Origin of the sequence: Providencia sp. 2023EL-00965 (genome assembly GCF_033550225.1) — a bacterium.
GTDB lineage: Bacteria > Pseudomonadota > Gammaproteobacteria > Enterobacterales > Enterobacteriaceae > Providencia > Providencia manganoxydans.
In genome coordinates this window covers 1-57,671 of the sequence record NZ_JAWUEH010000009.1, presented here as the reverse complement: position 1 = coordinate 57,671, position 57,671 = coordinate 1, and the positions used below count along the sequence as shown (strand labels likewise).

The window sequence follows — 57,671 nt, the reverse complement described above, 5'->3', positions numbered from 1 at the left end:
CCTCGATGTCGAGGCTATGTTTTATGGGTTCCCTCACCCCATGGCTACTTAAAAAGGTACAATATGTTTACGTTCACTGCGCAGCAACGAGCCACTGCGTTAATTTGGCTCTCGTTATTCCACGTCCTAATTATTACCTCTAGTAACTATTTAGTGCAGCTACCGATTAATATTTTCGGTTTCCACACCACATGGGGGGCATTTACCTTTCCCTTTATTTTCTTAGCCACCGATTTGACAGTGCGTATTTATGGCGCGCCACTAGCTCGCCGTATCATTACCGCGGTTATGCTACCTGCACTGCTGATCTCTTACGTCATATCCGCACTGTTTTTCCAAGGGGCATGGCAAGGTTTTAGTGCTCTCAATGAATTTAATCTCTTTGTTGCACGTATCGCAGCCGCCAGTTTTATGGCTTATGTATTAGGACAAATACTGGATGTCAGCGTATTTAATAAATTACGCCAGAACAAACGTTGGTATGTCGCCCCTGCGTGCGCCATGTTTTTTGGTAACTTGATTGACACGATTGCCTTCTTCTTCATTGCATTTTACCGCAGTAGTGATCCTTTTATGGCCGCTAATTGGGTGGAGATTGCTTTAGTGGATTACACTTTTAAGCTGTTCATCTGTATGTTATTTTTCTTACCAGCCTATGGTGTACTACTCAACTTTATCCTAAAAACCTTCTTTGCCCACACCTCGGAGCAAAAACTGGCTGAGCAACATTAATTTGCTGAGTTTGAGAGGGAAAATGTTCCCTCTCATCGACGAATAAAAATTACCGATCCAACTCTCATTTTATAGGTTTGCCCCATCAATAATTCCACAGCCGTGATAGTCTGAATGCACAATCGAAACGAACCGCGCTGTTTACGTTTCAATTCACTCAAAAAAGAACACAAACGAACAGATATATACTCTAAATAATTCGAGTTGCAGCTAGGCGACAAGTGAATGAGTCGCTAGGAGCATAGAAAACTATGTGACTGGCGCGAGTGAGCGTAGTCACTTATACCTTAACGAAAGGCGCTGCAACTTGAAGTATGACGAGTATAACCATCGACCTCTATTTTCTGGAGTTTGTAAGATGAAAAAACTGATTAACCGTGTTGAAGATATCATCAGTGAAGTCAATCAAGGGCTAGTAGCGGCTCACCCCGAACTGCGTTTAAATATCGATCCTACCTACCTAGTTCATAAGGATGCTCCAATAAAGAATAAAGTGGGGTTATTGTCTGGAGGTGGCAGCGGTCATGAACCCATGCACAGCGGATACATCGGACTTGGCATGCTGGATGGAGCATGTCCCGGAGAAATGTTTACCTCGCCGACACCTGACCAAATGATGGAATGTGCGATGGCCATTGACAGTGGCGAAGGTGTCTTGATGATCATCAAAAACTATACAGGGGATGTTCTCAATTTCGAAACTGCCGCCGAGCTACTGCATGATGCAGGTACTCAAGTCGCAACAGTTTTAGTCGATGATGACGTGGCAGTAAAAGACAGTCTATATACCGCGGGGCGTCGTGGTGTTGCCAACACCGTATTAATGGAAAAAATACTTGGTGCAGCTGCGGTTAAAGGATATACACTTGACCAGCTCGTCGAACTGGGCCACAAAACCAATAATAATGGCTACAGTTTAGGAGTGGCGTTACACGCTTGTACTGTGCCAGCGGCAGGAAAACCTTCATTTGAGCTACCTGATAATGAAATGGAATTTGGTGTTGGCATTCACGGAGAACCGGGTATTGAACGGCGCAGTTTTAGCAATTTAAATAATACGGTTGATCAGATGTTCCAAACTTTGATCGACAATGGCCATTATGAACGCGTGATCCGCCAATGGGATCGTCAAAATAGCTGCTGGCAAGAACACAAACAGATCAAACAGCCATTAAAAAAAGGCGATCGTGTCATTGCCCTCGTCAATAACCTAGGCGCAACCCCGCTATCTGAGCTCTATGCGGTATACCATCGTTTACAAACTTGTTGTCACCAATTTGGCCTCACTATTGAGCGTAACCTAGTCGGTTCATACTGCACTGCACTTGATATGCAAGGCGTTTCAATCACCTTATTAAAAGTTGATGACGAAGCATTGATGCTCTGGGATGAACCCGTTAACACCCCTGCTTTACGTTGGAAATGCTAGGCCAAAAGGAGTAATACAAATGAATTTAACACAACAACAGATCTATCATTGGTTAATCCAATGTTCGCAGACCTTTGCTCAAGAACAAAACAATCTAACCGAGCTAGATACAGCAATTGGCGATGGTGACCATGGCCTTAATATGAACCGAGGCTTTCAAAAAGTCGCCGAAAAACTGCCTTCAGTTGAAGATAAAGACATTGCCACTCTACTCAAAACAACAGGTATGACATTACTTTCGAGTGTTGGCGGAGCGAGCGGCCCATTATTTGGGACTTTTTTTATTAAGGCAGCTCAAAGTGCGGCTGGCAAAGAAGCGCTGAGCGTCGCAGATTTGGCAGAGCTTATTAAAGCAGGTACTGAAGGCGTGGTTTCTCGAGGCAAAGCAGAACCAAATGATAAAACCATGTGTGATGTGTGGTGGCCAGTGAGTACTGCTCTCGAAAATGCCGCCTCCCAACCTTTAAATGAAGCCATTTCAGCAGCAGTAGAAGCCGCAAAGCAAGGTGTTGAATCGACCATTCCAATGCAAGCACGCAAAGGAAGAGCCAGTTACCTCGGGGAACGTAGTATTGGGCATGCTGATCCGGGGGGGACCTCAGTACTGCTCCTGATGAAAACGCTTCAACAGTCACTGTAGTTTTCCATTCTGCTGGCGATATCTCTCGCCAGCGCCATCCCGACTCATAACATAAAAAAAGAGAAAGGTTGTTATGCCTTTCTCTAATGGGTTAACCAAACAACGATTATAATGCTTTGGCTAATAAGCTAATCGGATGCTCACATTTTTTACTGGTCGACATCTCAATTTGCCATTTACAGGTTTCACAGTCAGTGATCACCATATCAGCGCCGCTTTCTTCAATTTGCCGGAACAACCCTGCGCCAATCCCTTGAGATACTTCATAGTTCTCTTTTTTAAACCCGTAAGTCCCCGCGATACCACAACACTGAGAATCAAGCACAATTAGCTCCACCCCCGGTACGCGTTTGATCAGCTCTAATGTATAAGATGTCCAACCCATTTTTTCCATATGGCATGGTGTATGGTAGGCGACCTTTAATGGTGTATGTTTAAGTTTTAACTCACGACCTTGCTCTAATAAACGATAAATGTAACGTGTTGCTAGCTCAATATTTTCACGCATTTGCGATGTATCCACATCGAGCACATGAGGGTATTCATCACGGATGGTGAAAGTACAGGTTGATGAGGTCGCAACAACAGGTACATGATTTTCAAGGATCGTTTCCTGTAGCGACTCTAGGTTTACATTCGCTTGCCGTTTCGCCTGTTTCATAAAACCATTCGCGATCAATGCCACACCGCAACATTTTTCACGTTTCAGTAATTGAACACCGATCCCCATGCCATTGAAGACTTTAATAAGATCTTTACCAAGCTGTGGGTGATTGTAATTCACATAACAGCCATGGAAAAAAGCCACTTGCTCTGCAAACTTTTGCTGCTCCGCAGCTTGTTTTGCATACCAACGGCGGAAAGTCCCAAATGAGTACTTAGGCAACTCACGGCGATGATCGATTTTCAATGCCTTATCAAGGATCTGACGAACCGGTTTCAAACCTGTGATCGTATTAACCACGGGAGCAAAAGGCGTTGATAATGATCCCATCAGATCGGTATGACTTAAGATAGCATCTCGTAATTTCGGTTTCTGCTGGCTATAGGTATTACGAGCCCGCGCGATAATATCGCCAATTTTTACGTCTGACGGGCAAGCAACCTCGCACCGTTTACAGTTAGTACAATATTTTAGCGCTTCGTCATACATCATCGGGTCTTTTAAGCGTAAACGCTCCCCATCAGGCCCCGCTTGTTTTGGCCCCGGATACAGAGGATTCACCTTAGCAACAGGGCAATAGGTCGTACACACTGTACATTTAATACAGCTTTCAAAGCTTGCATCCTGAATACTCATTGTGCCACCTCCGCCTGCATGGCTTTTTGTCTTGCAAAGTAACCAATAATTTCTTCAGCGGCGTGCAAACCACTGATCAATGAAACCCCTGCACCACAGCCCTCGGTTAAAGGATCAAAGCCCCCTAAAATAGCGCCAGCAACATATAAATTTTCAAATGTCTGACCCTCTTTTTGCGCACGTAGCTGGTCATCAGTTTGTACTCCGAACGCCATATAAGGCTGTGAAGCAAAAAACGCTTTGTTAGTCCATTGACCACGCTGAGGAATATCACACAAATCAAGGTGCATTAACGGTTCATATACGCGATCAAATTCAGCAACTAATCCATTATTGAAAAAACTCCCAGTCGCCAATACAAATTGAGAGGCTTTCAATGAGATATCACCATGATTGCGTGTCATCACAGACTCAATGCGTGATCCTACACAATTCACGGAAGTTACTTTATCGCCTGGCATGATAATGCCACCTTGACGGCGAAATTGACGTAATAATGCTTCGTGTAATCGAATTCCTAATAATGATGGGGGGAGTGTTGGCAATAAATAAATAGGCTTACCGAGTTGCTTTTGTAGCTCAAGCAACGGTTCTTCACTATCTAGGCCAATACAAGCTGGCATGAAAATAGACTCTGATTCAGCAACTAATGGGGCCATTTCAGCGACAATTTGCGCCATATTTTCAGGGCGATCTAGCCAACGAGCGACATTGATTGCCCTAAATTCGCTGGCATTTTCTCTTAATCTGTCCAACAGCGGTAAGTGAACATAATAGGCACTCGCGGCAAGGCCTTCGCGTTGTAGCTCATCCGATACCATTTGTGGTTGGAAGTCTAAAAAACCCTCGATACCTACAACAGCAATTTTCCCCATCTTCATTTTTTTATGCAGATCAACGGTTGGCACTGATTTAGGGCTTAGCCATGTTAGTCGTTTATGACCTAAAGGCGTGATACGGTAATGGTTCTCATCACTAGAGCCTTTGAGCTTTATCCCACTTTGTTGCAATAAAGCTTCGGCTTGGTGAGTTAGCTTAATTACGGCTAACTTCCCAAGACGACTATAAGGATGATGTGGTGACTGTTCACTCAGCGCTTCTAAAGCTTCAAGAGGTCTTTCAACTAATTGACCATTAGGCAAATGGGTTAATAAATCCAAGGAGCCTGAAGAAAAATGCAACGCATTTTGTCCCGCACTCACAATGGCACAAGATAAACCAGACTGTGTTAAACGAATACCACAGATAAGGCCAGCTAGCCCTCCTCCCATGACGACTGCATCATATTTCATTGCCAGCCTCCTTGTCAGATCCTTTACTTAATGTGGTTTCATTCATGCCACATAGCCCATGATAAACCCAGCTGGTAAATTCGCTTTCACGTAACGCATCTCCCCATGCAATTGGGCGCACACCTTTCCAACGCTCATTGAGAAAATGGCCTAATTGCTGCTCAGTTTCATGAGGTGTTGTAACATTAAAACGATTTAATAGCCCTGCTGCGCGACATGCACATAGCTCTCCCTGACAAGTTCCCATTCCGACTCGAGTACGACGACGTAAATCTAGTAAGTTATTCACTGTCAAAGAGTTAACCGCATAGCGGACTTCCCCTGCGGTGACCGCTTCACATTCACACACCAAGCTTTTATCTAATCGGTCAGTGCTCAGTATCGCCGAAGCACGATCACCATGACGATAAACTGCTGAGCCACGAATTGGCGCAGGAATGGCCACAACATTACGTAATGCTTCTTCAGCGCTATGCTGCGAGCCCGGCAACGCGGCTTCCGCGGTGGTACATTTCGCTGAGTGACCTAGTTTTTCACACACTTTATCAGTTGCCCACTCAGCCATGAGGCGATAGGTCATCAACTTACCACCGGTGATAGTAATAAAGTTTTCCAAGCCATCGCGTTTCGCATGGTCGAGTAGCACAATACCACGGCTGACATTACGACCTGATGGATCATCGTCACTCGCCACTAAAGGACGAACGCCGGCGTAAGCACGCAAAATACGCGTTTTCGCTAATGCAGGTGACAACATCGAACCTTCACGGATCAAAATATCGACTTCTTCAGGTGTCACATACATATTATCGATTTGGTCATATTCGATATGCGTTGATGTGGTTCCAATCAATGAAATAGTGTCACCCGGAACTAAAATATCGGCGTCCGCAGGTTTACGACAACGGTTAATGACCATATTGTTTAAACGATGGCCCAAAATCAATAAAGCCCCTTTGGCTGGGAACATTTTGATTTTTAAATCTGCATATTCGGCGATTTTCTGTCCCCAAATCCCCCCTGCGTTAACCACAATTTCCGCGTAAATATCATACTGTTGTTTAGCTTGGTGATCATAAACAGTCACACCACGGACTTTGTCGCCATCACGAATTAAGCCTATTACTTCATGGTAAGTCAGTACTTTGGCACCATGCTCACGAGCATCCAACATATTGGCTGCGGTTAAACGGAAAGGATCTACCGTACCATCAGGCACTCTAACCGCACCTATCAGTTGTGGATTGACTGACGGTTCAAGGCGAATAGCTTCTGCGGGATCGATGGCATTCGCATCAATACCCGCCGCTTGGCAGGCACGAATAAATTGTTGTTGATACTCAAGCGAGTCTTCTGGAAGTGTAATAAACAAACCATCTGTCCGCTCAATACAATGATGTGCAATACGTTTTAGTATTTTATTTTCTTCAATACACTCTCTTGCTGACTCGCCGTCAGTGACGGCATAGCGCGCACCACTATGTAACAAGCCATGGTTACGCCCTGTTGCACCAGTAGCAATATCATGGCGTTCAAGCAAAACCGTTTTTAAACCTCGGCGGGCGCAGTCACGAGCAACACCTGCACCTGTTGCGCCACCACCGATAATGATGACATCCGTTTCAGCTACAGATGAACCATTCATGTCGTCTTCCTCACATTCATCAACACTACTTTTAGTATGGTCTATTTTTATAATCTATAACTAAATATAGACAAGAAACGTGCTCATTGTTTGATAAGGAACAAAAACGAAAGCAATTACGTCTAAATAAGTAATAAAAAGACAAAAATCGTGATAAATATCACAAAAAATTCACTTCAAATGGTTTCTTTTCATTCATAAATAACATTAACTATGCGACCAATAAATAAAACAAATATTTGTGCAGTAGATTACAGATAAAATGTTTTTTTATGACTATCATAAATGCACTTATGAAAGATATTGCTCGATATAACACTCAAACACTTTCGTTTTAGTTGTTTTACCCATAAAAACACTCATCATTTTCTATTTCAATAGATAAAAGAAAAGAGTGAAATAACTATTAGCATGCCATCGGAGGCTATATGTTAAGTATTTTTAAACCAGCACCTCATGCCCAGAGGCTGCCCGCTGAGAAGATAGATCCCGTCTATCGTCGACTGCGTTGGCAGATCTTTATGGGTATTTTCTTTGGTTACGCAGCCTATTATTTAGTAAGAAAAAACTTCGCTTTAGCGATGCCATATCTTGTTGAACAAGGCTTCTCCAAAGGGGATCTGGGTTTTGCATTGTCAGGGATCTCTATCGCATATGGTTTCTCTAAATTCATTATGGGGTCAGTATCAGACCGATCTAACCCACGTGTCTTCTTACCCGCCGGTCTGATCCTCGCCGCAGCAGTGATGCTCATTATGGGCTTCGTGCCATGGGCAACTTCAAGCATCATGGTGATGTTTGTACTGCTATTTCTATGTGGTTGGTTCCAAGGCATGGGCTGGCCTCCTTGTGGCCGTACTATGGTTCACTGGTGGTCGCAAAAAGAACGTGGGGGAATTGTTTCTATTTGGAACTGTGCTCACAACGTTGGTGGTGGTATTCCTCCTCTACTATTCATGCTAGGTATGGCGTGGTTTAACGATTGGAAAGCAGCGCTATATATGCCTGCATTTGCTGCCATCCTTGTTGCGATGATCGCCTTTGCTTTAATGCGTGATACACCACAGTCTTGTGGTCTACCTCCAATTGAAGAATATAAAAACGATTATCCACCAGACTACAAAGAATCCGATGAGCAAGAGCTAACAGCAAAAGAAATCTTTATGAAGTATGTTTTCCCTAACAAACTTCTATGGATGATCGCAATTGCAAACGTCTTCGTTTATTTACTCCGTTATGGTGTTCTTGACTGGTCACCAACTTATCTACGTGAAGTAAAACACTTTGCGATGGATAAATCCTCTTGGGCTTATTTCCTGTATGAGTATGCAGGTATCCCAGGAACATTACTGTGTGGTTGGATGTCAGATAAAGTCTTCCGTGGTAACCGTGGTGCAACAGGTGTGTTCTTTATGGTTTTGGTGACTATTGCCACCATCGTCTTCTGGATGAACCCAGCAGGTAACCCGAATATCGATATGGCTTGTATGCTAATCATTGGTTTCTTGATCTATGGTCCAGTCATGCTGATCGGTTTGCACGCACTGGAGCTAGCACCGAAGAAAGCAGCGGGTACTGCGGCAGGTTTCACCGGTCTATTTGGTTACCTAGGTGGTTCTGTGGCAGCGAGTGCAATCGTGGGTTATACCGTTGACTACTTCGGTTGGGACGGTGGTTTTGCCGTCATGATCGGTGGCTCTGCATTAGCCGTTGTTCTCTTATTCATCGTTATGATTAGCGAAACCAAACATAAACGTGAATTAGCGAAAATGAACTAAAAGGTTCACATTAATGCTTTAACCTGAATAGGTCATATTCTTACTAAGAAGTATGACCTATTTTTTTACCTATACTCTAAATAATTCAAGATGCAGGTAGGCGACAAGCGAAGATAGACGGGGAGCATAGAAAACTATATGACTCGGCTAGCTGAACGTAGTCAACCCCCCTGCAACTTGAAGTATGACGAGTATAAAAAATGACAAGGAGATATCATCATGCACTTCCGATTCAAAACATTGGTTGCCAGTATGGTTTTAGTGATGTCAGCGACCGCTGTTGCGCAAGCGGCAGAAAAAGTTGTTATCGCTCACCGTGGCGCTAGTGGCTACTTACCAGAGCATACACTGCCAGCGAAAGCGATGGCTTACGCACAAGGTGCAGATTTTCTTGAACAAGATTTAGTGATGACTAAAGACAATGAACTGGTTGTGCTTCATGATCATTTCCTTGATCGCGTCACTGATGTCGCCGAACGCTTTCCAGATCGAGCCCGCAAAGATGGACGTTATTACGCGATTGACTTCACCCTTGATGAAATCAAATCACTAAAATTTACGGAAGGATTTGACCTTGTCGATGGTAAAAAAATACAAAGCTACCCAAATCGTTTTCCTATGGGGAAATCTGATTTCCGAGTACATACTTTCCAAGAAGAGATCGAATTTATTCAAGGCTTGAATAAATCGACGGGGAAAAACATCGGTATTTACCCTGAAATCAAAGCGCCTTGGTTCCACCAACAAGAAGGCAAAGACATCACTAAAAAAACCCTCGAAGTCCTTAAGCAATATGGTTATACCAATAAAGATTCAAATGTTTACCTACAATGCTTTGATGCTAATGAACTTAAACGCATTAAAAATACATTGATGCCAGAAATGGGCATGAATTTAAAATTGGTTCAATTGATAGCCTATACAGATTGGAATGAAACTCAGGAACAAAAACCTGATGGAACGTGGGTAAACTACAGTTATGACTGGATGTTCAAGCCAGGCTCGATGAAAGAAGTGGCTAAATATGCCGATGGTATTGGTCCTGATTACCATATGTTAGTCAGCGAAGAGTCAACACCTGATAATATTAAGCTAACAGGCATGGTTAAAGACGCCCATGCCAACAATATGGCAGTGCATCCTTATACCATTCGTGTTGATAAATTGCCGAAATACGCGAAAGATGGTCAGCAGCTCTTTGATATTATCTACAACCAAGCCGATGTTGATGGTGCCTTTACTGATTTCCCTGATTTAGGGGTACAATTTCTGCAAAAACAGCAACAACATCCATAATCACTCGATTGATTGCAGCCAATAGGCTGCAATCAAGTAGTGAGTTATGCAATCGTCACAGGAAATGCAATCACATCACTGATTTTTTCTGCATTCAGCGCCAACATGATCAGGCGGTCGACGCCTAATGCGACACCTGAGCATTCAGGTAAACCATGAGTTAATGCGGATAATAAATGTTCATCAATCGGATGAATAGGTAGCCCCATCGCAGCACGACGACGATTATCTTGTTCAAAACGCTGACGTTGCTCACTAGCGTCGGTTAATTCACGGAAACCATTTGCCAGTTCCATGCCTTTAAAATAAACCTCAAAACGCTCAGCAACACGATGATCTTCAGTACTAATTTCAGCCAAAGAGGCTTGCGTTGCTGGGAAATGATAAACCACGGCCGGTTTTTCTTTACCGATATGAGGTTCTACCCCCATCGTAAACAACAATTGCAACAAGGTATCTTTATCTTCTTCTTGGTCTGCGACATTACTTAGATCGAGGCGCGCAGCAACCTCCCTTAGCTCACTTTTTTCTGCGGAAAGCGGATCAATATCTAAATGACGTAAAAATGCTTGCTGATAAGAGAGAAGTTCCGCACTTTCGCAATCCAAGACTTGCTGAAGTAGATCATCGACTTCATTGATTAAACGATACATATCGTAATGAGGCCGATACCATTCAAGCATGGTAAATTCAGGATTGTGATGCCTTCCAGCTTCCTCATTACGGAAACTACGACAGAGTTGGTAGATTGGCCCACTGCCAGCAGCAAGCAAACGCTTCATATGGTATTCAGGGCTGGTCATCAGATAGAGATCAATCCCTTGTGCCGCTCCCGGTCCGACAAAACGGGTCTTAAAAGGAACAAGATGAATATCTGTGATGGTGGCCTGACTCATTGCAGGAGTTTCCACCTCTAGCACACAGCGCTCAGTAAAAAAACGTCTTATTTCAGCGACGATTTTTGCTCGCTGTAACAGGTTAGCGATGGGGGCACTGGGCTGCCAGTCTGCTACTTCACTCATTAACATAACTCCAAAATAAACATAGTCGAGCAGTTTACTCACCTCTTGCCTTACAAACAATGCATTCACTTCAACCAAATGCAATGATGCTGTAATAAACGCTGTAGGCACACAAAAATGTAACAAGGCAAGCGAATTGATGCGCGATTATCCTCTGCTTCAACCGATTAAGCAAAAAACCTTTTCGCATAATCGTAAGTCATAGATGCCTTCAAGGTAAAAACATGATTATTTCTTATATAATGTTAATATGATGTTATAAATAAGAGATCTTAAAAAATATTCTAAAAAGTCATCACAGAAAGAACACAAATATCAAAATTAGATATTTTAATATTGGCTTTTCATCTCATAATTACACATTTAGAATAAACAAAACAATTTGGGTAAATTTTTATAATAATTTATGCTCTCTCTCGCGATGAGAACGATTTCGATTAGATTTTAACGCTGCCAACTCACCGAAAAATAATGGTAATCATTTGAATTTCCATTTTTTTACTCTTTATTAAACTTAAAATGCTAATCATGAAAAAACAATTAGCAAAAACTTGGTTCAGATCACACTTTATGGGGTAAATCACCTAAAACCCCCCTCTATATCAAATTTATCTCCGGTACTATTCGCTATAATTCCCAGCATGATAAGTCATTATTAGCTATTATATTATTTACTAATTAAAAAAGAGAGTTTTGCAGACCGGTATTAACTGGTGCTGACAAATAAATAGCTAAGTATCAAAAGTATTTAAAAGAATTTATCAATTTACACTTGAACAATGGAGAAGCGCAGTGCAAACCTTCAATGCCGATCTAGCGATTATCGGGGCCGGGGGCGCAGGCTTACGTGCAGCGATTGCTGCCGCAGAAGCAAATCCCAACATCAAGATTGCTCTGATCTCAAAAGTTTACCCTATGCGTAGCCATACCGTGGCCGCAGAGGGGGGATCAGCCGCAGTGACTCAGGCTCATGACTCCTATGACTATCATTTTAATGATACTGTTGCAGGTGGTGACTGGCTGTGTGAGCAAGACGTCGTCGAATATTTCGTCGAACACTGCCCAACAGAAATGACCCAACTGGAACTATGGGGCTGCCCTTGGAGCCGTAAACCAGATGGTTCAGTTAACGTTCGCCGCTTTGGTGGAATGAAAATTGAACGTACTTGGTTTGCTGCTGACAAAACCGGCTTCCATATGCTTCATACTCTTTTTCAAACATCATTAAAATACCCACAAATTCAGCGCTTTGATGAACATTTCGTTCTGGACATCATTGTGGACGAAGGCCAAGTACGCGGTCTGGTTGCCCTCAATATGATGGAAGGCACCAAAGTTCAGATCCGCGCAAATTCTATCGTTATGGCTACGGGTGGTGCTGGCCGTGTTTATCGCTACAATACCAATGGCGGTATTGTGACGGGTGATGGTATGGGGATGGCTTTCCGCCATGGTGTGCCACTGCGTGACATGGAATTTGTTCAATATCACCCAACAGGTCTTCCTGGCTCAGGGATTTTGATGACTGAAGGTTGTCGTGGTGAAGGTGGGATCCTCGTTAACAAAGATGGTTATCGTTATCTTCAAGATTACGGAATGGGACCAGAAACCCCTCTCGGTAAACCTGAAAATAAATATATGGAACTAGGTCCACGAGACAAAGTTTCACAAGCTTTCTGGCACGAATGGCGTGCTGGACGCACTATCAGCACTCACCGTGGTGACGTCGTCTATCTGGATCTCCGCCACCTAGGTGCAGAAAAACTCCATGAACGTCTACCATTTATTTGCGAGCTGGCAAAAGCTTACGTTGGTGTTGACCCTGTCACCGACCCAATTCCTGTGCGTCCAACAGCTCACTATACAATGGGTGGTATCGAAACAGATCAAAACTGTGAGACTCGCATCAAAGGCTTATTCGCTGTTGGTGAATGTTCATCAGTCGGTCTGCACGGTGCAAACCGCTTAGGCTCCAACTCATTAGCTGAGCTGGTGGTATTTGGTCGCTTAGCCGGTGAGCAAGCTGCAAAACATGCAGCAGAAGCCACACCTGCGAATGCAAGCGCTATCGAAGCACGTACTCGCGATATCGAAGAAAATCTCAATCAACTTCTCAACCAAAAAGGTAAAGAAAGTTGGTCGAAAATTCGTGATGAAATGGGAATATCAATGGAAGAAGGCTGCGGTATCTACCGTACACCTGAGCTAATGCAAAAAACTGTTGATAAGATCGCTGAATTGAAAGAGCGCTTTAAACACGTTGAGATTAGCGACCATAGTAGCGTCTTCAATACTGATCTTCTTTACACCATCGAACTCGGATTTGGTTTGGATGTTGCCGAGTGTATGGCTCATTCTGCGATTAACCGTAAAGAGTCACGTGGTGCACACCAACGTCTCGACGAAGGCTGCACAGAGCGTGATGATGTGAACTTCTTAAAACACACATTGGCATTCTATAATCCTGAAGGCGCACCTCGCCTTGAATACAGTGATGTGAAGATTACTAAATCTCAGCCAGCAAAACGTGTATATGGTGCAGAAGCTGAAGCTCAAGACAAGGCAAAGAAGGAGCAAGCTAATGGATGATATGAAACACTTAAAAATGGAGATCATGCGCTACAATCCAGAAACGGATAATGAGCCCCATTTAGTGGCATATGATGTCCCTTATGATGAGCAAACCTCGTTGCTGGATGCTTTAGGTTACATTAAAGATAACCTTGCGCCTGATCTGTCTTACCGCTGGTCGTGCCGTATGGCGATTTGCGGTTCTTGCGGCATGATGGTTGACAGCGTACCAAAACTGGCCTGTAAAACATTCTTACGTGATTATCCAGAAGGGTTAAAAGTCGAGCCATTAGGTAACTTCCCAATCGAGCGCGATTTGGTTGTTGATATGACTCACTTCATCGAACGCTTAGAGGCGATCAAACCTTATATTATTGGTAACGATAGAAAGCCGTCAGAAGGGCCAAATAAGCAAACCCCAGCACAGATGGCGAAATACCATCAGTTCTCTGGCTGTATTAACTGCGGCCTATGCTACGCAGCTTGCCCACAATTCGGACTAAACCCTGAATTTATTGGGCCAGCGGCGATCACATTAGCAGAGCGCTACAATCTTGATAACCGTGACCATGGTGCGAAAGAACGTATGCCATTGTTAAATGGTGATAACGGTGTCTGGAGCTGTACGTTTGTAGGCTACTGCTCTGAAGTCTGTCCTAAGCATGTCGACCCTGCTGCGGCAATTCAACAAGGTAAAGTAGCTAGTGCACAAGACCTTGTTATCGCCATGCTGAAGCCACGATAAGGAGAATTGAAGTCATGACAACAAAACGTAAACCCTACGTCAGGGAAATGAAAGGTGACTGGTGGCAAAAGCTGGGTTTTTATCGCTTTTATATCATGCGTGAAAGTACTTCCGTACTGCAAGTTTGGTTCAGTCTACTGGTGCTATACGGCGTATTTGCATTGAAAGGTGGCCCTGAATCATGGGCTGGCTTTGTGGGTTTCTTGCATAACCCAATCGTTTTGATCATTAACATTATTACGTTAGCAGCAACGCTACTACACACCACTACATGGTTTAAATTAGCTCCGAAAGCTGTCGCGATTATTGTTAAAGATAAGAAAATGTCAGAAGAGCCGATTGTAAAAGGCTTTTGGGCATTAACCATTATCGTTACCGCTGCGATTTTAGCCATCGCGCTACTATTTTAATCCAAGGAGGATCAGATGAATCTAACGCCTAAACGTTCCGATGAACCGATTTTCTGGGGATTATTTGGTGCCGGTGGTATGTGGAGCGCGGTGATTGGCCCTGCAATTATTATCTTACTTGGGATTTTAATTCCGCTAGGTGTCGCACCAGAAATGCTCAGCTATGAACGCATTATGGCATTCTGCTCCAGCTTTATTGGACGAGTGTTCTTATTACTGATGATCATTTTGCCGGTATGGTGTGGTATGCACCGTATTCACCACACACTGCATGACTTTAAAGTGCATGTCCCTGCGTCAAAATGGGTTTTCTATGGTGCTTCAGCGATCATTTCTGTAATTGCAGTGATTGGTGTATTTACACTGTAAGTAACACATAAGTACCTATTGATAAAAGCAGCGGCTAGATACATATCTAACTGCTGCTTTTTTATTATCTAGGCAGTCTGCGGTTTCGGTAGCCGATTTGATACTAATAATGTCAAACAACATAAAGCAACAAAACCACCAACATACGTTAAATGCATGCCAATTAAAGAATTATCACAAGAACCTTCTAAGAGTTCATTCTTTATATCCATGGCAATAACCTTAATATTTAAGTTAAACCTAGTGGAAATCATAAAATATAGACCGTACTGAAAATGTTAAGCGAATAAAACAAACATCAACACAGTCTAGATATTATTTTTAATTAATAATATTTATAAAAACTGGCCAGCCGTTCTAACCCAACTAATATTATTCCATGTTCGGTCATTGTCTTGCGCAGTTCTTCAAGTGATGCATCAGAACAACCTAGTTTTTCTTTAATACGTTGAATTCGTTTTAGCTCGATAGCATCTGTACACCCTTGCATCACACTAATTTCACTAATCCGGCAGTTTGATAACAGTAATCTCAGTGTTACTGCCTCTCTGTAGTTAAAGGATATATTACCAAAACGAATAAATTTCTGAGTATCGATTAACCCAGCTCGCTGCTGGTCGTCATCTAATAACGAAAACTGTCTCGCTTCTATATTGGCTCTTAATGGTAAAGCCAGACTTTGATTTTTCTGCCATGTTTGGTGTGCATAATCTGAGATATCGGCGCGATGAAAGTAGATATCCATAAGTTCATCAACCGAAAGAACTCTTTTTGAACTAATAGATAAGATCTTATAAACATTTCCATAGTTGTTGCAGTAATCAATTTTAAAACCATTTTTTTCTGTTTTTGCAAATGTATTTCTATAACTCTCGGTATAGCCATCCCAATATTGAAAACCAACCTCTAGTCTTTCACTTATCAATAGATCTAAGTCATCCTCCCAATAGGTTAATAACCATTCATAATTATTTGAAATAATTTTAACTTCCTTATATTCAATATCAATACTCGTAAAATTCAAATCAATATCATTCCAATCAAAATAATCTTCAAAATGTTTTTTAAAATTTGAACAAGCTGTTTCTAATGCATGATATCTGATATTCATAAAAATCCTTTTCTATCATTTTATTAATTAAACATTATCTAAAAAACTTACTCACTTATGTTCCGTTATAAATTTATCACTTAATTTATTTTTTCATATGCTAGAAAATCACCCCTTGAGTTTTTCTGTTATGAAAAGTTAATCAGTGTATCAAGGCATGCCAATGTCACTCCATGATCTTTTAATGCTTTAAACAAACCACTCGGTGATGCATGAGGGCAACCTAACTTATCTTTAATATTTTGAATACGTTTATGTTCTGACATTTCAGAGCAACCTTGGATATAACTGATCTCTTTCACTCGGCAATGAGACAATAACATTTTGATCGTTAACATTTCTTTAGCCGTAAAACGAATATCACCAAAACGCATATATTGATGATTAATTAGTTGCTCGTCTGGTTTACTATCAAAATTATTGGTAGGAAGTGGGATATCCGCTCTCATCGGTAAAGCAATATCTGGTTTTTTTTTCCATACTTGATATGCATAATCGGAAATTACTGGCCGGCATCTAAAAATATCTTCGATATCTGATATTAATAAGTTTCTTTTTGTATTTATTGATGTTATTTCAAAACCACTACTATTTTTAGATACAAAATCTATTTTTAATTTGTTTTTATCAACTTTTTTAAGCATTTCAGAAAATGCCCCAGAATAATCATTCCAATATTGAATACCACAATTTAGCCTTTCTTTAACATTTAAATCTAAATCATCATCCCAATACATTAATAATGCATCATAGTTGCTAGATACAAAATTCACTTCCTTTCTTTTTATATCTATGTAAGAAAATGAAAGATCAATTTCATTCCAATCAAAATAACGAGAAAAATCATTAATAAAATTATCACATAATTTTTCTAATTGACTATTTTTTATATCCATACACATTCCTTTTGCTAGAAATTTATAATTAAATCATATTCAATAAAAATAACATTATTTTAAGTGATTATTAAACACCTTCCCTCTAAAAATTAAACCCATTCCACATAAACTAAGAAAAACACCGACATATAAAATATGAAAACTGATTAAATGATTTATAAGTAATGGCGTCCCCCCAGCAAGTAATGCACACGAGATATTAAAACCCATACTTAATGTTGTTATATTTTCACGTGCTTCGTCAAAAAAAACATATGCAGAGTTACATAAAATCATTGCTGAATATACAGTAATGATTATTTGTGAAGTAATAATTAATCCAATATTGTTATAACTCATAATAAAATAAAGTGGTACAGAGAGTACAACCATTCCCATAACACCTAAATTAAATATTTTTATTGGCGTACTATACTTATCAGTCAAGTAGCCAAAAATAATCATCATTAGCAATAAAATACCTGATGATATCATTGCATAAATACTCTTAAATTCCGTCACTTCAAGATAACCTAAAATTAATGCTGATGAAATGTTTTGTGAATAGAAAATAACGACACCAGGAATGGTAAGCAAAAAAATATTAACAGCCTGAGACAAATTAATCGAGATTTTTTGTTTACCAATATTAGGTTGATTTGGAAGTTTCGCTCTAAACCAAAAACTTATCACTATATTAACCACACCAAACAATAATGGAATACGCCATCCAATTGACTGCATGGTTTTAGGGTCGAGTATTCTTTCAAGAGTAAATACTAGCCCTAAAGAAATAATCACACCAAATATTGAGCTGGCTGATATAAGTGCAGAAACTAAAGAACGTTCATCATCTTTTGCGTTGCTCAGTAAGTAAGTTAGTAGTGAAGGAAACTCACCAGCAAAACTAAACGACAGCGCCATTTGTAAAACCAAAATCGCCATTGGCGTATAAGCCCCCAATAACTCAATCGGTAATAAAGCCATACACAGCGTTGCAGTGCCTGTAATTAAACTCGTTAATATCAAAGCAGGCTTCTTGCCAACTCTATCTGCGTAACGTCCTATCACGTAACCACCGACAGGACGGACAATAAAGCGTAGTGCAAATATTCCCCATACCATCTCGGTTGCTTGAGAATACCCTAAACGTTCTAACTCAGCACTTAAATACATAGATATCGCGGCAAATACGGCAACATCGTAATACTCCAATGTATTGCCTAATGCAGCCCCAAGCCTAAATCTCCATTTCATTTTTTATTTCCCTAATATTCAATTGATATGTGTTACTAAGTTAAATTCACCAATGTATCAAGGCATGCCAATATCACTCCATGATCTTTAAATGCTTTAAATAAACGACTAGGCAAGACATGAGGGCAACCTAATTTTTTATCTTTTTGCTATACCTCATATAGTTAGCTTTGATTTTTCAGTATCATCACTTTATTTTGCAAAACATTTGATAGCCTTGCCGTCAAGCAACATAATGCGATAAATACACCGACATAGGTTAAATTAAATTCAACTAAGTAACTGATAATTAATGGCGTTATCCCTCCAACTAATACGCCATTTAAATTTAGACCAATACCTAACGTTGTCGCCTGCCCACCAGAAGCTCTGACCATTTGATCAGCAACATTGCACCAGACCATAGAAAATAAAACTGTTATTATTAATTGAGAAATAATAATTAGTTCAATAACACCACTCTGCATAATAAAATACAAAGGTATAGAAAAAATAATCACACTAAAAATACCAATATTAAATATTCTTACTGAAGAACTGTATTTATCTGTTAGATATGAGCAGACAATCATAGTGACTAATAATAAACTAGCCGAAATCATGCCATAAATATTTTTATAATCACCCAATTGTAAGTGTTCAACAATTAATGATGATGAAACATTTTGTACATAAAAAGTGACCATTGCTGGTGTGCTCACTAAAAATACATGCAATGCCCGAGACCAATCTATAGATCGTTCATGCATTGGGACTACAGGCTGGTTGGGCAATTTGGCTCGGAACCAAAAACTAATCGCTATATTGATAGTTCCTAAAAACAAAGGGATCCGCCAACCTATAGTTTGCATCATTTCATGGGTTAAAATATTTTCTAATGTGAATACTAGACCTAATGAAACAACGACCCCTAATAATGAGCTTCCACCCGATAGAGAAGATAACCGAGAACGCTCATTATCTGGAGTATCATTGATTAAATAGGTAATTAATGATGGATATTCGCCTGCATAGCTAAATGAAAGTGCCATTTGGATGAACAAGATAGCTATTGGAGTATAAGAACCAAGCCATTGAATAGGTAATAATGCCATGCAAAGTGTTGCTGTTCCTGTTATTAGGCTTGTCAGGATCAATGCTGGTTTTTTTCCTACTTTATCCGCATAGCGCCCTATCAAATATCCACCTATAGGACGAATTAAAAAACGTAAAGCAAAAATTCCCCATACCATTTCTGTGGCTTGTGAATACCCTAAACGCTCTAACTCTGCCGTTAAATACACGGATATCGCCGCAAATACGGCAATATCATAATATTCAAGCGCATTGCCTAAAGCCACACCAAATCGAAATTTCCATTTCATTTTTAATATCCTATATCCATAGATAAATATTGACTAAAAAATACTATTACAGTTTGTAGTTAATATCTTTATTTATTAAATATCGTATATTATAAAATCTATTATTCTATACACATCATTCTTCAAGTTTCAGAAATTTTCGTTAAAATATAAGGAACTAGGCTATACTCACAGAGTTTATCTATATTCTCCCGACTGCCCTCGCTTGTTGCCTATCTGAAACTTGTATTATTTAATAATATATCAGCCTTTAATATTTAAATTATATTTTATGTATTTAAACTTAATTTTTTTATCATGGCCGTTTTCTTTTTTATAAAGTTAGCTAATAAAGCAGTTGAACTGCAAAGTGCAATAAATGCCCCTACATACGCCAAATGTAGCTCCACTAGATAGTTAATGATTAATGGTGTTGTTCCGCCAATTATCACTCCTGTAAAATTGAAGCCAATTCCAAGTGTTGTTGCTTTTCCAGCAGAAGCACTAGCCATTTGATCGGCAGCATTACATAAAATCATTGCACAACATGCCGTTATCACTAATTGAGCTATAATAATAAGCTCAATAATGTCACTTTGCATAATGTAATACATAGGTATAGAGAGAATAACAATTCCCCAAACCCCAATGTTGAATGTTTTAATTGATGAGCTATATTTATCAGTTAGATACGCACATACAATCATCATCAACAATAAGGAACTAGATGAAATTATTGCATAAGTATTTTTATATACCTCTAATTGCAAGTGTTCGATAATTAATGACGAGGAAATATTTTGCACATAAAAAGTTGCTGCTGCCGGCACGCCTAATAAAAAAACATATAGTGAACGTGACCAATCTATTGACTGATAACCTTCTGAAGAGACAGGTTGATTAGGTAATTTAGCTCGAAACCAAAAACTAACCGCAATATTAACAGCCCCAACCAGTAAAGGAATACGCCACCCCACGGCTTGCATCATTTCGTAACTTAATAATTTTTCTAATATAAATACTAACCCTAATGAAAGAATAACGCCTAATAATGAGCTACCTGAGGCTAGAGAAGAAACTCGTGATCGCTCCGTTGAAGATACATCATTGAGTAAATAAGTCACCAAAGAAGGGTATTCGCCTGCGAAACTAAACGAAAGAGCCATTTGAATAATTAAAATAACTATAGGTGTATAATGACCAAGCCATTGGATTGGTAAAAATGCCATACTAAGTGTTGCTATACCAGTAATCAAGCTAGTTAGGATCAACGCTGGTTTTTTTCCAACCCTATCTGCATAGCGCCCTATCAAATATCCACCTATAGGACGAATTAAAAAACGTAAAGCAAAAATTCCCCATACCATTTCTGTTGCTTGTGAATATCCCAAACGCTCTAACTCTGCACTCAAATACATTGATATTGCTGCAAACACAGCAATATCATAATATTCAAGTGCATTGCCCAAGGCAGCGCCGCATCGAAATTTCCATTTCATACCTTTTTCCCTTTTCATCACTTTGAATAATATAATGTTTCATGCTCAATCTATGACTCCACATGCATTGATTAAATCTAACTAATAAACGTATCTAGACAAGCTAGTGTTATACCGTACTCTTTTAATGCTTTAAATAAGCCGCTTGTAGAGATATATGGGCACAATAATTTTTCCAATGATTTGTTTTCTATATTCATTCCCCCCCATAAATTAGAATTAATTATTCACATTAAAGGAGATATATCTTTAGCACATCAAAAATCAGATTCACAGTCCTTATTTATAAATATTTAAAAATAATTAATCTTTGTTTATTTTTATTATTAACAAAAAAGCACTAGTACATTTAATTAAACAAAGAATAATTATATTTGATATTTAATTATTCAATAATAAATGGAGGTATCATGAAAGAAGATTGGCATCCTGCGGATATCATTGCAGCAATAAAGAAAAAAGGTTCATCACTCTCCGCCGTATCACGCCTTGCTGGATTAAATTCATCGACATTGAGTAATGCACTTGCTCGCCGTTGGCCTAAAGGAGAAAAAATTATTGCTGACTTCTTAGATTTACAACCCGCAGATATATGGCCTTCTCGTTATATTGAAAAAAATAACGAGGTAAAAAATTGAATATTGCGACATGCTGAAAATACAATATAAAATCATACCCAAATCAATCAATAATAAATCGTTGATTTGGGTATTTTATTTACAGCAAGCGTCTAATTATATTTAATTATTAGCATTAAGTTAAAAGAAGCTGATCATACGTTTGATTCTTCTTCTCGCTCCCGTTTAAAAACAATATATAATCCCCCTCACCATTCGCCTTCCCACTATGTTTGATAAACATTTTCCAAAACTTATCAGCGAGGAACTATTGGTACAGTTCTCAACATTTGTTGTCATCGCTAGCTGAATCATTCGTAGCCGCTAACGCTCGTTTTCTATAATAACAATGTAAAAATAGGGGTTATTTATATGCCAACATGGATTAATGAGAAAAGATTCACCGCCCGTAGTACAGCCATATAATATACTCTAAATAATTCGAGTTGCAGGTAGGCGACAAGTGAAGATAGATGGGGAGCGTAGATGAACTATGTGACTCTGTGAGCGTAGCGTAGTCACTTATACCTTAACAAAAACCCTGCGACTTGAAGTATGACGAGTATAAATGCAATCAGATTAAAAATAACATGCAAGGAAAGTACTATAATAAGTGAAGTACAAAATTTGTATTTCACTTATTATTAGAGGTTACTAACTAGAGAGTTTCAAACCAATTAAGCCAACCACGATACAGCCGAGGCTTAACAAACGGAATATATTCGCCGATTCACCAAGGAATATAATCCCTACAATCGCCGTGCCCACGGCACCAATACCAGTCCAAATTGCGTATGCGGTACCCGCGGGTAAATCACGCATGGCTGTGGCAAGTAACCCCATGCTCGCAATAATTGCGATCGCAGTGATAACACTTGGTGTCAAGCGAGTAAAACCATGAGAGTACTTTAAACCTACTGCCCAAACAATTTCTAATAAACCTGCACACAAAAGGATGATCCAAGCCACTCTTTTCTTCCATAATAGCCGGGGTCGTCCCCATTAATTAAAAGCGTCAATATTCAGGTCGTCCTGAAAACGCATGTGAAACAATATTATAAATATTCGAATTTGTGAGCTCAAGAGATAAAAAAATAACAAATTAACCACTATTTACCATAATAATTAACTTATTTTTACTTTATTTTAACTTGAAAGCACCTTTTCTATCGCCGATTGCCTCGTCCAAGAGTAGAGTAGAAAACTTATAGATGGCAACTATTGAGAAATGGCATGAGTTTCAAAGATATATTACTGGCACTTTGTGTGGTTATTATATGGGGCGTTAACTTTGTTATCATTAAACTCGGTGTAACAGCACTCCCTCCTCTATTACTTGGCGCGTTACGCTTTTTGTTTGTTGCGTTCCCCGCTATTTTTTTCTTTAAGCGCCCTAAGGTTCCACTAAAGCTACTACTAATCTATGGGCTAACGATTAGCTTTGGCCAATTTGCTTTCTTATTCTGTGCGATACGCGTTGGTATGCCAGCTGGGATCACATCTGTTATTCTCCAGTCGCAAGCTTTTTTTACTTTGCTGTTAGGTGCCGTACTCTTAAAAGAATCCCTGCAAATTACCCATTTTATTGGGATGCTAATTGCTGTTGCTGGACTCACGATTTTAGCCAAAGGTGCAACAACGGGTGGTTTAGATGATATTCCACTATTAGGCTTGATATTTACATTAATTGCTGGATTTTCATGGGCTTGTGGAAATATTACCAATAGAATGATCATGCAAAATCAAGGTAAAGAGAAATGCAGTGCCCTTTCATTAGTTAGCTGGAGCGCATTGATCCCAATCATTCCTTTTTTTGTCAGTTCATGGATTTTCGAAGGTGAGCAAGCCATTAGCCAAGGGCTAGCGGGTTTTAATTGGCCTGTTTTTGGTACCATCATTTACCTTGCATACCTGTCTACTTTTGTAGGATATGGGTTATGGGGGGTTTTATTGGGCCGTTATGAAGCTTGGAAAGTAGCACCATTTTCATTGCTCGTTCCATTATTTGGGTTAAGCAGTAGTGCATTATTCCTTGATGAGCATATTAATAGCATACAAATTGCTGGGCTAACATTAATTATGATGGGACTAATTATTACCTTATTTGGGAAAAAGTTAATTCAATACTTAAGAAAAGCCTAATTCATATATAAAAATAGGGGAAATTCCTCCCCTATTTAGCACGTTAAATGCTCTAGCCTTGATTTCACTATTAGAAAACCAAATTAGTTTATTACTCTAACTTTACTTATTCACTCAGCATTATCAATAAGCATCACCTACTCCTTTAGCTTAAAACAAAATAAAATCCAGAAAATTTCTATAAATTAGTGATATTAATTGCAGTTATTAAATTTATTTACTTTTACGGGATGGTTTCACGTTTTAGCTATTTTGCCTTTCTGCTAACTCAAGCTATATGTGTCATTAGCATCACAATAATTGATAACGGTTTGATTATGAAACGGATGGGGTGGCTATGGGTAAACAATTAATTTGGATTGTGCTCGCGGTACTTGGCGCTTTTGCGCTCGGTTACATCGCATTAAATCGAGGCGAGCAAATAAATGCGTTATGGATAGTGGTTGCTGCTGTCTGTGTCTATTTAATCGCTTATCGCTACTATGGGTTGTTTATTGCCAAAAAAGTGCTGCAAGTCGATGAAACACGTATGACGCCATCAATTCGCCACAATGATGGCTTAGACTATGTGCCTACCGATAAAAAAGTCTTATTTGGCCACCATTTTGCCGCGATCGCCGGAGCTGGGCCACTTGTAGGGCCAGTCTTGGCAGCACAAATGGGCTACTTACCCGGTATGTTATGGTTACTGGCTGGGGTCGTACTCGCCGGTGCTGTTCAAGATTTTATGGTGCTTTTTGTCTCAACTCGGCGCGATGGTCGCTCTCTTGGCGAACTCGTTAAAGAAGAGATGGGAAATACGGCGGGAATTTTAGCACTTATCGCCTGTTTTATGATTATGGTGATCATCCTTGCGGTACTTGCGATGATCGTAGTAAAAGCCTTAACTCATAGCCCTTGGGGTACTTATACCGTTGCCTTCACCATCCCTCTCGCCATTTTTATGGGAATTTACACCCGCTATATCCGCCCAGGCCGAATTGGTGAAGTTTCAATTATTGGACTAATATTTCTGGTTTTTGCGATCATCTCTGGAGGCTGGGTCGCTGAAAGTGAAACGTGGGCACCTTATTTTGATTATACAGGCGTACAATTAACGTGGATGTTGGTTGGCTATGGTTTTATCGCAGCGGTCTTGCCAGTTTGGTTGTTATTGGCACCGCGTGACTACCTCTCAACATTCTTAAAAATTGGTACCATTATCGGTCTCGCAATCGGTATTCTCATTTTAAATCCAAATCTGCAAATGCCATCACTAACTAAGTTTATTGATGGTACTGGTCCTGTTTGGGCTGGTGATTTGTTCCCATTCTTATTTATTACTATTGCTTGTGGCGCTGTATCCGGCTTCCATGCACTGATTGCATCGGGCACCACCCCTAAAATGTTGGCTAACGAAAACCAAGCATGTTTTATCGGCTATGGTGGAATGTTAATGGAGTCTTTCGTTGCTATCATGGCACTGGTTGCAGCTTGTGTGATTGACCCAGGTGTTTATTTTGCCATGAACAGCCCATTAGCCATGCTAGCGCCAGCCGGAACAGAAGACGTAGTCTCGTCAGCTGCGCAAGTTGTCAGTAGCTGGGGCTTCCACATCACACCTGATCAGCTCACTAATATTGCCAACGAAGTCGGAGAGAAAAGTATCATCTCTCGTGCAGGGGGTGCGCCAACACTCGCTGTAGGTATGGCCTATATTCTTCATGGTGCCCTTGGTGGGTTAATGAATGTTTCTTTCTGGTACCACTTTGCTATCTTGTTCGAGGCATTATTTATTTTGACTGCGGTAGATGCAGGAACACGAGCCGCACGCTTTATGTTACAAGATTTATTAGGCGTGATCTCTCCTTCCTTGAAACGTACAGATTCATTACCTGCAAACCTTATCGCAACGGCATTGTGCGTCCTAGCTTGGGGCTACTTCTTGCATCAAGGGGTTGTCGATCCACTCGGTGGTATCAACACGCTATGGCCTCTGTTCGGTATTGCCAACCAAATGCTTGCGGGTATGGCTCTGATGCTTTGCGCAGTGGTTCTGTTCAAGATGAAGCGTCAGAGATACGCTTGGGTTGCTTTAGTCCCCACCGCATGGCTACTGATATGTACTATGACTGCTGGATGGGAGAAAACCTTCAGTGAAGATGCTCGTGTTGGTTTCTTAGCTGTTGCCAATAAATTCCAAGCAATGATTGATAGTGGTAATATTCCATCTCAATATACCGAGTCACAGCTAGTACAATTGATTTTTAATAACCGTTTAGATGCTGGGCTAACTATTTTCTTTATGATTGTTGTAGTGCTACTCGCACTATTCTCAATCCGTACGGCTTTGAAGGCATTAAACACCTCTGAGCCTAGCGCCAATGAAGTCCCCTATGAGCCTATGCCTGCTAACTATAAAGAAATTGTAGCAAATACACGACACCACTAGTTGATTTGACTGGTTAGGAGGTAAATATGTTTGGTTCACTTGGTAATGCAGCTCGCTACTTAGGGCAAGCTGCAAAAATGATGATTGGTGTGCCTGACTATGATAATTATGTTGCACATATGCAGCTTAATCATCCAGATCAGACACCGATGACCTATGAAGAGTTCTTTAAAGATCGCCAAGATGCTCGTTATGGCGGCAAAGGTGGTTTTAAGTGCTGCTGAGTTAATACCAATTTAAGTACAAAAAACTGTTATGTTTGAAATGGCCCTCAGTGGTTGGATAACCAATACTGAGGGTCTTTTTATAGCAAAATATAATCACAATTTAAAAATGACGATCACAAACCAATCCTTCCATCACTGCCTGTGATTACCATCAACACTCTTAGGTAATTCTTGTTTTCACGATCACCTATTTTCTTCAGTTAATGGCGCTATTTGGGATCGTGATGATCAAAACTCCTCGGAAGCACCACCGTTATCTAGGGCGTTTTTAGCTTATTTATCCCTTCGCCATCAGCCAATTCCATTCATCAGCTGTACTACAAAACCGTAGAAAATACACATGCTAATTTTTAGCTAATAAAGCATTTTTAGTATTTTTGCGCGAGTTTTGTTTCTTTTGTGATCATGATCGTAGTGCAATAATTACAAATTGTACTACAATCATGAAAAATGATGAAGAATAATAAGTATATTGGTACTACAAAACTGAAGAAGAATTCAGCGTAAATGGTAAAGTAGAGCAGTACATATAACGCATAAGGACGACATATGACTCTCAACAAAACTGATCGCATCGTGATTACGCTAGGGAAACAAATTATCAGCGGTAAGTACGTGCCAGGTTCAGCATTACCCGCAGAAGCTGATTTATGTGAGGAATTTGAAACCTCACGCAACATTATTCGCGAAGTATTTCGCTCGCTGCTTGCGAAGCGACTAATCACCATCAAACGGTACTCTGGGGCATACGTTGCCTTAAGAAACCAATGGAATTACTTAGATACAGATGTTTTGCAATGGGTACTCGAACACGACTATGACCCACGACTTATTACTGCCATGAGCGAAGTGAGGAATTTAGTTGAGCCAGCCATAGCGCGTTGGGCCGCTCAAAGGGCAACCTCAAGCGATTTAGCTGAAATTGAATCAGCGCTCAATGACATGATTGCCAACAATCAAAACAGAGAAGCTTTTAACGAAGCGGATATTCGCTATCACGAAGCGGTTTTGAAGTCGGTCGATAACCCAGTTTTACAACAGCTCAATGTTGCGATCAGTTCACTTCAACGAGCGGTATTTGAACGGACTTGGCGGGGTGATGAAGGCAACATGCCGAAAACTCTCCAAGAACATAAAGCGCTGTTTGATGCAATTCGGCATCAAGACAGTGATGCGGCAGAGCAAGCGGCATTGACGATGATCGCAAGCTCAACACAAAGGCTAAAGGAAATCACATGACAGCTCGCTACATCGTAATTGACTGGGGATCGACTAATCTACGTGCTTGGCTTTATCAAGATGACAAATGTCTAGCAAGTAAACAATCAGAAGCAGGTATTACGCGTCTGAATGGGAAATCTCCTCAAACGGTGTTAGCAGAAATGATAGGGAGTTGGCGAAATAGTGCCACCCCTGTAATTATGGCGGGAATGGTTGGGAGTAATGTAGGTTGGAAAGTTGCTCCTTATTTATCTGTTCCCACTCATTTCACTGCAATTGGAGAGCAATTAACCTCTGTTAGCGACAATATTTGGATCATTCCTGGCTTATGTGTTTCTCGTGAAGATAATCACAACGTAATGCGAGGAGAAGAAACTCAATTACTTGGCGCGCATGCACTCTCTCCATCTTCTGTCTATGTGATGCCTGGTACTCACTGTAAATGGGTTCAGGCTGACCGTGAGCAAATCCTTGATTTTCGAACCGTCATGACGGGTGAATTACATTATTTGCTACTGCACCATTCGTTAGTAGGGGCTGGTCTGCCAGAGCAACAACGCTGTGCTGATGCTTTTACTGCGGGATTGGAGCAAGGTCTTTCTACACATTTAATTTTGCCGCAGCTCTTTGAAGTACGTGCTTCTCATCTATTAGGAACTTTACCGCGAGAGCACGTGAGCGAATTTTTATCTGGTCTGCTAATTGGTGCTGAAGTGATGTCAATGAGCCAACACTTTGATGATAAGCAGATCACTATCGTGGCTGGAGATGCGCTATCAAACCGCTACCAACAGGCATTCGGTGCAATAGGACGCAAATCTTCAGTCGTTGCTGGAGAAACGGCATTTTTAACAGGTATAAGGAGCATTGCTCATGCAGTGGCAAACTAATCTTCCCCTTATAGCCATCTTGCGAGGTATTCCCCCAAAAGATGCTATAGCACATGTCGGTGCCATTATTGAGGCAGGTTTTGATGCAATTGAAATTCCGCTGAATTCCCCCGAATGGGAAAAAAGTATTCCTGCCATTTTAGACGCTTATGGTGATAAGGCTCTTATTGGGGCAGGAACAGTACTTAAACCTGAGCAAGTCAATCAGCTTGCTGATATGGGTTGTAAGCTAATCGTTACGCCAAATATACAGCCGGAAGTGATCCGTAGGGCTGTCAGTTTCGGTATGACAGTGTGTCCTGGATGCGCTACAGCAACGGAGGCTTTCACTGCACTTGATGCAGGTGCCCAGTCTTTAAAAATATTTCCATCTTCAACCTTCGGGCCAACATACATCAAAGCACTAAAAGCAGTACTTCCACCAGATATTCCTATTTTTGCTGTTGGCGGTGTCACACCTGAAAACTTAAAGCAATGGATAGAGGCAGGCTGTACGGGTGCTGGATTAGGTAGTGATCTTTATCGTGCTAATCAATCCATTGAGCGCACGGCAACACAGGCAGCAGCATTTGTTAAGGCGTATCGAGAGGCAGTGGAATGAAGATCACAAAACTTACTACATATCGTTTGCCCCCGCGTTGGATGTTTCTAAAAATTGAAACTGATGAAGGTATTGTTGGTTGGGGAGAACCTATTATTGAAGGCCGAGCACGTACAGTCGAAGCCGCAGTCCATGAGCTAAGTGACTACTTAATTGGTCAAGATCCTGCTCGTATTAATGATTTATGGCAAGTCATGTACCGCGCAGGCTTCTATCGCGGAGGCCCTATTATGATGAGTGCCATTGCAGGTATTGACCAAGCTCTGTGGGATATTAAAGGTAAAGTATTGAATGCACCTGTTTGGCAGCTTATGGGGGGCTTAGTACGCGATAAAATCAAAGCTTACAGCTGGGTGGGTGGAGATAGACCCGCGGAAGTCATTGATGGAATAAAAAAATTACGAAACATTGGTTTTGATACGTTCAAACTCAATGGCTGCGAAGAAATGGGATTAATTGATAGTCACCATAAAATCGATGCGGCTGTCGCCACTGTGGCACAAATACGTGAAGAATTTGGTGATGATATTGAATTTGGGCTTGATTTCCATGGGCGAGTCAGTGCGCCAATGGCAAAAGTCTTAATTAGTGAGTTAGAACAATACCGTCCTTTATTTATTGAAGAGCCCGTATTAGCCGAGCAAGCGGAATATTACCCACGATTAGCCGCACAAACTTCGATTCCATTGGCAGCAGGCGAACGCATGTACTCACGCTTTGATTTTAAACGCGTGCTAGATGCAGGTGGCTTAGCGATTTTGCAACCAGATTTATCACATGCTGGCGGCATAACTGAATGCTATAAAATTGCAGGTATGGCAGAAGCTTATGATGTCGCATTAGCGCCACATTGCCCTTTAGGCCCAATCGCTTTAGCGGCTTGTTTGCACATTGATTTTGTATCGCGCAATGCGATATTTCAAGAGCAAAGTATGGGGATCCATTATAACCAAGGTGCAGAGCTACTTGATTTTGTTAAAAATAAAGACGACTTCAACATGCAAGGTGGTTTCTTTATGCCATTAATGAAACCAGGCCTTGGCGTGGAAATTGATGAAGAAAAAGTGATTGAACTCAGTAAACAAGCCCCTGACTGGCGTAATCCTGTCTGGCGCCTCGAAGATGGTGTTATTGCCGAGTGGTAACAATTGAATTAATTCATTGAGTTATCAATATTAATCTTGTCTTCGTCAGGTGTTTTTCTCCTTTCGAAGGTAGACTCATGAGGTACTAATTTATGAGCATCGCCCTCTATACTTCTACACTAAAAAAATTAAATAGTAAGATTATTCCTTTTGCCATTATTGGCTATTTTATTGCGAATCTTGATAAAACCAATATTTCTATCGCAGCATTACAGATGAATGCCGACCTAGGGTTAACTGCAAGTATGTATGGCCTTGGTGTAGGAATGTTTTATATCTCCTATATTATTTTTGAAATTCCGAGCAATATTATTATGACCCGTGTTGGCGCACGAGTCTGGATTGCTAGGATAATGATCACATGGGGATTAGTCAGTGCGGGAATGTCATTAGTTCAAACACCCACACAGCTTTATGTTATGAGGTTCCTGTTAGGTATGGCTGAAGCAGGGTTCACCCCAGGGATTATTTATTACATCTCATGTTGGTTCCCAAGAAGTAACCGTGCACGCGCAATGTCATTTTTCTATATGGGATCTGTCTTAGCATCGATTATTGGCTTACCAATGTCAGGATCAATTCTAAATATGCATGGTATTGCTGATATTGCTGGCTGGCGTTGGATGTTTGCTATTGAGGGACTACCTGCCGTTATTCTAGGGATTATTATTTTATGGCGTTTACCATCTAGCCCAGAAAAAGCAACGTGGTTATCTGAACCAGAAAAGAAATGGCTTATCACTCAGCTAGAAGAAGATAATAAAGATGTTGTGGTAAATAAAAACCATTCATGGTTGAGTTCACTAAAAAATAAAGTGGTGCTATTGCTGAGTTTAGTTTGGTTCTTGCAAGCATTTGGTTCTATTGGCATTACACTATTCTTACCATTAATTCTGAAGAGTATTGTCAGTGAACAAAGTAATTTTGTAATCAGTCTCTTATCGGCTGTTCCATTTGTCTTTGCTTGCTTATTCATGTATCTCAATGGTCGCCATTCTGATATGACAAAAGAACGTTCGCTACACATGGGATTACCCTTGATTTTGGCTGGTATATCCTTAGCAATTGCGATTTACAGTAGTAACTTATTGCTTTCATATATTTTGCTAGTCCTGACTGTTGGATTCAACTTTGCATTAACGCCTATTTTCTGGGCTGTTACAACAGAAAAACTGGCAGGTGTCGCCGCAGCAGCTTCCATTGCTTTTATTAACACAATTGCGAATTTTGTGGGGTTAGGTTTACCACCATTATTGGGCAAGATAAAAGACCTTACAGATAGCTACCATTATGGTTTATTAATTGTGGCAATTGCGCTGGTATTAGGTGGAATTGTTGGCATTGTGGTCGCTCGCCCAAACAAAAATACCGCTACTGAAGATCCAGCTCTCACCTCTTAATAGAAGAAAATGATATGACAAAATTAAAAGTACTTAAACAAGCCTATTTACCTAGCCAGCTCACTGAAAAACTTAAAGAGATCTATGATATTTATGAATATAACGAGCTCACTTCTGAGGCGTTTTCTACACTAGCAAAAGAATTCAGTATTATGATTGCTAATGGTGAATCAACCGTGACTCGTGAGCTGATCAAAAGCCTACCGTCATTAGAACTTATCGCAGTTTTTGGTGTTGGCTATGATGGTGTTGATATTCACGCAGCAGCTGAACATCATGTTGCAGTCAGCCATACACCAGGCGTATTAACCGATGATGTTGCCGATCTTGCTATGGGGCTTATGCTATCAACTTCACGGAAAATTGTTGCCGCACAGAAATTTATCGAAGCAGGCCATTGGCAAGCAGGTAACTTCCCATGGACACGAAAAGTTTCGGGGTCTCGAATCGGAATTGTTGGTATGGGCAGAATAGGTAGAGCCATTGCTCAACGCTGTGAAGGTTTTTCTATGCAAATTACTTATAGTGACCACAAAGTGATTCCCGATGTGAATTATCCTTGGGTCAAAGATATTGCTGATTTAGCCTCTCAAAGCGATTTTTTAATGGTCTGCACACCAGGAAACTTGGAAAACAAAGCGCTTATTGACGAAAAAATTCTAAAAGCGCTCGGCTCTGATGGTATTTTAATCAACATATCACGGGGCAGCGTAATTGATGAATCTGCATTGGTCAATGCGTTACAGCAAGGGATTATCGCTGGTGCTGGATTAGATGTGTTTAGTGACGAGCCTAATGTGCCAGAAAGTCTATTACACTGTGATAATGTTGTTGTTACACCTCATATGGCAAGCGCAACTTGGTCTACCAGAATGGCTATGTCACAGCTGGTTTTAGATAATATAGCTAAATGGGTTGAAAGTAAGGCTCTCGTGACGCCTATAGCAGAAATGATGGTATCGTGATTTTATGCCTATCGAGAGGCTATTTTGCTTCAGCCGATAGTTTGTTGCTTTTAATTGTACAACCTGTGAAGGGTGAATAATCCGAGGCAACATCACAAACAATCTCTTGGATATCAGGATCATCACCCTCTCTTTTGACAAAAGGCCTGACTTCGACTAAATGTCGAAATCAGGCCTTCTCACAAGCCGCTTAACTAAAAATGTCCCACTTTATGGGGCCATTTAACGCATTACGGTTTTTTAATCTCAATCAAACAGGTATTATTTCACACGTGAAACGTATTCGCCTGAACGAGTATCAACTTTGATGACTTCACCAATCTGAACGAACAGAGGTACTTTAACCACTGCACCGGTGCTCAGAGTTGCTGGTTTACCACCAGTACCCGCAGTATCACCTTTCAGACCAGGATCGGTATCAGTGATTTCCAACTCAACAAAGTTAGGCGGAGTCACTGCGATTGGGCGGCCATTCCACAGAGTCAAAATACACTCAGCTTGGTCGATCAGCCACTTAGCGTTATCACCAACCGCTTTTTCGTCAGCTGCTAGCTGTTCGAAAGTTTCGTTGTTCATGAAATGCCAAAACTCACCGTCGTTATAAAGGTAAGTTAGGTTCATATCCATGACATCTGCACCTTCGACAGAATCAGTAGACTTAAATGTTTTTTCCAACAGTTTGTTAGAAATCAGTTTACGAATACGAACACGTGCAAACGCCTGACCTTTACCCGGTTTAACGAATTCACTATCAAGAATTGCACAAGGTTCGCCATCTAACATGATTTTAAGACCTGAGCGGAATTCATTGGTACTATAAGTAGCCATGGAGATCCTCTAAATTTATACACTAAAAATGGCATAGCCAAAAAATGGTCGATATTGTAACTCAAAACACCCTGTCCAGAGAAGTCTGGATACAACAACTTGCTGAAGCAATCACTAATCCTAATGAATTGCTACAAATACTGGGGCTAGAAAACCATCAGGCATCGAAAGATGGTAATGATGCACGTAAATTATTTCCATTACGTGTACCAAAGCCATTTATTTCACGCATGAAAAAAGGCGATCCACAAGACCCTCTGCTATTGCAAGTCTTAACTGCAAGAGCAGAATTCGATACCCACCCGGGTTTTTCTACTGATCCATTAGAAGAACAAGATAATGAGATCCCCAGTTTACTACACAAATATCACAACCGCGCATTGATGTTAGTGAAAGGGGGCTGTGCGGTTAACTGTCGTTACTGCTTTCGCCGTCATTTCCCCTATGAAGACAACAAGGGAAACAAAAATAATTGGTTGATAGCGGTGGATTATATAAAAAACCACACTGAACTCAATGAAATCATCTTTTCAGGTGGTGATCCTCTGATGGCGAAAGATCATGAACTCGATTGGCTAATTGGTCAATTAGAAGCGATCCCGCATATTAAACGTCTGAGGATCCATTCTCGCCTACCCGTTGTTATCCCTGAACGGATTACCGATGGCTTATGTCAAAGGCTAGCCGACTCACGATTACAATCTATTATGGTGACACATATTAACCACGCCAATGAAATAGATGATGAACTGCGTAGTGCAATGCAAAAATTGAAAAAGGCAGGCGTCACATTACTTAATCAAAGTGTACTGTTGCGTGGTATTAATGACAATGCCGACACATTGGCTAATTTAAGCAACTCACTGTTTGATACGGGGATCTTACCCTACTACTTACATGTGCTAGACAAAGTACAAGGGGCGGCCCATTTCTTAGTGAGTGACCAAGAAGCCCGATTAGTGATCCAACAATTATTAGGGAAAGTTTCAGGTTATCTCGTCCCTAAATTAGCCCGAGAAATTGGAGGAGAGCCGAGTAAAACGTTACTCGACCTAAATTTGAGGCAGTACTGAAATGCAAACGCCCAGACTGAATAAAGCAGCTGGGCGTTAAATATTCATTTTAGGGGCACTTATAAACTTGGCCTACAATCTTGCTATCCACAGGGATGAAGCTAGAGATAATGCTTTCACTTGGGCTAGATGCACCAAAAATAACGTTTCCGCCCATTTCACCCGCTTTGTTACGCAGGTCATTCGCTGCGCCACGCATAGAGCTAGAATCGCTATTAACACCGCTCAACCAATTGCTTTGAGTTCCTGTGACTGATCCCAGAAGTTGACAGTCACTACCAGGTTGGTTTTCAACAAAACGAACTTGTGAGCCTGCGGCAGTTAAATTAGTTGTTGTCGAACAACCTGCTAAAAGTAGTAATGCAGCAGCACCAAGCAATACTTTAATTCGCATGTTTTCCCTCATTTATCATTGTGTTTTTGCAGTTGGTTTGAGAACCATTCAATCCTTTCTTCTGTTATTAACGGTGTCATTGAATTGAACCATACCCGTCAGCAAACAGAGTCTACCATAGAATGCGTAAAATACCTTTGCTCGTTACTCATCAAACCAATTATATACTCTAAATAATTCGAGGTGCAGCTAGGTAACCAGTGAGTGAGCCGCCAGAAACCTAGAAAACGATATCATTGGGGCAAACAAAAGTAATCACTTATACCTTAACAAAAAGCGCTACAACTTGAAGTATCACGAGTATAGCCTTACCCCAAATATAACCTGATGCGTACCTTTAGCGCAAAAATAAATGCACAAATATCTAATTAAAATCAGAGTCATTATCACAATACGACATTTTGAACATCGTAATAATTAACTTAGCATGTCTAGATATAAAAAAGCCGGTACCGCTAGTAAAACTAGCAATACCGGCTGACAGTACTTAGTGATTAAATGAACGTGATGTCGCCAAATGGCTTACATCATGCCGCCCATTCCACCCATACCGCCCATACCTGCGCCACCTAAATCAGGAGCGTCATCTTTCGGTAGATCGGTGATCATCGCTTCAGTGGTGATCATCAGACCTGCGATAGATGCTGCGAATTGCAGTGCAGAACGGGTTACTTTAGTTGGATCCAAAATACCCATGTCGATCATGTCGCCATAAGTATCAGTCGCCGCATTGTAACCTTCGTTACCTTTCGATGCTTTAACTGTGTTAACAACCACAGAAGCTTCTTCACCTGCGTTGGTGACGATTTGACGCATTGGTGCTTCCATCGCACGTAGTGCAACACGGATACCGACGTTTTGCTCTTCGTTATCACCTTTCAGTGATTCCAGTTTAGCAGCAACACGTACCAGTGCAGTACCACCACCAGCAACAACACCTTCTTCAACCGCAGCACGAGTTGCATGCAGAGCATCATCAACACGAGCACGTTTTTCTTTCATTTCAACTTCAGTTGCCGCACCAACTTTAATTACCGCAACACCACCAGCTAATTTAGCTACGCGCTCTTGCAGTTTTTCACGGTCGTAATCAGAAGTTGATTCTTCGATTTGTTGACGAATTTGAGCAACACGACCAGAAATCGCAGACTCATCACCCACACCATCAATGATAGTCGTGGTATCTTTGTTGATAACGATGCGTTTTGCTTGACCTAAATCTTCTAATGTTGCTTTTTCAAGCTCCATACCGATCTCTTCAGAGATAACGGTCGCATTAGTCAGGATAGCGATATCTTGTAGCATTGCTTTACGGCGATCACCGAAACCAGGTGCTTTAACCGCAGCCACTTTCACGATACCACGCATGGTGTTAACCACGAGAGTTGCCAGTGCTTCACCTTCAACATCTTCAGCGATGATCAGTAGTGGTTTGCTTGCTTTAGCAACGCCTTCTAATACTGGCAGTAATTCACGGATGTTAGAGACTTTTTTGTCAACCAACAGGATGAATGGGTTTTCCAGTTCAACAGCGCCTGTTTCTGGCTTGTTGATGAAATAAGGAGATAGGTAACCACGGTCGAACTGCATACCTTCAACAACATCCAGTTCATCTTCTAGACCAGTACCTTCTTCAACAGTGATAACGCCTTCTTTACCGACTTTATCCATTGCTTCTGCAATTAACTTACCAACGGTTTCGTCAGAGTTTGCAGAAATAGTACCAACTTGAGCAATTGCTTTTGAATCTGAACATGGAACAGACAGTGCTTTCAGCTCTTCAACCGCTGCAACAACAGCTTTATCGATACCGCGTTTCAGATCCATTGGGTTCATACCCGCTGCAACCGCTTTTAGACCTTCGGTCACAATGGCTTGTGCCAGAACTGTTGCAGTTGTAGTACCGTCACCCGCTGCATCATTTGCTTTAGAGGCAACTTCTTTTACCATCTGTGCGCCCATGTTTTCGAATTTATCTTCTAATTCGATTTCACGTGCAACAGAAACACCATCTTTGGTGATAACTGGAGAGCCGAATGATTTATCCAGAACTACGTTGCGTCCTTTAGGACCTAAAGTTACTTTAACTGCATCCGCAAGAATATTCACACCACGAAGCATTTTTACGCGTGCATCACTACCAAATTTAACGTCTTTAGCTGCCATTATTTCTTTCCTTTAAATTCTTTTCGTTAGTTGAGAAGATCTAAGTGAAAATTACGCTTCAACAATCGCTAGAATGTCACTTTCTGACATGATCAACACTTCTTCGTTGTCGATTTTCTCAGCTTTCACGCCATAACCGTCGTTAAAAATAACGATGTCGCCAACTTTCACATCCAGCGCTTTAATTTCGCCATTTTCGAGGATGCGACCGTTACCAACGGCAAGGACTTCACCACGCGTAGATTTACCTGCTGCTGTGCCAGTCAGAACAATGCCGCCAGCAGATTTTGATTCAACTTCTTTACGCTTGACGATAACACGGTCATGCAATGGACGAATTTTCATTAATAGTTCTCCTATAAATAAAGTCCACACTAGGTAAAAGGACGATACCAGTATGCCTAATTAAACCAGTACCATGATTCAGGAGATTGGGGCTAGATAAAGCGACTTCAAGGGGGGGAAGATAAAAATTTTTTAGTTTTTCACTTCCCCCGTAGAGGGATTATGGCTTAGGACGGTTATCTTTTTCTGATTCGGTAGGATCATCTGACTTATCGAGGGTATAAGTTGGGTCATCCTGCTTACGTTGGAATTCCCCTTCAAATGTATCACCTTGTTGATATGGGTTGTGACGCCCTGCACTGAAGCCATTTCCCATTGAAGAGAAACGAATATGCGGGATCAAGCGCATCACAAACAATTTTTGAACTGGGGGCAACAATAAAAGCAAGCCAATAAAGTCAGTGAAGAAGCCTGGAACAATCAGTAAGAAACCGGCTAATACTAAAGCTACACTTTTAATCATTTCAGCAGCTGGGCTTTCTCCCGCGGCTATTTTTTGTTGGATCTGCATGACATTTTTCATCCCCTGATTTTTAACTAGAGAGACGCCTAAACAGGATGTCAGCACGACCAGTATCAATGTTGCTAATACACCAATGGCAGAAGCAACACGAACGAATATAACGGACTCAATATAAATGAGAAGGCAAAGCAATATGAGAGGTAACCAGCGCACAATGTTCTCCTTTGTTTCTATCTTCTTTTTCGCCCCTTAGAAAACCTTTGTGAACTGTATCAAGAGACAACTAACAAAATTAGCATTTCTAATTAGTATAGCCATAATGATTGGGGTCACTATAACGTTTTTCAACTCTTGGAGATTGCTAATTTTTTTAGTTTCATCTGTGAGATTGTTCACACATTTTGAAATCTGTTTCATAAATCAAACTATATAGTGATCTAGGTTCAAGGTAATGATTTAAGAACAGCATATCATCTACCCATAAATCAGTAGATCATTATGCTGATAATGAAGTAACAGGTGTTTTACACCTATAATATTTTGTTTCACGGTATATATATTTTAAAAGCGCATAATAGACAGTAACTGTAATCTAATTAAGAAGGTTCTCATGTCAAACAATACTCGTATCGAAGAAGACCTGTTAGGTCAGAAAGAAGTCCCATCTGATGCCTATTACGGTGTTCATACTCTGCGTGCGATTGAAAACTTTTATATTAGCGACCGCACCATTAATGACGTGCCAGAATTTATTCGCGGCATGGTAATGGTAAAAAAAGCGGCTGCAATGGCGAACAAAGAACTTCACACTATTCCACGCAATATTGCAGACACTATTATTAAAGCCTGTGATGTTGTACTGGATTCAGGTAAATGCATGGATCAATTCCCTGTTGACGTATTCCAAGGTGGTGCAGGTACATCACTCAATATGAATACCAACGAGGTCCTTGCAAATATTGGTCTTGAACTGATGGGTCATAAAAAAGGGGAATATGAATTCCTAAATCCAAATGACCACTTAAACAAAAGCCAATCAACCAACGATGCATACCCTACTGGTTTCCGTATTGCGGTATACAACTCCGTTGTTAAACTGATTGAATCAGTTGAATACCTCAAAAAAGGCTTTGAGAAAAAAGCAGAAGAATATAAAGACATCCTGAAAATGGGTCGTACCCAATTACAGGATGCAGTGCCAATGACGGTTGGTCAAGAGTTCCATGCATTTGCAACCCTCTTAAAAGAAGAAGAGAAAAACCTAAAACGCAGCATTGAGTTACTGCTGGAAGTTAACTTAGGTGCAACGGCTATCGGTACTGGTTTGAACACTGCGCCGGGTTACCAAAAACTCGCTGTTGAGAAACTGGCTGAAGTAACAGGTTTGGCTTGTGTTCCAGCAGAAGACTTAATCGAAGCAACCTCAGACTGTGGTGCTTACATCACTGTTCACGCAGGTTTAAAACGCCTTGCAGTTAAACTGTCTAAAATCTGTAATGACTTACGTTTACTGTCTTCCGGTCCTCGCGCGGGTCTGAAAGAAATCAATCTGCCTGAATTACAAGCAGGTTCTTCTATCATGCCAGCAAAAGTTAACCCAGTAATCCCAGAAGTGGTTAACCAAGCTTGTTTCAAAGTTATCGGTAACGATATCTGTGTTACAATGGCAGCTGAAGCGGGTCAGCTACAGTTAAACGTCATGGAACCCGCTATCGGTCAAGCCATGTTCGAATCTATTTCGCTGATGAGCAACGCGTGCCGCAACCTAGTTGAAAAATGCGTTAACGGTATTACAGTTAATAAAGAAATCTGTGAAGCGTTCGTGTTTAATTCTATCGGTATCGTCACTTATCTGAACCCATTTATTGGCCACCATAATGGTGATATCGTGGGCAAAATCTGTGCAGAAACAGGTAAGAGTGTACGCGAAGTCGTACTGGAGCGCGGCTTACTGACCGAAGAGCAACTGGATGATATCTTCTCTGTAGAGAACCTAAAACACCCAGCTTATAAAGCGAAACGATTTGATGACTAATCATCTATGTTAAACATAAATAATTCTTAAAAATCAAGGCACGCCTCTCCTTTGGAAAGCGTGCCTTTTTTAATTCATGCACACACAAAAAATTAACATAACAGTTTCATATTTTTAATTTTAAATTTGTCGAGGAGTAAACACTATGTTAGCCGTGGAATTTATAATTGTTCTACTGGCCATATTTTTGGGGGCCCGTCTAGGTGGGATAGGTATCGGCTTTGCCGGTGGCCTTGGTGTACTGGTACTCGCTGCAATTGGCGTGAAACCAGGAACCATTCCATTTGACGTTATCTCAATTATTATGGCGGTCATCGCCGCGATCTCTGCAATGCAAATCGCCGGTGGTCTCGATTACTTAGTTGCCCAAACAGAAAAACTACTACGTCGTAATCCAAAATATATCACCATTCTTGCCCCAATCGTGACCTATTTCCTGACCCTCTTTGCAGGTACAGGTAACATCTCTTTAGCGACATTGCCCGTTATTGCCGAAGTTGCCAAAGAGCAAGGTGTGAAACCATGCCGCCCTCTGTCTACTGCGGTTGTTGCAGCTCAAATTGGTATTACAGCATCACCAATTTCTGCGGCAGTGGTATACATGGCATCGATAATGGAAAACTCGGCAATGGTTGGTGCTGGTAATACGGTTAGCTACATTACGTTACTCGCTATTTTGCTACCATCCACTTTCCTTGCCATTATTCTGATGTCATTCATCATTTCTTGGACATTTAACTCTAAACTGTCTGATGACCCTGTTTATCAAAAACGTTTAGCTGAAGGTTTAGTTGAATTACGTGGTAGTCAAGTCAAAGATATCAAACCGGGCGCTAAATCATCGGTTCTGTTGTTCCTACTCGGTGTTATCTGTGTTGTTATCTACGCCATCGTCAATAGCCCGAGCTTAGGCTTAGTGCAAACACCATTAATGAATACCACTAACGCAATTTTGATCATCATGCTGAGTGTGGCAACATTAATTACCGTGTTCTGTCGTGTTAGCACTGACTCGATCCTCAATTCAAGTACTTTTAAAGCCGGTATGAGTGCATGTATTTGTATTCTTGGTGTTGCTTGGCTAGGTGATACATTTGTACAGCATAACATTGATTGGATTAAAGAAACTGCGGGTGATTTGATCCACGAACATTCATGGATGTTAGCGGTTATTTTCTTCTTCTGTTCAGCGCTGCTTTATTCACAGGCTGCAACAGCAAAAGCATTAATGCCAATGGCATTAGCTTTACATGTTAGCCCACTAACCGCGATTGCATCGTTCTCTGCGGTATCGGGTTTATTTATTCTGCCAACTTATCCAACATTGGTTGCCGCAGTACAAATGGATGATACAGGGACAACACGTATCGGTCGCTTCGTGTTCAACCATCCATTCTTCATTCCAGGTACCATAGCGGTTATTTTATCCGTTACTTTCGGTTTCCTATTTGGTGGAATGATATTGTAGTGAGTGATTCTTTACTTGAACAAAACCCGCAATAATGGCGGGTTTTGTTTTTTTAATGCATTACAATTGCTGTCCCAACTTTAGAACTTTTGCCACATTGTACGCTGTCTGCTGTAGATTCATTGCACCTTCAGTCAGAGCTTCTTCGAGTGGACATAAACGAGGTAAAATACTAAAAAAAGCATCAATGCCTTCTTGATGTAGTGCTTCAACGCCTTTACCTAATACCCCACTCAACGCTATCACTGGCACATTATGTTTCGCTGCCACCTTCGCAATACCGATCGGCGCTTTACCACCTGCGGTTTGCCCATCCATACTGCCCTCACCCACAATCACTAAGTCAGTATCAACAATCTCTTTTTCCAAATTGACGGCTTGGATGACAATTTCAATACCCGGTTTTAGCTGAGCACCCATAAATGCAGCTGCCGCAACTGAGATCCCACCAGCCGCACCACCACCTGATAAATGACGATAATCTGTGCCTGTCATTTGCTCAATAACATTCGCTAATTGATTCAAACCTTGTTCCAAAGTTATCACCATTTCAGCTGTAGTCCCTTTTTGAGGGCCAAAAATGGCAGCTGCACCACGTTCACCCACTAGTGGGTTATCTACATCACAAGCGATATCAATCTGACAATGCTGTAAACGAGGATCTAAATTTGCTAGGTCGATCTTAGTAATGTGATTTAATACTTCGCCACCCAACCCTAGCACTTGTTGTTGAGCGTCATAGAAAATAGCCCCCAGAGCCTGTAGCATGCCAACGCCACCATCAATTGTCGCGCTACCACCAACACCGAGAATGATCTGTTTAACACCTTTATCTAAGGCATCCTTGATCAACTGACCGGTACCGAAGCTATGCGTTAACATAGGATTACGATCTTTAGGAGCAACTAGCATCAAACCACTCGCTTCGGCCATCTCAATGACCGCTGTTTCCCCTTGATGCAACAATCCATAAGTTGCCATCACAGTTTGATTTAGCGGCCCACTGACTTCAACAGTGATACGTTCGCCGCCAATCGCTGCAATCAGGGCATCAACTGTACCTTCTCCCCCGTCAGCAATAGGTAAGCTAAGGTAGGTAGCATGTGGAAAGATGGCTTGAAATCCTTGCTTTACTGCATTTGCAGCAAGCTCTGCACTCATACTCTCTTTGAATGAATCAGGTGCTATGATAATTTTCATAAACAAATGTACCTATCAGCCACGCTTTCATCCTCTCATTTTTTAATGCAGAAGAATGTCAAAGCATTAATACTCATGTATGTTAAACGCAATTAGTTAATTTTCTGTAAACACCAACAGTATATACTCTAAATAATTCGAGGTGCAGTTTAGCGATAAGCGAAAATAACTAGGGGAGTATAGATAAACTATGTGGCTAGGCATACTGAATGTAGCCTCCATACTTTAACGAAAAGCCCCCGTATCTTGAATGATGACAAATATACTCGACATATTCTAAAGTGCTGTTTAGCTATATTATAGGCGGGGGATCGATGTTAGGCTTAAATAAAGACAGTGTATTATCAGGCTTTCAATGGTTTTTCTTTATTTTTTGCAATACCGTGGTGATCCCCCCCACTTTGCAATCAGCCTTTCAGCTATCTAATGACACCACACTGGTTATTACCCAATATTCATTTATAGCAACATCACTCGCTTGCCTGATCCAAGCTATTATTGGCCATAAACGTTCTATAATGGAAGGATCCGCTGGTTTATGGTGGGGAATGATTTTATCTGTCACTTTTACTGAATCGGCTCAAGGAACCCCGCTTGAAGTTATCGGGATCAGTTTTGCCTTAGGCATTGCCATTGCGGGTCTAATTACTATCTTTATTGGTCTCAGCGGTATTGGTAAATATTTAGCTTTATTATTTTCGCCCAGTGTCATGGCCGTGTTCATGTTTTTACTTGGCGCCAATTTGATTTCTATTTTCCTAAAAGGAATGCTTGGCCTGCCTTTTAATGCCACTGACCAGCCTGTACATATTCAGTTTGATACCTTCTTATTAGCACTGTTTATCATGGCGCTGATCATCGCAATCATTATATTGTTACCCCGCAATATTAATAAATACGCGGTTTTAATCGGTTCAATTTTAGGCTGGATATTATTCCTAGCTTTTTTCTCCCCAGAAATGAGTGTATCAAGCAGCATCAATTGGCAGCTATTTCCACTCGGTAAAGCCGAGTCAATCAATTATGGTATTGTGGCAACCTGTGTGATAACCGCTTTCCTCAATACCTCGAATACCTTTGGTGCAATAAAAGGTACAGATATTTTTCATGAAGGAGCAACAGCCTCGCCTACTATATACCGTCGAAGTTTTGTTGCTTCAGGCATTATGACACTGACATGCTCACCACTTGGTATTGTTCCGTTCGCACCTTTTGTTTCATCAGTTGGATTAATTACTCAAACAGGTGACTCCACCAAAAAACCGTTTATCATTGGTAGCCTCTTCTTTTTAATTATCAGTTTAGTCCCGCTGCTTTCAGGGATTTTCGCTTCCTTTCCCTTAGTCATTAGCAGTACTGTGATGATGGTGACTTATTTGCCATTATTATGGTCTTCTTTACTGTTTATTAATGTATCAAAACTGAATCCTCGCAATATATACCGTCTTGCACTTCCTTTGTTTATAGGTATTTTTTTAATGGGTGTTCCCCCTGCTTATCTGCAAGATATCCCATTAACTATTCGCCCAATAGTGACTAATGGATTACTTATGGGAATTATTATTTCAATCATTTTAGAAAATATTTTTAGGTGGGATAAAGTAAAATAATTTGAGAAGCAATCGTACCGCGGGATGTAAGCCATCAAGCATGCCCTGCTTTGCCTAAATGTAAATCGCTATGACTTTGAGGTATGACGAGCGAGTAAACATTGTTATGATTAAAGTATGAGAACAATATGTGACGGAGCTAACAATGTCAGTACAGCGCGAAGAGATTTTAAGCCACGCTCTTAACCAATTAGAAAAACAAGGTTTATCCGCATCGACAGAGCGCCTTCTCCATGAAATTGAACCTAACTTTAGTGTGATCCGCCAGTTTTGGCCTGATGATGAAGCTTTGGTTTATGACTGCCTACGTTATCACGGACAACAAATTGAAATTTGGCAGCGCCAAACTCGCCTAGATGAAACGTTGAGCCCACAACAGAAGCTTACCGCTCGCTATCAACAACTTTATAGTCGTGTCAGTGAAGGCCGTTTCCCTGGGTGCTTATTTGTCTCCGCTTGCAACCACTATCCCGATCCCCAACATCCTATTCACCAACTTAGCCGTCTACAAAAAGATAACTCTTTCTTGTATACCAAAGAGCTGTTAGATGAATTAGATATTGAAGACTCAGAACTCGTCGCAAATCAAATGGAACTTGTCCTAGAAGGCTGTTTAAACCGTCTATTAGTTCAAAGAGACATTCGTGATGTAGAAATTGCTCAACATCTTTCTGAAGATATTTTAGCTATTGCGCTGTGTCGCAAAAAAGGCGCATTAAGCTAAAAACGATCAATCGCGCGTTAAAGCAACAGCTTTTGTTGAAAAAGGAAACACTCAGTTAAAAATTACGTTTTTTTAGCAAAAACTCGTTGACGCAAACCATCTAATGCGGTTTAATGCGCCCCGTTGCCCGGATAGCTCAGTCGGTAGAGCAGGGGATTGAAAATCCCCGTGTCCTTGGTTCGATTCCGAGTCCGGGCACCACCTTATTATCAACAGACGTCAACCGACGTCTGTTTTTGTTTGTAAAGCCCGCTAAAATCAACACTCTCCCAAAGTTTCAACTCAACTGAATTCTACTCGATTCTACCCACATCAACCCCATTGTGCGGGTACAATTGCGGGTATACACTAGTTCGATAGAATTTTGTACCCACTTTATCTCTCAGGAAGCTCACTATGGCACTGGCTGACGCTAAAATTCGGGCGGCTAAACCCGATGTGAAATCCTATAAATTAACCGATGGTGCAGGTCTGCACTTATTGGTTCACACTAATGGTTCTAAGTACTGGCGATTACGCTATCGCCACTTAGGTAAAGAGAAAACCTTAGCATTGGGTTTATACCCTGATGTCTCTTTATCAGAGGCGCGTTTAAAACGTGATGAAGCAAGAAAGTTGATTGCTGACGGTATTGACCCGTGCGAACAAAAACGTGTGGCTAAAGCAGCTTCTGATGCTAATCTTTCTTTTGAAACCATCGCAAGACAATGGCATGCCAGCAATAAAAAATGGTCTGAATCACACAGTGAAAAGGTTTTAAAGAGTTTGGAGTCGCATGTCTTTCCTTATATTGGATTACGCGATATCACTACCCTCAAAACCCCTGACCTGCTTATTCCTATCCGTGCAGCAGAAAGTAAAGAGATTTATGAGATAGCTGCGCGTTTACAGCAACGTATCGCTGCTGTTATGCGTTATGCGGTGCAATCCGGTATTATTGGTTATAACCCTGCTATTGATACCGCAGGGGCTGTAACGACTGTACAACGCCAACACCGTCCAGCTCTTAACCTTGACCGTCTACCTGAACTCATTGCCCGTATCGATGCTTATAAAGGGCAGCCCGTCACTCGCCTAGCCGTGATGTTAAATTTATTAGTGTTTATTAGGTCAAGCGAACTTCGCTATGCGCGTTGGTCTGAAATTGACTTCGATAAAGCCTTATGGACTATTCCTGCTCAGCGAAAGCCTATACCCGGCGTTAAATTCTCATACAGAGGCGCTAAAATGCGCACTCCGCATTTAGTTCCCCTTAGCCACCAAGCCATCACTATACTGAAAGAGATTTGGACATGGACGGGTGAACATGAATTGATCCTAACGGGCGCTCATAATCCCTTTAAGCCTATGAGCGAAAATACGGTCAATAAAGCCTTACGTGTGATGGGCTATGATACGAAGACTGAAATTTGTGGACACGGTTTTAGAACGATGGCGTGTAGTTCATTAGTTGAATCAGGTTTATGGTCGAAAGATGCAGTAGAACGTCAAATGAGCCACCAAGAACGTAACTCAGTGAGGGCTGCTTATATTCATAAGGCAGAACATATTGATCAACGCCGATTAATGGTGCAGTGGTGGGCAGATTACTTGGATGCTAATCGGGAACAAACGATTTCGCCATTCGACTTTGCCAAGTTGAATAATCCAATGAATCACTAAGACTTTATCCATGTCATATAGGAGAGCCATTTGCAATACGAGGAGTCGAATACTACGGTAGTATGCCGGCTACATCGATTCATTGAGAAATGGTGGAAATATTCTTCATGGGAATTTTAATCGCCAAAAAGCATAGTCATTAATCACTATATCGTAATACGTCTTATTCAATATCTATACACCACTAAAAGCCCCTGTCCTCATGGACAGGGGCTTTTTTGCTTTTTAATCAAAATAAAAGGAAATCATGATGGAAAATTACATTTGTTGCCCTGTATGTGACTCAACCCGTATTCGTGAACGTCATATAGGGAAAAAAACAGGAGCTGTTGCTGGTGGCGTATCAGGCGCACTAGCTGGAGCGTCTATCGGCTCTGCTGTTCCTGTTGTAGGGACGATTGCTGGTGCTGCGGTAGGCGCTCTATTTGGACGTTTAGTAGCTGGAGCTACTGCTGGGGCTGTGAGTGGTTCAGCTTTAGATGGCGTGGTATTTGATCGTTATGAATGTATCGAGTGTGAATACACGTTTGATTGATAGCCATAAGTTAACGGAAGCCCCTGATGGGGTTTCATCTCTTAGGAGTCTGTGAGTCTGAACTGACCCTAGTTTATTGGACAGGGGCTTTTTTCGTTTTAACCCGCGCAAATTGAGATCATGATAGAAAGCATAACATGTTATCGGGATTGTAAAGCGACTCATTATCCTGCTCTAAAACGTCATTAATCATTTTTAAAGCGAGTTGTCTGTTTTTCAGCTGATTGGCTTTTTATATCAATATTATCTTCTAAAGGGAAATAGATCCCTTTATCAAAATATCGCCATTAATTAAATCACAATACATCAATAATAGGACACGAATATGCGTATAACAGCGACGGCTTCCCCATGCCTAAAATCGGGGATTATCTCTGTTTTTATCACGAATTTAGGAAAATATAACGAAGGTGAACTGGTTGGTGAGTGGCTTGAACTTCCGGCAACATCAAAAGAGATCGAATACTGTTTAGCCCGTATTGGTATTGATGGCATTCACTATGAAGAGTATTTCTTGACGGACTATGAATCCTCAATTGATGGCCTTTCTTCCTATATTTCAGAATATAGCCTTTTAGATGACTTGAACGAGTTAGCCACACAACTAGCCATGTTATCGCCTGATGAAATTGACCTTTATCAGGCGGCAATTGAAATCGGAGCTTCAGCGAGTTCAATTCATGATTTAATTCATTTAGCGGATAATTTAGATTCTTTCCAGCAATTAGCGGGGGTCAATAATGAATATGATTTAGGTTATTACTGGATAGAAGAAAGTGGTTGTTATGATTTAGCACAACTGGGTCATTTATCCAATTACTTTGACTATGAACGCTATGGACGTGATGTTTGCCTTGAACAAGGAGGAATTTTTCACAGTGGAGGATATGTTTATTATACGAGTGGGTAGATAGGATAACAGAATGAGAGTCAAACCGCTTTCATTCCTTAAGGCGGGAAATAAAGAATGCTGTGGTCCCCCAATGACATCCATAAGCTAGAACGTTAATCAAACTAAACTCTATTTTAAGCCATCTTTACGGATATCCGTGAAGATGGCTATTGTGAAGCCTGTAGATAATTTTGTGTAAGTTCCCCATGTATTATTTACAAGTGGTCATTGATCCGACCATCGAAGTGGATCATAAACCAGTTCTTATCTAGGACAGCCCGTAAATATGCAGAAATAAGTTGCTCAACGGACAGTTTTAAACTCACCAGTCGCCAATGCTTCAATATACTTTTTATACCTTAAAAATAATCATTATTACCTCACAAGGAGACTCATTATTATATTTTATAGTAAAGTCATTTCTATATAAAATAGTTGAGTTACGTTTTTTAGCCCCTTCTAATAAATTGGAAATATACTGATCATATTATTGGTTATGTATTCAATTCGGTGATTAACCTGTAATATAGGGTAATTTACCGGATAATATTCATGGCTAAAATCGATGTAAGATGCCCATTTTGTCAACAAACTTCCTCAGTGAAAAAACATGGGTTAGGAAGCTCGGGCCATCAACGTTATCGTTGCCAAGACTGCTGCCGAAGCTTCCAACTCGATTATGAATATCATGTCTGCCAACCCGGTACCAAAGATAAAATTATCGACCTCACGATGAATAATGCGGGTATTCGTGATACTGCCAGAGCCCTTCATATCAGCATTAATGCGGTCGTTCGCACTTGAAAAGCTCTCGCCGAGACAGGTAACGTCTTGACCGCTTAATAATTTGCACATTGAACTCCTTTGCGAAGTCGATGAGCAGTGGTCTTTTGTCGCTAATTAAGAAACAACAATGCTGCCTCTGGTATGCTTGGGAACCTCGCCTAAAACGGATTATTGCTCATACATTTGGTCGTCGAAACAAAGAAACTCTTCGACAGTTGCTGACCTTACTATCTAGGTTTAATGTAGCTTTTTGGTGCACGGATAAGTTCTGTGCTTATGAGATATTGCCCAAACAAAAACACGTAGCCAATAAATTTTATACCCAACGAATAGAAAGAGAGAATTTAAATCTGAGAAACCGCTTAAAGCGACTTAATCGCAAGACGTTAGGCTACTCCAAATCAGCAGAGATGCACGACAAGATCATCGGCACATTTATTGAACGCGAACACTACCTATTATGATACTCTACACATTGAATACACGACCGCATTTTTAATGGAACAGTTTAAATAAAAATAGTGTATTTTATGTTTTTGATAACATTAATTTATATTTATTTTGTTTTTTATACTTATTTTTAATTATTATTTTTCATTTGAGCGAAGTGATTAACCATCTACATATGATTATCCTTTTTAGTTTTTTTTGTAGTGGTTGGTTTTATAGCGTTATTTTTGTTTTGCAATAACACATATAGCATGTAAGTATAAATATTTATCTAGTTTATACTATTATTCAGGGATTGATTTTCTTTAAGAAAGCAGTAAACTTCGCTCTAAGAATAACGCATCGAACTAATTTGTTCTGTTACGTTATCTTTGATTTTTTAGCTGAAAGTGAGGAATGAAAAATTATGGATAAGCATGTCTATTGCGAGTACTTTAATGTCATAGGCGATGGTGAAAACCTGTATAAAAATCTAACGTCAAAGCAGCAGCTCAGTTTGATCATTGGCCGGCAAATTTATTTTATCCGTAAGGCTCGCTGCATGACAGGTAAACAATTGGGTGAGCAACTGAATGTATCACAACAACAAATATCCCGCTATGAGAACGGTGTGTGTCATATTGATGTCGATACCTTGATCCGCTTATTGTATATTCTCGATATGCCGATCGATCAATTTTTTTCTCAGGTTTCTGTTAGATTAAGTCAGCAATTTCCGGCAACGTATGCGAAATATCATTCTTTATTTATTCCTGTGGTAGATGCATCCAATAATGAATATAGATTAATTAAATCCAAAGGCTAGTTTATTTAGAACCTGTGGTGCTCAATGATTTATTCAATTTATCCACATCAATGATGCGGATAATGGTGTTGTGTGTTATTCAGCGATTTGTTTATTTCATTGCTGAAAATAAATTTATCAAAGTCTGGATTTCGGTTGACAATTAGTTTTTTCTAATTGCAGTCGGAGATCAGATATGATGAATATTAAAGCTAAACGAGATATTGCACATAAAACAAAAATCTAAAATCATGCCCGCGAGAGCAAAAATATTGCTAAAACTTGTCGTCATTTTGGGAGCAGTAGAGAAACTTTTTATACTTGGAAAAGAGCTTATGAACGAGATTGCGAGAAAGAATTAATCAACAATAAACCCTGTCCTGAAAATCCAACCAGAAGAGTGTCCTAATTTTGTTGTGCAGAACAGTTCTGAGTGACACAATAAAAGGTCAATGTTTTATTCTCACCCCCCTACTCTGCATCAAGATAAGCGATTCCAGTAAAGGAATTAGTACCATAAAAGAATCTCGTTACAGGGCCTCCTCGGACATTTAGCATTTCATCACTGTATGTTTTTTGATTTGGTAATATGCCAAAACCATTAAGGGCATTGAACATTTTTCATATCTTCCAAGCTTGCCCAGTATGAAGGAATTATATGACCAGATATGTGAGATTGGATTCTGTAGTTTCCTGTAAATTAGATTGAATGCCTTATTGTCGTAGAAGTAATCTCGTCGAAAATTACAGACTGAGACTCTGTTGGAATAAGTTCCGTTTCTGCATAAATAGATTATAGTGCTCGCAAAGCTTTAACGTCATCGACAAATACCCCTTTAGACCTACAGTATTCAGCTAACTCGCGCTCAGACATTGTTGCAGTTTCAATCACGATGAAAAATCTCTGCTCCGCTGAAAAATCAGCAGTAGCATTTTCTAACGGCAATTCTGTAGACAATAGACCGCTTTCAACAAGTTCACTTCTCCACTTAGACCACGGAAGGACTCACATCTAATTCTTTAGCAATTCTTCGGTGAGCCCAATTATACGGTAGTAACAACCAAGTTTGACCTTTCGTTTTCACATCAATTGGAACTGGATTAGCTAGCATAGTTATCTCCTTAAAAATCTAGACGACAACTATACTGACACGGGGGTTACTCACCGATCTCCAGACTTTCATATCTACTAGATCCACTCATTTCGTTTCAAATTAATATATATTCGGGTCAAAAATAACGGTCACTGTTCCTCGGTAAGTATCCGGTCTTGTCAAGAGCATAGTATCAACATCATGCTGAGTGACCAAAAAATCGATGCTTCCCTTACGATTACTTCCAATATCTCGTGTTGAAAACGTATTATTTACTATATCCTTATGGATTGGCATTAGCGCACGTGTAACCGTGCTATTGGTTTTCTGATTAATAATATTATTTGGTAAGCTCAAATATCCTTTCACAGGAACCAGTTGTCCATTATTGTCACTTTTTATAGCACAATGTTCACCTTGAATATATTCACATTGCAAATAAGCTGTAAATGAGCCCGTTGAAGAAATTAAAAAGTCACTTCGAGCAGTAAGCTGAGGAGTGATTTTTGTTATCATCCAACGTTCCCAGTTTCGTTTTCCCTGTTCTTCCGTACAAACTTTACCTATACTACAAGGTTGCAATGATAACGCACGACCTTCTGGCGTTGTAGTGACGATTAAATCATGATTAACGGAAAGAGTGAGATTGATATCAACAACGCTGTCACTGGCTTGGTAGTTATCACCAAAATCAAAATCGCCTCCTTGACCTACGGAAAATGATAATTTCCCCAAATAGCGACCTGAAGGAATGCTTGCAAAACTGTCTTTAGTAGTTAATGAGTAACCAATGCTCATGTCATAAAATTTGGATGGCTCGGTTCTGTCTATTCTGCTTATTTTCTGACAGGGGAGAGTGTTATTTAATGTTCTCCAGATAAATTGAATCCAACTTCCTGTTCCTGAGCCCCCCCCCCATGCAGTAGTATAATAAGAACATCCTCCTCCCCGAGGTGCGCTAAAATCTTTGTCACCTTCATCCCAATTATATGAAGCATAATTTGTTGTGAATTGTGAAGAATAGCTGGTTACCCTAAATATAACGTCAAATGCTTCTCCAGTATCCTGATTCCTTACTGTGAGTGTTCTGGGAGTTTTAGGAAAGTTAAAGTAAGGTCCTTTACGAGGTTCATTATAAGCAACGATAGGGTAGGAAATTGTTGTTGTTAACGGCAAATGAACACTTGTCTCATCAACATCGCAATGTGTTGGATATTGTGCGCAATATCCGCTTATTGGGGTTGTATTTATAAACTTGCCGCTACCATTCATGTTATACTCTGCAGTTAAATCAATCGTTACACTGTGGGCAAATGCACTGAGCGCCAACATGACGATACCAAGAATGTAATGAAAATAACGCATTATAACCCCTCCATTGATGAACAACGAATAACAGGAAAAAACTGAACGGCTTTTTCCGATGACAGGGCGTCCGGTAACTGGCACGATAAGGCGGGTAATTGACCATCGGCTAAGACAGTGAGTTTTTGGTTATTGATGCCCGTATCTAATGTTAAAACGCCCTCAGCATTAATCACGCCACTACTAATATCACTAATCACCTGACGATGTCTTAACATTTGACCTCGGTTGTCTTGCAGCATCCCCACAAGCACTGTTGTTTTGATGGCCTTTAATTTTAAATATTTCACACTACCTCGATTCATTTGCATTGATTCATATTCAGGAAAAACTTTTCCGTTATGTTCACCCATGCTGTAAAACTGGATGGACTCATTTTTCCAGACATCCGCAGGAATAACATTTCGGCCCTGGAATAACTTTGTTTCGCTAACACTGTCTGAAGCGACAATTTGCATATCGGGGTCATCTGATTCTAAATCTACGATAAATGCCGAATCCATGCCTAAACCACGTTCGCCACTACTCGCCGCAAGTCTTCCTTCACCCAACAAAAGTGTCTGACTTAAGTTAATGCCCGCTGTGGTGCTTTTGTCTTGTACATAATGCTGGACATAAGCATCCCCACTGAGCGCTCGACTTTCCAAGGCGCCATTACCGTTAATGAGTGTGCTTCCACCACTTTGCGATATTCCAGCGCCTAGCCAACGTAGTGCCCCTTCATCCTGGGGTTGCCATTGATAATTTAAACTCGAATAGCTGTTACTGTCATTGATACCCGCATCAACTGATAACGTATGCTGTGCAGTCGGCATTAATGACATGCTTACTCCGAACATCACACCTTGCTCCCGATTCTTTTGATTAAATCCAGGTCGGTCATACGCACTTACTCGAAAATTAACATCGCGATTAGCCAACATGGCTTTTGTTGTCAATGCTGCATCAATCCCAAACCCTTCTCTTGATGGATTTTTCATGTATTGACCATTCAATGTCAGTGAACTCGCCCACGGTAATTGGGTGAACATTGACGCCCCCCACGCGTTCCCAACTTGCTTAGACGAGTCTGTCGAGCGATAACTATCCTGGGAAGTTCGACGCCAAAAGACATTCAACGAGTTTCCCGGTGAAAGCGTCCGATAATAACGTAAATCTGCGCTCGAATTTTTTCGTGAATCGTCATCCGTCAAGGTATATTGGGCAAAAAGACTATCATTGGAAGACAGTGTTACCGTTGATCTTGCGCTGAGCTGATATTTTTCTGCGGTCATTAAAAAACTGCTTCCCAAGATAACACGGGGGGTCAATAAGTAATCGACGGCACCGCCGCCGATGAACGCGTTATTATTCTCGGTGGTGTTCTTACGGCTAATCACTAAATCTCTTTTTTGCCCCCCCCAGAAATTTAAGCGCCATTTTTGATTGGGATTTTGCCATCCTAATGGCTTGTATACTTGAGCTATTTGAGTATCCACAATCTTACCGTTCTCTAGGGTATTAATCGTAATGTTATAAATGCCGCTGGGTAAACGCCGAGTGTCAATAGCTTGTATTCCTGGTTGCAGTTGTTGCGAGTAGATGAGGCGATTATCCAGCCAAACTTCTGCCGTTGCTTGATTGGCAGCGGTGACATAGATAGGGTAAGCACTGACACTTTCGTTATTTATCAATAATGCATTTGAGGTTCCCCACATGGCTCCAGCAACAGAGCCTGTACTAAATCCATTGGTTTCAACATTTCCCTTATCACTGTCCGGGGAAAAAAAACCTAAGCGAACAAAGTTACCTGCTAATTCCTTTTGTGTGTATAGTGCATAAATATTGGTTTCTTGTGTTTGATTGGCTTGGCTAGAGCCGTAGGTCTGCAGCGATATTTTTTGTGTCCATCCTAAAAGCGAGGACACGATAGATGAGGTAAAGTTCCATGTCTTCGCTGAAGCTACCGAAACGGCAGATAAATTATTGTGCATAATGACACCATTTGGCAGAGTGCTAGGCAAATGGATATAGTCATTGTTTACTTGCTCAGTTTCGTAGTGTGATGTAAATAATTTTAACGAGGAGTTATCCAGTCGATATTCAGCAGAGATTAGTCCTGCAGGGCAGGAGGAGTGACATGCACCTAATGAGATCCCTTTTTGTAAAATATTAGCCCACTCATTTTTAACTTGAGGTTTAATATCTGGTTCTTCATCTAAAATTCGTAGGAGATTAATTTGTCCATTTTCATGAAGCGAAAAGACAGCATCAAAAAGCGGAGAATCATTAAGATACACTTGAGAAACAATTTCTGAATTATAAAAATACTGCTTAAATTCATCAGGAACTTTTATCGTATTGCCTGCTGATAATAAATTTGCCCCCAAAGCTATTCCAGGTGCTAGAATTAAAGTAAATAATACTTTCATATTTATTCTTAGCCGAATCAAAAAATACAAACACTATAAAAAATAGTTAGTCACTCGATAAATGCACAAACACAATTGAAATAACGAACGACTAGACTAAGTAATAAGGATGAAGGCCTCAAAGGCCTTCATCACTTGAGTAACTTATTTGTCTCCAGCAGGAGGCGCGACAAGCGCTGGTTCAAAAACCATTGCCACTTGGCCAATAAAAGAGCCTGTCACAGTTAGAGGTGTGTCTGTTTTTTGTGTAATGCGAAGATTAGCACGACCGCCTGCTTTGGCATCTGCGGCATCAACTACGGTATTAGCCGTATTGCTGAGTGCTACACCATTAAAGATAACAGTTAACGGAATGGTATCTTTTCCATTTGATAAGATAGCTGTGCCAGTTGAGTCGGTATTCGTTAAGGTTGCTTGAATACCACCGGATGTATTTTTATATTGAAATTGCTTGGAGAAATCTTGTAACTTCTTAGTTCCTAAATCATAAACCATTTCTTGCGTTTGATTAACCCAGCCGCCCTCAACAGGAATAACTTGAAAATCATCTGTTGGGATGGTGGCCGTTAAGTCGATAGCGTAGCGTTGTTCATCCGCAGCGTGAACAGTCATTGACCCTAAAGCCGCGCAAGACATTAAAATCGCGGATAATGATTTTTTTAACATGTGAATACCTCATTTATGATGATTAAAAAAAGAAGGAAAACGCTGTTTTCCTATTTATTTATTTTCTATAACTAGAAAACAAAATTAAAATTAATTATTTATCTAGATTGATGTTAATGTTAATAATTAAATGATTTTGATTTATCACCTTCAATTAATGTGAAGGTGATTTTGTTATTCTGTTTTTTTTGTAAAATAAACTCCCTCCCAGGCAATATAATTTCTCGGGATTTGTTCTCGCAATGTGATTTTGCATTTTCACAATAACGGATATTATCTAATATAATGGTAGCATTTCCTTTATTTATTATTGCTATTTGTTTGTTCCTATCGTCAATAACGGTATTAAATAAAGGTTTTTCAGGTTGCATCACAACAACACTACCATACCCAGTCAATACATTAATTCCGGCCTCCAGTGCGTTTTTCTTGTATTGAGTTATTTCATCCTTGCTCATACCAAAACCATCATTTTCTTCTGGGAGTACAGGGGTAAAACGGATCCTAAAATAACGTTCTTTATCTCGCGCTCCTGACCACAATATACGTACAGTCTGAAAGCCCGATGGAGGAATGATTAATCTTAGTGGTGAGACAATGAGTCGTTCTTGTGTTAATGAGCCTGCGTCAACTTCTTTTTGTGTTGATTCGCGTTGATTCATTTTCGGGGTAACATCAATCTCCAATACCTCAACACGAACAAATGCGGTAGATGTTCCTGTATTATATACGCGTTTGGTCAGGCTTTGTGTTTCCGGCGTAAAAACATCATACATACTACCAATACCAATGGAAGGTGAGGCACATACTGTTATTGTTATACTCATTAATAACAATGTTAAAATAAAGTGAATTCGTTTAAGCATACATATTCCAATTTTTTATATAATAAAAAATAAAACTTTAATTAAAAACCAACACAAATATCCAATCTAATTCATCTTAAAACTTTAAATAATCCCAGAAAACAGATTAATGGAAAATGTAGGCTATTTTCTTTTGTGTTAATGCAGTACTGAATTAACGCAAACGTTGATATTCAATTAAAACTTCACTGGGATCTTCATAAAATACCTCGACAATTAAATCAAGTAACGTTTTATCAATCTCATTTAATAATTGCAGAATGATTTCGATTGAAAATGTTGCTTGCCCTCGTTCTAGTCGAGAGATGTGTTGTTGGGAGATATTTAATTTTTGTCCTAATATTTTCCCCGACATACCTAGTAATCTTCTGTGTTTTCGAAAAAATGCACCTATGCGAACACTTGCATTTGATATATTGTATCTCATTAACGCGAACCACTCGTTTTACCAAATTAAAATATGGTTAATATCAAAACTATTGGTGCTAAAGACTAAGGTAAATTAAGAGGAGAGGGAAATAGTTTAAGACGATCAATTTTGTTGTTTACGATAGCTCATGGCTATTAGTTTGATTTGCATTGATCGTTATCGCCAATGATTTTTGATTTTATGTGTATTACTTTATGATTTTAAATAGATTTTTTATAAGATGTTAAGTTTCCTGAGAAATGATAACGTAGATGACTAGATTGCAATTGAAAATATTAATACGCATTTTGAAACCAAATTTAACGAATTACTCGTTATTACTGTTTTTTTGTCGTTCAATCGGCTCTGTTGCAAATAGAATCGTGAAGCTGAGCTTTTCCGCTCAAAGTGGATTAAAGTCCGAATACTCTATTCACGAGGCGCACTTCTCCTAACGGTTGGCCATAGTAAAAATGTTCTGCTTGACCT

The 57,671-nt window shown here is 40.4% G+C and carries 50 protein-coding genes, 1 tRNA gene and 2 pseudogenes; 31 read left to right on the top strand and 22 right to left on the bottom strand.

What is annotated here, in order from left to right; translation table 11 throughout:
* Positions 1-63 precede the first annotated feature (63 nt).
* The 3 genes from SC428_RS12460 (at position 64) to dhaL (ending at position 2,801) form a co-directional block, all read left to right on the top strand.
* Positions 64-732: a 7-cyano-7-deazaguanine/7-aminomethyl-7-deazaguanine transporter gene (locus SC428_RS12460; RefSeq protein WP_318707902.1), complete on the top strand. Its 669-nt coding sequence runs from the start codon at positions 64-66 to the stop codon at positions 730-732.
* A gap of 358 nt (positions 733-1,090) precedes the next feature.
* Positions 1,091-2,161 (top strand): dihydroxyacetone kinase subunit DhaK, encoded by a 1,071-nt coding sequence (gene dhaK / locus SC428_RS12455; RefSeq protein ID WP_140183042.1) that lies wholly within the window; start codon positions 1,091-1,093, stop codon positions 2,159-2,161.
* A 19-nt stretch (positions 2,162-2,180) separates the two neighbouring features.
* The gene (dhaL, locus tag SC428_RS12450; protein ID WP_070929002.1) at positions 2,181-2,801 is read left to right on the top strand and encodes a dihydroxyacetone kinase subunit DhaL; all 621 of its coding nucleotides are present in this window, start codon (positions 2,181-2,183) and stop codon (positions 2,799-2,801) included.
* A gap of 106 nt (positions 2,802-2,907) precedes the next feature.
* On the opposite strand, the gene glpC is transcribed toward dhaL, so the two are convergent.
* Genes glpC through glpA form a run of 3 tightly spaced genes read right to left on the bottom strand, consistent with a single transcriptional unit; the run spans position 2,908 to position 7,038 of the window.
* Positions 2,908-4,101: an anaerobic glycerol-3-phosphate dehydrogenase subunit GlpC gene (gene glpC / locus SC428_RS12445; protein ID WP_140183041.1), complete on the bottom strand. Its 1,194-nt coding sequence runs from the start codon at positions 4,099-4,101 to the stop codon at positions 2,908-2,910.
* Positions 4,098-5,393, bottom strand: coding sequence for a glycerol-3-phosphate dehydrogenase subunit GlpB (gene glpB, locus SC428_RS12440; RefSeq protein WP_140187599.1), 1,296 nt, complete (start codon positions 5,391-5,393; stop codon positions 4,098-4,100). The genes glpC and glpB overlap by 4 nt, the downstream gene beginning before the upstream one ends.
* Entirely contained in the window at positions 5,383-7,038 is a 1,656-nt protein-coding gene (gene glpA, locus SC428_RS12435) for an anaerobic glycerol-3-phosphate dehydrogenase subunit A (RefSeq protein WP_070929004.1), read from the bottom strand. The genes glpB and glpA overlap by 11 nt, the downstream gene beginning before the upstream one ends.
* 428 nt (positions 7,039-7,466) lie before the next feature.
* Between glpA and glpT the strand changes: the two genes are divergently transcribed.
* Together glpT and glpQ are read left to right on the top strand one after the other, a co-directional pair.
* On the top strand, positions 7,467-8,816 hold the full coding sequence (gene glpT / locus SC428_RS12430; protein WP_318707901.1) for a glycerol-3-phosphate transporter: 1,350 nt from the start codon (positions 7,467-7,469) through the stop codon (positions 8,814-8,816).
* Between the two features lie 219 nt (positions 8,817-9,035).
* On the top strand, positions 9,036-10,112 hold the full coding sequence (gene glpQ, locus SC428_RS12425; RefSeq protein WP_283125879.1) for a glycerophosphodiester phosphodiesterase: 1,077 nt from the start codon (positions 9,036-9,038) through the stop codon (positions 10,110-10,112).
* Between the two features lie 44 nt (positions 10,113-10,156).
* On the opposite strand, the gene epmA is transcribed toward glpQ, so the two are convergent.
* Positions 10,157-11,134, bottom strand: a complete 978-nt coding sequence (gene epmA, locus SC428_RS12420; protein ID WP_140183038.1) for an elongation factor P--(R)-beta-lysine ligase — start codon at positions 11,132-11,134, stop codon at positions 10,157-10,159.
* A 792-nt stretch (positions 11,135-11,926) separates the two neighbouring features.
* Here epmA and frdA point away from each other — a divergent pair.
* The 4 genes from frdA to frdD are packed head-to-tail and all read left to right on the top strand — an operon-like array spanning position 11,927 to position 15,229.
* A complete protein-coding gene (frdA, locus tag SC428_RS12415; RefSeq protein WP_140187597.1) occupies positions 11,927-13,723 on the top strand; it encodes a fumarate reductase (quinol) flavoprotein subunit in 1,797 nt (598 codons plus the stop codon).
* Positions 13,716-14,450, top strand: coding sequence for a succinate dehydrogenase/fumarate reductase iron-sulfur subunit (locus SC428_RS12410; RefSeq protein WP_070929006.1), 735 nt, complete (start codon positions 13,716-13,718; stop codon positions 14,448-14,450). The genes frdA and SC428_RS12410 overlap by 8 nt, the downstream gene beginning before the upstream one ends.
* A gap of 14 nt (positions 14,451-14,464) precedes the next feature.
* The gene (gene frdC / locus SC428_RS12405) at positions 14,465-14,860 is read left to right on the top strand and encodes a fumarate reductase subunit FrdC (protein ID WP_070929007.1); all 396 of its coding nucleotides are present in this window, start codon (positions 14,465-14,467) and stop codon (positions 14,858-14,860) included.
* Positions 14,861-14,875: 15 nt separating this feature from the next.
* A complete protein-coding gene (frdD, locus tag SC428_RS12400) occupies positions 14,876-15,229 on the top strand; it encodes a fumarate reductase subunit FrdD (protein WP_070929008.1) in 354 nt (117 codons plus the stop codon).
* 325 nt (positions 15,230-15,554) lie between these two features.
* Here the strand turns inward: frdD and SC428_RS12395 are convergent, their stop codons facing one another.
* The 5 genes from SC428_RS12395 to SC428_RS12375 all read right to left on the bottom strand — a co-directional run bounded on the left by SC428_RS12395 (position 15,555) and on the right by SC428_RS12375 (position 21,317).
* Positions 15,555-16,340 carry a hypothetical protein gene (locus tag SC428_RS12395; RefSeq protein WP_272581269.1) on the bottom strand — a complete coding sequence of 262 codons (786 nt, stop codon included), beginning with the start codon at positions 16,338-16,340 and terminating at the stop codon, positions 15,555-15,557.
* A 128-nt stretch (positions 16,341-16,468) separates the two neighbouring features.
* Entirely contained in the window at positions 16,469-17,236 is a 768-nt protein-coding gene (locus tag SC428_RS12390) for a hypothetical protein (protein ID WP_318707900.1), read from the bottom strand.
* Positions 17,237-17,290: 54 nt separating this feature from the next.
* Positions 17,291-18,475, bottom strand: coding sequence for an MFS transporter (locus SC428_RS12385; protein ID WP_318707899.1), 1,185 nt, complete (start codon positions 18,473-18,475; stop codon positions 17,291-17,293).
* A gap of 164 nt (positions 18,476-18,639) precedes the next feature.
* A complete protein-coding gene (locus SC428_RS12380; protein ID WP_070929037.1) occupies positions 18,640-19,839 on the bottom strand; it encodes an MFS transporter in 1,200 nt (399 codons plus the stop codon).
* Positions 19,840-20,108: 269 nt separating this feature from the next.
* Positions 20,109-21,317 (bottom strand): MFS transporter, encoded by a 1,209-nt coding sequence (locus SC428_RS12375; protein WP_318707898.1) that lies wholly within the window; start codon positions 21,315-21,317, stop codon positions 20,109-20,111.
* 410 nt (positions 21,318-21,727) lie between these two features.
* Between SC428_RS12375 and SC428_RS12370 the strand changes: the two genes are divergently transcribed.
* On the top strand, positions 21,728-21,955 hold the full coding sequence (locus SC428_RS12370; RefSeq protein ID WP_139158618.1) for a helix-turn-helix domain-containing protein: 228 nt from the start codon (positions 21,728-21,730) through the stop codon (positions 21,953-21,955).
* A gap of 633 nt (positions 21,956-22,588) precedes the next feature.
* Here the strand turns inward: SC428_RS12370 and sugE are convergent.
* A complete protein-coding gene (gene sugE, locus SC428_RS12365; RefSeq protein ID WP_070925422.1) occupies positions 22,589-22,903 on the bottom strand; it encodes a quaternary ammonium compound efflux SMR transporter SugE in 315 nt (104 codons plus the stop codon).
* A 264-nt stretch (positions 22,904-23,167) separates the two neighbouring features.
* Here sugE and SC428_RS12360 point away from each other — a divergent pair, with 264 nt between their 5' ends.
* The 9 genes from SC428_RS12360 (at position 23,168) to SC428_RS12320 (ending at position 32,956) form a co-directional block, all read left to right on the top strand.
* Positions 23,168-24,076, top strand: a complete 909-nt coding sequence (locus SC428_RS12360; protein WP_070925421.1) for an EamA family transporter — start codon at positions 23,168-23,170, stop codon at positions 24,074-24,076.
* Between the two features lie 337 nt (positions 24,077-24,413).
* Positions 24,414-26,507: a pyruvate/proton symporter CstA gene (cstA, locus tag SC428_RS12355; RefSeq protein WP_070925420.1), complete on the top strand. Its 2,094-nt coding sequence runs from the start codon at positions 24,414-24,416 to the stop codon at positions 26,505-26,507.
* Positions 26,508-26,533: 26 nt separating this feature from the next.
* A complete protein-coding gene (locus SC428_RS12350; protein ID WP_070925419.1) occupies positions 26,534-26,731 on the top strand; it encodes a YbdD/YjiX family protein in 198 nt (65 codons plus the stop codon).
* Between the two features lie 552 nt (positions 26,732-27,283).
* A complete protein-coding gene (dgoR, locus tag SC428_RS12345; RefSeq protein ID WP_140182985.1) occupies positions 27,284-27,973 on the top strand; it encodes a D-galactonate utilization transcriptional regulator DgoR in 690 nt (229 codons plus the stop codon).
* A complete protein-coding gene (locus SC428_RS12340) occupies positions 27,970-28,845 on the top strand; it encodes a 2-dehydro-3-deoxygalactonokinase (RefSeq protein ID WP_283125894.1) in 876 nt (291 codons plus the stop codon). The genes dgoR and SC428_RS12340 overlap by 4 nt, the downstream gene beginning before the upstream one ends.
* A complete protein-coding gene (locus SC428_RS12335) occupies positions 28,829-29,446 on the top strand; it encodes a 2-dehydro-3-deoxy-6-phosphogalactonate aldolase (RefSeq protein WP_070925417.1) in 618 nt (205 codons plus the stop codon). The genes SC428_RS12340 and SC428_RS12335 overlap by 17 nt, the downstream gene beginning before the upstream one ends.
* Positions 29,443-30,591 (top strand): galactonate dehydratase, encoded by a 1,149-nt coding sequence (gene dgoD, locus SC428_RS12330; RefSeq protein ID WP_283125896.1) that lies wholly within the window; start codon positions 29,443-29,445, stop codon positions 30,589-30,591. The genes SC428_RS12335 and dgoD overlap by 4 nt, the downstream gene beginning before the upstream one ends.
* A gap of 92 nt (positions 30,592-30,683) precedes the next feature.
* Positions 30,684-31,991, top strand: a complete 1,308-nt coding sequence (locus SC428_RS12325; protein WP_070925416.1) for an MFS transporter — start codon at positions 30,684-30,686, stop codon at positions 31,989-31,991.
* 14 nt (positions 31,992-32,005) lie between these two features.
* Positions 32,006-32,956, top strand: coding sequence for a 2-hydroxyacid dehydrogenase (locus SC428_RS12320; RefSeq protein WP_318707897.1), 951 nt, complete (start codon positions 32,006-32,008; stop codon positions 32,954-32,956).
* A gap of 261 nt (positions 32,957-33,217) precedes the next feature.
* Here the strand turns inward: SC428_RS12320 and efp are convergent, their stop codons facing one another.
* Complete coding sequence (gene efp / locus SC428_RS12315; protein ID WP_070925414.1) at positions 33,218-33,784, bottom strand: elongation factor P; 567 nt, start codon at positions 33,782-33,784, stop codon at positions 33,218-33,220.
* A 44-nt stretch (positions 33,785-33,828) separates the two neighbouring features.
* Here efp and epmB point away from each other — a divergent pair, with 44 nt between their 5' ends.
* Complete coding sequence (gene epmB / locus SC428_RS12310; protein WP_070925413.1) at positions 33,829-34,857, top strand: EF-P beta-lysylation protein EpmB; 1,029 nt, start codon at positions 33,829-33,831, stop codon at positions 34,855-34,857.
* A gap of 49 nt (positions 34,858-34,906) precedes the next feature.
* Here the strand turns inward: epmB and SC428_RS12305 are convergent, their stop codons facing one another.
* The 4 genes from SC428_RS12305 to SC428_RS12290 form a co-directional block, all read right to left on the bottom strand.
* A complete protein-coding gene (locus SC428_RS12305) occupies positions 34,907-35,251 on the bottom strand; it encodes a DUF4156 domain-containing protein (RefSeq protein ID WP_070925412.1) in 345 nt (114 codons plus the stop codon).
* Between the two features lie 522 nt (positions 35,252-35,773).
* The gene (gene groL / locus SC428_RS12300) at positions 35,774-37,417 is read right to left on the bottom strand and encodes a chaperonin GroEL (protein WP_140182992.1); all 1,644 of its coding nucleotides are present in this window, start codon (positions 37,415-37,417) and stop codon (positions 35,774-35,776) included.
* Between the two features lie 51 nt (positions 37,418-37,468).
* A complete protein-coding gene (locus SC428_RS12295; protein ID WP_008914587.1) occupies positions 37,469-37,762 on the bottom strand; it encodes a co-chaperone GroES in 294 nt (97 codons plus the stop codon).
* Positions 37,763-37,922: 160 nt separating this feature from the next.
* On the bottom strand, positions 37,923-38,438 hold the full coding sequence (locus SC428_RS12290; protein WP_070925411.1) for an FxsA family protein: 516 nt from the start codon (positions 38,436-38,438) through the stop codon (positions 37,923-37,925).
* Positions 38,439-38,835: 397 nt separating this feature from the next.
* Here SC428_RS12290 and aspA point away from each other — a divergent pair, with 397 nt between their 5' ends.
* Positions 38,836-40,260 carry an aspartate ammonia-lyase gene (aspA, locus tag SC428_RS12285; protein ID WP_140182993.1) on the top strand — a complete coding sequence of 475 codons (1,425 nt, stop codon included), beginning with the start codon at positions 38,836-38,838 and terminating at the stop codon, positions 40,258-40,260.
* Between the two features lie 145 nt (positions 40,261-40,405).
* Positions 40,406-41,728, top strand: a complete 1,323-nt coding sequence (locus tag SC428_RS12280; protein WP_283125899.1) for an anaerobic C4-dicarboxylate transporter — start codon at positions 40,406-40,408, stop codon at positions 41,726-41,728.
* Between the two features lie 60 nt (positions 41,729-41,788).
* Here the strand turns inward: SC428_RS12280 and SC428_RS12275 are convergent, their stop codons facing one another.
* Complete coding sequence (locus SC428_RS12275) at positions 41,789-42,928, bottom strand: glycerate kinase (RefSeq protein WP_070925408.1); 1,140 nt, start codon at positions 42,926-42,928, stop codon at positions 41,789-41,791.
* Between the two features lie 314 nt (positions 42,929-43,242).
* Between SC428_RS12275 and SC428_RS12270 the strand changes: the two genes are divergently transcribed.
* The 9 genes and pseudogenes from SC428_RS12270 to SC428_RS12230 form a co-directional block, all read left to right on the top strand.
* Positions 43,243-44,538: a uracil/xanthine transporter gene (locus tag SC428_RS12270; RefSeq protein ID WP_140182996.1), complete on the top strand. Its 1,296-nt coding sequence runs from the start codon at positions 43,243-43,245 to the stop codon at positions 44,536-44,538.
* 145 nt (positions 44,539-44,683) lie between these two features.
* Positions 44,684-45,262, top strand: coding sequence for a division control transcriptional repressor DicD (dicD, locus tag SC428_RS12265; RefSeq protein WP_070925407.1), 579 nt, complete (start codon positions 44,684-44,686; stop codon positions 45,260-45,262).
* 125 nt (positions 45,263-45,387) lie between these two features.
* Positions 45,388-45,463: transfer RNA gene (locus SC428_RS12260), tRNA-Phe, on the top strand.
* 195 nt (positions 45,464-45,658) lie between these two features.
* The gene (locus tag SC428_RS12255; protein WP_318707895.1) at positions 45,659-46,924 is read left to right on the top strand and encodes a tyrosine-type recombinase/integrase; all 1,266 of its coding nucleotides are present in this window, start codon (positions 45,659-45,661) and stop codon (positions 46,922-46,924) included.
* A 250-nt stretch (positions 46,925-47,174) separates the two neighbouring features.
* Positions 47,175-47,459, top strand: a complete 285-nt coding sequence (locus SC428_RS12250) for a hypothetical protein (protein WP_060560757.1) — start codon at positions 47,175-47,177, stop codon at positions 47,457-47,459.
* 325 nt (positions 47,460-47,784) lie between these two features.
* Positions 47,785-48,369: an antirestriction protein ArdA gene (locus SC428_RS12245; RefSeq protein WP_318707894.1), complete on the top strand. Its 585-nt coding sequence runs from the start codon at positions 47,785-47,787 to the stop codon at positions 48,367-48,369.
* A 534-nt stretch (positions 48,370-48,903) separates the two neighbouring features.
* Positions 48,904-49,601 (top strand): annotated as a pseudogene (locus SC428_RS12240) (IS1 family transposase).
* 392 nt (positions 49,602-49,993) lie between these two features.
* The gene (locus tag SC428_RS12235; protein ID WP_318707893.1) at positions 49,994-50,392 is read left to right on the top strand and encodes a helix-turn-helix transcriptional regulator; all 399 of its coding nucleotides are present in this window, start codon (positions 49,994-49,996) and stop codon (positions 50,390-50,392) included.
* Positions 50,393-50,639: 247 nt separating this feature from the next.
* Positions 50,640-50,780: pseudogene (locus SC428_RS12230) on the top strand (helix-turn-helix domain-containing protein); the annotation flags it as partial.
* A 384-nt stretch (positions 50,781-51,164) separates the two neighbouring features.
* Here the strand turns inward: SC428_RS12230 and SC428_RS12225 are convergent.
* The 6 genes from SC428_RS12225 to SC428_RS12200 form a co-directional block, all read right to left on the bottom strand.
* Positions 51,165-51,329, bottom strand: coding sequence for a hypothetical protein (locus SC428_RS12225; RefSeq protein ID WP_318707892.1), 165 nt, complete (start codon positions 51,327-51,329; stop codon positions 51,165-51,167).
* A 256-nt stretch (positions 51,330-51,585) separates the two neighbouring features.
* Positions 51,586-52,830: a hypothetical protein gene (locus tag SC428_RS12220; RefSeq protein WP_318707891.1), complete on the bottom strand. Its 1,245-nt coding sequence runs from the start codon at positions 52,828-52,830 to the stop codon at positions 51,586-51,588.
* Positions 52,830-55,241: a TcfC E-set like domain-containing protein gene (locus SC428_RS12215; RefSeq protein ID WP_198861348.1), complete on the bottom strand. Its 2,412-nt coding sequence runs from the start codon at positions 55,239-55,241 to the stop codon at positions 52,830-52,832. Before SC428_RS12215 ends, SC428_RS12220 begins: the two co-directional genes overlap by 1 nt.
* Positions 55,242-55,385: 144 nt before the next feature.
* The gene (locus SC428_RS12210) at positions 55,386-55,907 is read right to left on the bottom strand and encodes a CS1 type fimbrial major subunit (RefSeq protein ID WP_318707890.1); all 522 of its coding nucleotides are present in this window, start codon (positions 55,905-55,907) and stop codon (positions 55,386-55,388) included.
* 119 nt (positions 55,908-56,026) lie between these two features.
* Positions 56,027-56,773 carry a hypothetical protein gene (locus tag SC428_RS12205; RefSeq protein WP_042116087.1) on the bottom strand — a complete coding sequence of 249 codons (747 nt, stop codon included), beginning with the start codon at positions 56,771-56,773 and terminating at the stop codon, positions 56,027-56,029.
* 154 nt (positions 56,774-56,927) lie between these two features.
* Complete coding sequence (locus SC428_RS12200) at positions 56,928-57,200, bottom strand: helix-turn-helix transcriptional regulator (protein ID WP_318707889.1); 273 nt, start codon at positions 57,198-57,200, stop codon at positions 56,928-56,930.
* Positions 57,201-57,671 lie beyond the last annotated feature (471 nt).

Coding starts and splice junctions, on each gene's coding strand:
- SC428_RS12410 (WP_070929006.1), top strand. CDS start 13,716: ATGGATGATATGAAACACTTAAAAATGGAGATCATGCGCTACAATCCA.
- SC428_RS12375 (WP_318707898.1), bottom strand. CDS start 21,317: ATGAAATGGAAATTTCGATGCGGCGCTGCCTTGGGCAATGCACTTGAA.
- SC428_RS12325 (WP_070925416.1), top strand. CDS start 30,684: ATGAGCATCGCCCTCTATACTTCTACACTAAAAAAATTAAATAGTAAG.
- SC428_RS12270 (WP_140182996.1), top strand. CDS start 43,243: ATGTTAGGCTTAAATAAAGACAGTGTATTATCAGGCTTTCAATGGTTT.
- efp (WP_070925414.1), bottom strand. CDS start 33,784: ATGGCTACTTATAGTACCAATGAATTCCGCTCAGGTCTTAAAATCATG.
- SC428_RS12360 (WP_070925421.1), top strand. CDS start 23,168: ATGAGTTTCAAAGATATATTACTGGCACTTTGTGTGGTTATTATATGG.
- SC428_RS12350 (WP_070925419.1), top strand. CDS start 26,534: ATGTTTGGTTCACTTGGTAATGCAGCTCGCTACTTAGGGCAAGCTGCA.
- SC428_RS12235 (WP_318707893.1), top strand. CDS start 49,994: ATGGATAAGCATGTCTATTGCGAGTACTTTAATGTCATAGGCGATGGT.
- SC428_RS12335 (WP_070925417.1), top strand. CDS start 28,829: ATGCAGTGGCAAACTAATCTTCCCCTTATAGCCATCTTGCGAGGTATT.
- SC428_RS12255 (WP_318707895.1), top strand. CDS start 45,659: ATGGCACTGGCTGACGCTAAAATTCGGGCGGCTAAACCCGATGTGAAA.
- SC428_RS12275 (WP_070925408.1), bottom strand. CDS start 42,928: ATGAAAATTATCATAGCACCTGATTCATTCAAAGAGAGTATGAGTGCA.
- SC428_RS12380 (WP_070929037.1), bottom strand. CDS start 19,839: ATGAAATGGAAATTTCGATTTGGTGTGGCTTTAGGCAATGCGCTTGAA.
- groL (WP_140182992.1), bottom strand. CDS start 37,417: ATGGCAGCTAAAGACGTTAAATTTGGTAGTGATGCACGCGTAAAAATG.
- cstA (WP_070925420.1), top strand. CDS start 24,414: ATGGGTAAACAATTAATTTGGATTGTGCTCGCGGTACTTGGCGCTTTT.
- dhaL (WP_070929002.1), top strand. CDS start 2,181: ATGAATTTAACACAACAACAGATCTATCATTGGTTAATCCAATGTTCG.
- dgoD (WP_283125896.1), top strand. CDS start 29,443: ATGAAGATCACAAAACTTACTACATATCGTTTGCCCCCGCGTTGGATG.
- glpQ (WP_283125879.1), top strand. CDS start 9,036: ATGCACTTCCGATTCAAAACATTGGTTGCCAGTATGGTTTTAGTGATG.
- SC428_RS12245 (WP_318707894.1), top strand. CDS start 47,785: ATGCGTATAACAGCGACGGCTTCCCCATGCCTAAAATCGGGGATTATC.
- SC428_RS12280 (WP_283125899.1), top strand. CDS start 40,406: ATGTTAGCCGTGGAATTTATAATTGTTCTACTGGCCATATTTTTGGGG.
- glpC (WP_140183041.1), bottom strand. CDS start 4,101: ATGAGTATTCAGGATGCAAGCTTTGAAAGCTGTATTAAATGTACAGTG.
- SC428_RS12460 (WP_318707902.1), top strand. CDS start 64: ATGTTTACGTTCACTGCGCAGCAACGAGCCACTGCGTTAATTTGGCTC.
- frdC (WP_070929007.1), top strand. CDS start 14,465: ATGACAACAAAACGTAAACCCTACGTCAGGGAAATGAAAGGTGACTGG.
- SC428_RS12215 (WP_198861348.1), bottom strand. CDS start 55,241: ATGAAAGTATTATTTACTTTAATTCTAGCACCTGGAATAGCTTTGGGG.
- SC428_RS12210 (WP_318707890.1), bottom strand. CDS start 55,907: ATGTTAAAAAAATCATTATCCGCGATTTTAATGTCTTGCGCGGCTTTA.
- epmB (WP_070925413.1), top strand. CDS start 33,829: ATGGTCGATATTGTAACTCAAAACACCCTGTCCAGAGAAGTCTGGATA.
- SC428_RS12340 (WP_283125894.1), top strand. CDS start 27,970: ATGACAGCTCGCTACATCGTAATTGACTGGGGATCGACTAATCTACGT.
- SC428_RS12385 (WP_318707899.1), bottom strand. CDS start 18,475: ATGAAATGGAGATTTAGGCTTGGGGCTGCATTAGGCAATACATTGGAG.
- glpB (WP_140187599.1), bottom strand. CDS start 5,393: ATGAAATATGATGCAGTCGTCATGGGAGGAGGGCTAGCTGGCCTTATC.
- SC428_RS12220 (WP_318707891.1), bottom strand. CDS start 52,830: ATGCGTTATTTTCATTACATTCTTGGTATCGTCATGTTGGCGCTCAGT.
- SC428_RS12320 (WP_318707897.1), top strand. CDS start 32,006: ATGACAAAATTAAAAGTACTTAAACAAGCCTATTTACCTAGCCAGCTC.
- SC428_RS12395 (WP_272581269.1), bottom strand. CDS start 16,340: ATGAATATCAGATATCATGCATTAGAAACAGCTTGTTCAAATTTTAAA.
- aspA (WP_140182993.1), top strand. CDS start 38,836: ATGTCAAACAATACTCGTATCGAAGAAGACCTGTTAGGTCAGAAAGAA.
- frdD (WP_070929008.1), top strand. CDS start 14,876: ATGAATCTAACGCCTAAACGTTCCGATGAACCGATTTTCTGGGGATTA.
- epmA (WP_140183038.1), bottom strand. CDS start 11,134: ATGAGTGAAGTAGCAGACTGGCAGCCCAGTGCCCCCATCGCTAACCTG.
- SC428_RS12295 (WP_008914587.1), bottom strand. CDS start 37,762: ATGAAAATTCGTCCATTGCATGACCGTGTTATCGTCAAGCGTAAAGAA.
- dicD (WP_070925407.1), top strand. CDS start 44,684: ATGTCAGTACAGCGCGAAGAGATTTTAAGCCACGCTCTTAACCAATTA.
- glpA (WP_070929004.1), bottom strand. CDS start 7,038: ATGAATGGTTCATCTGTAGCTGAAACGGATGTCATCATTATCGGTGGT.
- SC428_RS12250 (WP_060560757.1), top strand. CDS start 47,175: ATGGAAAATTACATTTGTTGCCCTGTATGTGACTCAACCCGTATTCGT.
- SC428_RS12370 (WP_139158618.1), top strand. CDS start 21,728: ATGAAAGAAGATTGGCATCCTGCGGATATCATTGCAGCAATAAAGAAA.
- SC428_RS12305 (WP_070925412.1), bottom strand. CDS start 35,251: ATGCGAATTAAAGTATTGCTTGGTGCTGCTGCATTACTACTTTTAGCA.
- dgoR (WP_140182985.1), top strand. CDS start 27,284: ATGACTCTCAACAAAACTGATCGCATCGTGATTACGCTAGGGAAACAA.
- SC428_RS12200 (WP_318707889.1), bottom strand. CDS start 57,200: ATGAGATACAATATATCAAATGCAAGTGTTCGCATAGGTGCATTTTTT.
- dhaK (WP_140183042.1), top strand. CDS start 1,091: ATGAAAAAACTGATTAACCGTGTTGAAGATATCATCAGTGAAGTCAAT.
- SC428_RS12390 (WP_318707900.1), bottom strand. CDS start 17,236: ATGGATATAAAAAATAGTCAATTAGAAAAATTATGTGATAATTTTATT.
- glpT (WP_318707901.1), top strand. CDS start 7,467: ATGTTAAGTATTTTTAAACCAGCACCTCATGCCCAGAGGCTGCCCGCT.
- SC428_RS12205 (WP_042116087.1), bottom strand. CDS start 56,773: ATGCTTAAACGAATTCACTTTATTTTAACATTGTTATTAATGAGTATA.